Origin of the sequence: Levilactobacillus zymae DSM 19395 (genome assembly GCF_001434115.1) — a bacterium.
Taxonomy (GTDB): Bacteria; Bacillota; Bacilli; order Lactobacillales; family Lactobacillaceae; genus Levilactobacillus; species Levilactobacillus zymae.
In genome coordinates this window covers 1-57671 of record NZ_AZDW01000033.1, presented here as the reverse complement: position 1 = coordinate 57671, position 57671 = coordinate 1, and the positions used below count along the sequence as shown (strand labels likewise).

49 protein-coding genes and 2 tRNA genes (1 of these 51 running past the window's edge) are annotated in these 57671 nt (G+C 52.9%); 32 read left to right on the top strand and 19 right to left on the bottom strand.

Translation table 11 applies throughout. From position 1 onward, the window contains the following. From FD38_RS07800 to FD38_RS07790, 3 genes are all read right to left on the bottom strand, one after another. Positions 1-434: the 5' portion of a restriction endonuclease subunit S domain-containing protein gene (locus FD38_RS07800; RefSeq protein WP_057732990.1), read on the bottom strand. It extends 115 nt beyond the left edge of the window; 434 of the gene's 549 nt are visible here — the first part of the coding sequence; it begins with the start codon at positions 432-434; its stop codon lies off the left edge, out of view. Positions 435-566: 132 nt separating this feature from the next. Next, positions 567-833, bottom strand: a complete 267-nt coding sequence (locus FD38_RS07795) for a hypothetical protein (protein WP_057732988.1) — start codon at positions 831-833, stop codon at positions 567-569. A 239-nt stretch (positions 834-1072) separates the two neighbouring features. Further along, on the bottom strand, positions 1073-2290 hold the full coding sequence (locus FD38_RS07790) for a condensation domain-containing protein (RefSeq protein ID WP_225430794.1): 1218 nt from the start codon (positions 2288-2290) through the stop codon (positions 1073-1075). Positions 2291-2496: 206 nt separating this feature from the next. On the opposite strand from FD38_RS07790, the gene FD38_RS07785 reads away from it, so the two are divergent. The 3 genes from FD38_RS07785 to brnQ all read left to right on the top strand — a co-directional run bounded on the left by FD38_RS07785 (position 2497) and on the right by brnQ (position 5174). After that, positions 2497-2979, top strand: coding sequence for an acyl-CoA thioesterase (locus FD38_RS07785; protein ID WP_225430795.1), 483 nt, complete (start codon positions 2497-2499; stop codon positions 2977-2979). A gap of 107 nt (positions 2980-3086) precedes the next feature. Continuing rightward, positions 3087-3734: an NAD(P)-dependent oxidoreductase gene (locus FD38_RS07780; protein WP_057732982.1), complete on the top strand. Its 648-nt coding sequence runs from the start codon at positions 3087-3089 to the stop codon at positions 3732-3734. A gap of 99 nt (positions 3735-3833) precedes the next feature. Then, entirely contained in the window at positions 3834-5174 is a 1341-nt protein-coding gene (gene brnQ, locus FD38_RS07775; protein WP_057732980.1) for a branched-chain amino acid transport system II carrier protein, read from the top strand. A gap of 672 nt (positions 5175-5846) precedes the next feature. Here brnQ and mnmG read toward each other — a convergent pair. The 6 genes from mnmG to rpmH form a co-directional block, all read right to left on the bottom strand. Further along, a complete protein-coding gene (mnmG, locus tag FD38_RS07770) occupies positions 5847-7757 on the bottom strand; it encodes a tRNA uridine-5-carboxymethylaminomethyl(34) synthesis enzyme MnmG (RefSeq protein WP_057732978.1) in 1911 nt (636 codons plus the stop codon). 153 nt (positions 7758-7910) lie between these two features. After that, the gene (gene mnmE, locus FD38_RS07765; RefSeq protein WP_057732976.1) at positions 7911-9302 is read right to left on the bottom strand and encodes a tRNA uridine-5-carboxymethylaminomethyl(34) synthesis GTPase MnmE; all 1392 of its coding nucleotides are present in this window, start codon (positions 9300-9302) and stop codon (positions 7911-7913) included. Positions 9303-9486: 184 nt separating this feature from the next. Next, entirely contained in the window at positions 9487-10269 is a 783-nt protein-coding gene (gene jag, locus FD38_RS07760) for an RNA-binding cell elongation regulator Jag/EloR (RefSeq protein ID WP_057732974.1), read from the bottom strand. 219 nt (positions 10270-10488) lie between these two features. Next, positions 10489-11322 (bottom strand): YidC/Oxa1 family membrane protein insertase, encoded by an 834-nt coding sequence (locus FD38_RS07755; RefSeq protein ID WP_186811335.1) that lies wholly within the window; start codon positions 11320-11322, stop codon positions 10489-10491. 2 nt (positions 11323-11324) lie between these two features. After that, the gene (gene rnpA, locus FD38_RS07750; protein WP_057732970.1) at positions 11325-11681 is read right to left on the bottom strand and encodes a ribonuclease P protein component; all 357 of its coding nucleotides are present in this window, start codon (positions 11679-11681) and stop codon (positions 11325-11327) included. A gap of 138 nt (positions 11682-11819) precedes the next feature. Beyond that, the gene (gene rpmH / locus FD38_RS12605) at positions 11820-11954 is read right to left on the bottom strand and encodes a 50S ribosomal protein L34 (RefSeq protein WP_083484058.1); all 135 of its coding nucleotides are present in this window, start codon (positions 11952-11954) and stop codon (positions 11820-11822) included. A gap of 540 nt (positions 11955-12494) precedes the next feature. On the opposite strand from rpmH, the gene dnaA reads away from it, so the two are divergent. From dnaA to FD38_RS07690, 12 genes are all read left to right on the top strand, one after another. Beyond that, positions 12495-13853, top strand: a complete 1359-nt coding sequence (gene dnaA / locus FD38_RS07745) for a chromosomal replication initiator protein DnaA (RefSeq protein ID WP_057732968.1) — start codon at positions 12495-12497, stop codon at positions 13851-13853. A 287-nt stretch (positions 13854-14140) separates the two neighbouring features. Beyond that, positions 14141-15280 (top strand): DNA polymerase III subunit beta, encoded by a 1140-nt coding sequence (dnaN, locus tag FD38_RS07740; protein WP_057732966.1) that lies wholly within the window; start codon positions 14141-14143, stop codon positions 15278-15280. Positions 15281-16083: 803 nt separating this feature from the next. Continuing rightward, a complete protein-coding gene (yaaA, locus tag FD38_RS07735; protein WP_057732964.1) occupies positions 16084-16311 on the top strand; it encodes a S4 domain-containing protein YaaA in 228 nt (75 codons plus the stop codon). Then, complete coding sequence (recF, locus tag FD38_RS07730) at positions 16311-17453, top strand: DNA replication/repair protein RecF (protein ID WP_057732963.1); 1143 nt, start codon at positions 16311-16313, stop codon at positions 17451-17453. Before yaaA ends, recF begins: the two co-directional genes overlap by 1 nt. Before the next feature lie 20 nt (positions 17454-17473). Continuing rightward, positions 17474-19420: a DNA topoisomerase (ATP-hydrolyzing) subunit B gene (gene gyrB, locus FD38_RS07725; RefSeq protein WP_057732961.1), complete on the top strand. Its 1947-nt coding sequence runs from the start codon at positions 17474-17476 to the stop codon at positions 19418-19420. A gap of 70 nt (positions 19421-19490) precedes the next feature. Next, the gene (gene gyrA / locus FD38_RS07720; protein WP_057732959.1) at positions 19491-22031 is read left to right on the top strand and encodes a DNA gyrase subunit A; all 2541 of its coding nucleotides are present in this window, start codon (positions 19491-19493) and stop codon (positions 22029-22031) included. A 186-nt stretch (positions 22032-22217) separates the two neighbouring features. Continuing rightward, a complete protein-coding gene (locus FD38_RS07715) occupies positions 22218-22406 on the top strand; it encodes a hypothetical protein (RefSeq protein ID WP_057732957.1) in 189 nt (62 codons plus the stop codon). Positions 22407-22499: 93 nt separating this feature from the next. Further along, positions 22500-22985 (top strand): hypothetical protein, encoded by a 486-nt coding sequence (locus tag FD38_RS07710; protein WP_057732955.1) that lies wholly within the window; start codon positions 22500-22502, stop codon positions 22983-22985. 202 nt (positions 22986-23187) lie between these two features. Then, positions 23188-23484: a 30S ribosomal protein S6 gene (gene rpsF, locus FD38_RS07705; protein WP_057732953.1), complete on the top strand. Its 297-nt coding sequence runs from the start codon at positions 23188-23190 to the stop codon at positions 23482-23484. A gap of 40 nt (positions 23485-23524) precedes the next feature. Then, a complete protein-coding gene (ssb, locus tag FD38_RS07700) occupies positions 23525-24112 on the top strand; it encodes a single-stranded DNA-binding protein (RefSeq protein WP_057732951.1) in 588 nt (195 codons plus the stop codon). A 29-nt stretch (positions 24113-24141) separates the two neighbouring features. Next, on the top strand, positions 24142-24378 hold the full coding sequence (gene rpsR / locus FD38_RS07695; RefSeq protein WP_045807732.1) for a 30S ribosomal protein S18: 237 nt from the start codon (positions 24142-24144) through the stop codon (positions 24376-24378). Between the two features lie 438 nt (positions 24379-24816). Next, positions 24817-25506: a YoaK family protein gene (locus tag FD38_RS07690; protein WP_057732949.1), complete on the top strand. Its 690-nt coding sequence runs from the start codon at positions 24817-24819 to the stop codon at positions 25504-25506. Between the two features lie 64 nt (positions 25507-25570). On the opposite strand, the gene FD38_RS07685 is transcribed toward FD38_RS07690, so the two are convergent. The 6 genes from FD38_RS07685 to FD38_RS07660 form a co-directional block, all read right to left on the bottom strand. Further along, complete coding sequence (locus FD38_RS07685; protein ID WP_057732947.1) at positions 25571-26755, bottom strand: metal-dependent hydrolase family protein; 1185 nt, start codon at positions 26753-26755, stop codon at positions 25571-25573. A 95-nt stretch (positions 26756-26850) separates the two neighbouring features. Continuing rightward, a complete protein-coding gene (locus tag FD38_RS07680; RefSeq protein ID WP_057732945.1) occupies positions 26851-28455 on the bottom strand; it encodes a peptide ABC transporter substrate-binding protein in 1605 nt (534 codons plus the stop codon). A gap of 539 nt (positions 28456-28994) precedes the next feature. Continuing rightward, positions 28995-30176 (bottom strand): metal-dependent hydrolase family protein, encoded by a 1182-nt coding sequence (locus FD38_RS07675; RefSeq protein WP_057732943.1) that lies wholly within the window; start codon positions 30174-30176, stop codon positions 28995-28997. Between the two features lie 80 nt (positions 30177-30256). After that, the gene (locus FD38_RS07670) at positions 30257-31858 is read right to left on the bottom strand and encodes a peptide ABC transporter substrate-binding protein (RefSeq protein WP_057732941.1); all 1602 of its coding nucleotides are present in this window, start codon (positions 31856-31858) and stop codon (positions 30257-30259) included. A gap of 513 nt (positions 31859-32371) precedes the next feature. Continuing rightward, positions 32372-33016, bottom strand: a complete 645-nt coding sequence (locus FD38_RS07665; protein WP_057732939.1) for a nitroreductase — start codon at positions 33014-33016, stop codon at positions 32372-32374. 85 nt (positions 33017-33101) lie between these two features. Then, positions 33102-33863: a MerR family transcriptional regulator gene (locus FD38_RS07660; RefSeq protein WP_057732937.1), complete on the bottom strand. Its 762-nt coding sequence runs from the start codon at positions 33861-33863 to the stop codon at positions 33102-33104. Between the two features lie 253 nt (positions 33864-34116). Here FD38_RS07660 and FD38_RS07655 point away from each other — a divergent pair, with 253 nt between their 5' ends. The 5 genes from FD38_RS07655 (at position 34117) to FD38_RS07635 (ending at position 41623) form a co-directional block, all read left to right on the top strand. After that, positions 34117-36132, top strand: a complete 2016-nt coding sequence (locus FD38_RS07655; RefSeq protein ID WP_083485312.1) for a DHH family phosphoesterase — start codon at positions 34117-34119, stop codon at positions 36130-36132. 63 nt (positions 36133-36195) lie between these two features. Further along, complete coding sequence (rplI, locus tag FD38_RS07650; RefSeq protein WP_057732935.1) at positions 36196-36654, top strand: 50S ribosomal protein L9; 459 nt, start codon at positions 36196-36198, stop codon at positions 36652-36654. 382 nt (positions 36655-37036) lie between these two features. Next, entirely contained in the window at positions 37037-38431 is a 1395-nt protein-coding gene (gene dnaB / locus FD38_RS07645) for a replicative DNA helicase (protein ID WP_057732933.1), read from the top strand. A gap of 767 nt (positions 38432-39198) precedes the next feature. Further along, positions 39199-39642 carry a hypothetical protein gene (locus FD38_RS07640; RefSeq protein WP_057732931.1) on the top strand — a complete coding sequence of 148 codons (444 nt, stop codon included), beginning with the start codon at positions 39199-39201 and terminating at the stop codon, positions 39640-39642. 211 nt (positions 39643-39853) lie between these two features. Continuing rightward, positions 39854-41623 (top strand): ABC transporter ATP-binding protein, encoded by a 1770-nt coding sequence (locus tag FD38_RS07635; RefSeq protein ID WP_057732929.1) that lies wholly within the window; start codon positions 39854-39856, stop codon positions 41621-41623. A gap of 49 nt (positions 41624-41672) precedes the next feature. Here FD38_RS07635 and FD38_RS07630 read toward each other — a convergent pair whose 3' ends face one another. Together FD38_RS07630 and FD38_RS07625 are read right to left on the bottom strand one after the other, a co-directional pair. Next, the gene (locus tag FD38_RS07630; RefSeq protein ID WP_057732927.1) at positions 41673-42176 is read right to left on the bottom strand and encodes a methylated-DNA--[protein]-cysteine S-methyltransferase; all 504 of its coding nucleotides are present in this window, start codon (positions 42174-42176) and stop codon (positions 41673-41675) included. Between the two features lie 14 nt (positions 42177-42190). Then, positions 42191-42727, bottom strand: coding sequence for a flavodoxin family protein (locus FD38_RS07625; RefSeq protein WP_057732925.1), 537 nt, complete (start codon positions 42725-42727; stop codon positions 42191-42193). 215 nt (positions 42728-42942) lie between these two features. Here FD38_RS07625 and FD38_RS07620 point away from each other — a divergent pair, with 215 nt between their 5' ends. The 3 genes from FD38_RS07620 to FD38_RS07610 all read left to right on the top strand — a co-directional run bounded on the left by FD38_RS07620 (position 42943) and on the right by FD38_RS07610 (position 46540). Next, positions 42943-44118 (top strand): MDR family MFS transporter, encoded by a 1176-nt coding sequence (locus FD38_RS07620; RefSeq protein WP_057732923.1) that lies wholly within the window; start codon positions 42943-42945, stop codon positions 44116-44118. 64 nt (positions 44119-44182) lie between these two features. Next, positions 44183-44458: a hypothetical protein gene (locus FD38_RS07615; protein WP_057732921.1), complete on the top strand. Its 276-nt coding sequence runs from the start codon at positions 44183-44185 to the stop codon at positions 44456-44458. A gap of 459 nt (positions 44459-44917) precedes the next feature. After that, entirely contained in the window at positions 44918-46540 is a 1623-nt protein-coding gene (locus tag FD38_RS07610) for a peptide ABC transporter substrate-binding protein (protein WP_057732919.1), read from the top strand. 188 nt (positions 46541-46728) lie between these two features. On the opposite strand, the gene FD38_RS07605 is transcribed toward FD38_RS07610, so the two are convergent. Together FD38_RS07605 and FD38_RS07600 are read right to left on the bottom strand one after the other, a co-directional pair. After that, positions 46729-46801, bottom strand: a tRNA-Lys gene (locus tag FD38_RS07605). A gap of 163 nt (positions 46802-46964) precedes the next feature. Further along, positions 46965-47037 (bottom strand) — tRNA-Lys (locus FD38_RS07600). 579 nt (positions 47038-47616) lie between these two features. Between FD38_RS07600 and yycF the strand changes: the two genes are divergently transcribed. From yycF to FD38_RS07560, 9 genes are all read left to right on the top strand, one after another. Next, entirely contained in the window at positions 47617-48333 is a 717-nt protein-coding gene (gene yycF / locus FD38_RS07595) for a response regulator YycF (RefSeq protein WP_057732917.1), read from the top strand. Positions 48334-48377: 44 nt separating this feature from the next. Continuing rightward, entirely contained in the window at positions 48378-50234 is a 1857-nt protein-coding gene (gene walK, locus FD38_RS07590; RefSeq protein WP_057732915.1) for a cell wall metabolism sensor histidine kinase WalK, read from the top strand. After that, the gene (locus FD38_RS07585; RefSeq protein WP_057732913.1) at positions 50221-51513 is read left to right on the top strand and encodes a YycH family regulatory protein; all 1293 of its coding nucleotides are present in this window, start codon (positions 50221-50223) and stop codon (positions 51511-51513) included. The genes walK and FD38_RS07585 overlap by 14 nt, the downstream gene beginning before the upstream one ends. Positions 51514-51537: 24 nt before the next feature. Further along, on the top strand, positions 51538-52392 hold the full coding sequence (locus FD38_RS07580; protein ID WP_057732910.1) for a two-component system regulatory protein YycI: 855 nt from the start codon (positions 51538-51540) through the stop codon (positions 52390-52392). A gap of 400 nt (positions 52393-52792) precedes the next feature. Further along, on the top strand, positions 52793-53608 hold the full coding sequence (locus tag FD38_RS07575; RefSeq protein ID WP_057732908.1) for an MBL fold metallo-hydrolase: 816 nt from the start codon (positions 52793-52795) through the stop codon (positions 53606-53608). Between the two features lie 233 nt (positions 53609-53841). After that, positions 53842-55185 carry a S1C family serine protease gene (locus FD38_RS07570; RefSeq protein WP_083485311.1) on the top strand — a complete coding sequence of 448 codons (1344 nt, stop codon included), beginning with the start codon at positions 53842-53844 and terminating at the stop codon, positions 55183-55185. A gap of 666 nt (positions 55186-55851) precedes the next feature. Then, positions 55852-55980 (top strand): hypothetical protein, encoded by a 129-nt coding sequence (locus tag FD38_RS13090; protein ID WP_263862345.1) that lies wholly within the window; start codon positions 55852-55854, stop codon positions 55978-55980. Positions 55981-56213: 233 nt separating this feature from the next. Then, on the top strand, positions 56214-56693 hold the full coding sequence (gene rlmH / locus FD38_RS07565; RefSeq protein WP_045807714.1) for a 23S rRNA (pseudouridine(1915)-N(3))-methyltransferase RlmH: 480 nt from the start codon (positions 56214-56216) through the stop codon (positions 56691-56693). 44 nt (positions 56694-56737) lie between these two features. After that, complete coding sequence (locus FD38_RS07560) at positions 56738-57625, top strand: hypothetical protein (RefSeq protein ID WP_057732905.1); 888 nt, start codon at positions 56738-56740, stop codon at positions 57623-57625. Positions 57626-57671 lie beyond the last annotated feature (46 nt).

The following is a 57671-nucleotide window of genomic DNA, read 5'->3' as shown; positions in this document are numbered from 1 at the left end:
CGTTGTTCGGTGAGGGGCAAGATGGGAATATCGAGGTGTTGTAGCCGACTCAAAGATAACTTGGCGGTGGGATCGCCGCCCTGCAGGCGTTCCAACTGCTGCCGAACGACCGTGGCCTGGTTCAAGCAGTAGCACAGGTACTGCGGCGTGACCTGGGTCGTCGTCAGGTGCCATCCCACGAAGTTCTGGGTCAACACCTTCCCCACCGTGCGGGGACTCACCGGCGCGAGTCGATTGCGCATCAAGCTAAACACCAAGTCATCCGATTGCACCGCGTGACAGGTGCCCGGTTGGTCGGCAGTCGGCCACACCGCGGTGGGCGCCGCCAGGTCGGCTAACAGGTCCTGATAGGTATACCGTTGCGCCGCGGCCCCGTTCGATAGCCGCCGTTGATTCGCGCCCATCCGCATGGTGACCAATTGTCCTAGCTGCATCTTAAAGCGTCTCCTCTCTAAATCACCCACAATGTAGCATGGCGCCATTTCTCTTGTCAAACCACGCCAAAAACCGAGCGGCCGCATCTCAGGCCCGCCCGGTTTGGTGACTTACGATCATTGATTTTTGACTTATACTTCAGGTTGATCCGGACCGGACTTCCGCCACGTCCGAATCGTCCGGACATTGTAGCCTAGCAAACTCGCGAGGTTCTTAGCATCCTGTTGGGGATGGGTCTGCACGTACAGCTTCGCCTGCGTCTTATCATTCATGTGCAGTGGGAAATTAACGGTGCTGCCGCGAAAAATTTGGAAAAGATCTTCCAGCACTTTGGGCCCTTCCGCCCGATAAATTTCACGATACACCCCACTTAATAACTTTTCATCTATCTCCATCATTCATTGGGCCTCCTCGACTATGGCTTAATTTAATTCACCCCTTCATCATAAGGAATCTCCACGGTAAGTTTAAGGGGCATTTTCGGGTCAGTATTCGTGGAGAAACGACTTTTTCGCCGTAATTCCTTGATATTACTAAATTAATATCAAGAGTTAAACTAGGTCCCCCTGATTATTTAATTGACGTAATTTTTTAATATGACAGAAAAAAGCGACCCGTCACCGGATCGCTTGGTCAGCTAATGGACCCACTGGGTTAACTGGGTCGCCACGTTTTTTAAGATTTTAATCCCTAATTGGTAGTCCGGTTCCGAACCCAACATCCGAAAAGCCAGGGTCCAGGCATCGCGGTACCCGCTGGCCGTGAGTTGGAAATAGGGCATGGTCTGATAGGCGCCGGCAAAGTAGACCTGCGAGACCCGACTCCCGGCAAACTGTAACCGGGCTTGATCGATGCGCCCGAAATTCGCAAACGAAATCGCCGCCGTGGGCCGATACTTACCGGCTAACCGCCGCACAATCTGCGGGGGCAGCGCCCGACTCATCCGGTTGATTTCGACCAACGGCGTGAGGTAGGCCAGGCGCTCGTGTAAGTCGGAGAGCGTTGCTTGCACCTGCTGGACCACATCTTCGAGGGTCGCCAAGTCGTTGACCGTAATGGGAATGGGCATCTCGCTGGTCAGGTTGGCGACCTGGACCACGTTAGTCGCCGCCACGGGACCGTGAAGGCGTAAGTCGACCTGGGCGGGAATGACCAAGTGCCGATCGCCGGTCAACGTGGCCAATGCTAACGCGTAAGCCGCCAGGAGGACCGCATTGAGGGTCACCCCACTTTGGCGGGCCTTTTGCTGGAGCCGGCGAGTCTCTAACCGCGAGATCACGGTCTCCCCGTGGTGGTGATGCACGTCCCCGCTCAACGTCGGAAAGGGTTCGCCCGATTGCATCAAGTCGTTTAACGTGGGTAACGGCCGGTGGGGATGGCGCAGATAGCTCACGATGCGCCGCCCGCTACGTTCGTTCACGAAACGCGTCAGGTCATCCCCCGCGTAAGCCGCCGACAATAAGTAGAGATAGTGTTTGAATCCTTCACCATCGGTCAACAGGCGGCTCATGGCCAACCGGACCCGGTCGTACCCGGCATGGTGAATAACCTGAACCTTGAGTTGGGGGCCCGCCAAAACGTCGAGCCGAACCCGTTCCGGATCGTGGCTGGCCGGGTATTCTTCGATCACGGGTTGCTGTTCAAGGGCTTCGTCCACTTCAAAACGGTTCCAGGTCACATTGTAGCGCCCCTGAATCTGAGGGACAACGGCTTGGGTCGCCCGCACGGCAGCTTGTAGCCGGTCAACGTCAATCGGTCGCGTCAAACTCAGCGTGCATTCCAGCAACGGCCGAATTTGGGTCAAATTTAACGTTGGCATCAAGTCCAACGGTTCACCATGATAATTCACCCTCATCACCCCTTCAGTTCTAATTGCCCCCAGTATAGCAAAGCCACCGGCAAAGCTCCCCCTAAACACTTGAGTTATTGTGAAAAATTAATAATCCTGTAACTTATCGGTATTCATCGGGCCGCTCTGGTAGAATGGAGATAGCGATTTCACAAACTTATGAGGTGATTATTTTGTCAACGTCTCAACCAATAACCTGCAACCAAACCCTAATGGTCACAACTCACCGGGTCTTCGAACCCGACTTAAACGAACATCAAACCGTCTTCGGCGGGAAGATCCTGTCGTTAGTCGACGACAGTGCCTCGGTCGCCGCCGTGCGGCTGACCCACGCGACCGTGGTCACGGCCGCCTTCGACCACGTCAACTTTTTAGCGCCCTTCCGCCTCGACGATTCCCTGTGTCTCGAAGCCTACGTGACCGGGACCGGTAAACGCTCCTTAGAGGTCTTCGTCAAGGTGATTGGGGAAAACCTGACTACCGGTAAACGTTTCTTAGGGTTTACCTGCTTCATCACCTACGTCCTGGATAACCCGGACGCCCCGGCATTACCTAGCATCCAACCGGAGACCGACGAACAATGCTACCTGTGTGCCGGTTACCAGCAACGCTATCAGGAACGTCGCACTCACCGGGACGCCGAGAGAGAATTGACGCAACACCTGACGTTGACCGCGCCCTGGTTGACGGACTAACGATGTTTCACATGAAACATTCGGGGCGACTCCCCGCCTAAATTCTTGGTTTTCGTTGGGAAAGTCATTATACTAATCCCATCGTTAATTTAAGGAGGAATTCGTTCATGAAGATTCTAATTATCGGCGCGACGGGAATGGCCGGTTCCGCCCTGGTCACCGAGGCCTTAGACCGCGGCCACCAGGTCACCGCTTTAGCCCGGTCGACCGAAAAGTTGGCCCAATTGCCGGCTAACGACCTGCTGACCACCCAGGTGCAAGACGCCTTTGCCCTGACGACGGCCGACCTCACCGCCTACGATGCAGTGATCGATGCCTTTGCCACGGCCCCGGCGCAGGCCTACCGCCACGTCGACCTGGCCACGCACCTGGTGGCCCAGTTACGCGCGACCACCCAGCCACGTCTCGCCTTCATCCTGGGCGCCGGCAGTCTGACGACCGGTGCGGACCAGCACCTGTTCGTCCGTGATATCGAACAAGATCCGCAAGCAGCCGCCTTCGTGAGCGTACCGCAGAATCAATTGACCGAACTGACCTTCTTACGGACCGTGACCAACGTCAACTGGGTCGGCGTCTCGCCGGCCGCGAACTTCCATCCCGGTCCCGCCGTCCCCGCCATTCAGGGTACCGACGAGCTGCTGACCAACGCTCAAGGCGAATCGGGCACCTCTGCGGGTACCATGGCCGTCGCCATTCTCGACGAACTGACCACCCCGCAACACCACCAGACCCGGTTCACCGTGGCCGACCGTTAAACTGAAACTTCACGCTAGTCCGTTTTGGGACTAGCGTTTTTCTTTCAGTTTGCTAAGATAGTAGGGGTTTTACACTTTAAATAGAAAGTTGCGATTATCTTGAAAACTCGTCTTACCTGGCGGGAAACCGGGTTTATCGGCACCATGCTCTTCGGATTGTTCTTCGGTGCCGGCAACCTGATCTTCCCCATTTATCTGGGGCAACAAGCCGGTAGCCACGTTTGGGCAGCCATCTTGGGTCTTTTACTGACCGGGATTGGGTTGCCCTTACTGGGCGTCACCGGAATGGGGTTAACCCGTAGTGCCGGGGTCTTTGACCTGGCCAGTAAGGTCAACCGGCCGTTCGCTTACGCCTTTACCATCCTGCTGTACTTGACCCTGGGGCCCTTCTTCGCCGTCCCACGGCTGGCCACCACGTCCTTTCAAATCGGCATCGTCCCGTTCGTTTCTTCGGGCGCGCAAACGCTGACGTTAGCCGTCTTCTCGGTGGTCTTCTTCTTCGTGGCCTGGTTACTCGCCCGGCACCCCGGGAAACTCATGACCTATATCGGTAAGTGGTTGACCCCCCTATTTCTGGGACTGCTCGCCATCATCATGGGCGCCGCGTTGCTTCATCCCCTGGGGCCCATCAGTGGCGCGGGCCACGGCGCCTACGCCACTAGCCCCGTTTTGAGCGGGTTTACCGAGGGGTATAACACCATGGATGCGTTGGCCGCACTGGCCTTCGGCATCGTGGTCATCGACAGCATTCGCGCCCTCGGAGTGACGGACCCCCGGCAGATTGCCCAAGACACCATCAAGGCCGGCACCATCAGTATGGTCCTGATGGGCGTCATCTACACCCTGCTGGCACTGATTGGGACCATGAGTCTGGGGCATTTCGCTCCGGCCGCTAACGGCGGGGTCACGTTGGCCCAAATCGCCCACTACTACTTCGGGACCTGGGGTAACGGTCTGCTCGCCCTACTGGTGATCATCGCCTGTCTCAAAACGGCGATCGGCCTGATTTCGGCGTTCGGCGACACCATGCACGACCTGTTTCCCCGGATTCCCTACAACGTTTTGACCGGCTTCGCGGCTCTCTTGCCCTGCCTTTTCGCTAACGTGGGGTTGACCCGCTTGATTGCCTACTCGACACCGGTCCTGATGTTCCTTTACCCGTTAGCGATCGCGTTGATCGTCCTGGCGGTCCTGTCCCCCCTGTTGGGAACGTCCCGCTGGCTCTTCGGGTTCACGATTCTGTTCACCCTGTTGCCAGCCATCGGGTCCGCGGCGGGGGCCCTCCCCGCTAGTTGGCAAGCGACCGGGTGGTGCCAAGCCATTTTAGCGGCCAACGCCCACCTGCCCTTTGCGGCCAACGGCTTTAGCTGGGCCGTGCCCGCCTTGGTGGGCGCTGTCCTGGGTTGGGGCTTAGGCCACCTGCGCGGTAAAACTGCTTAACTAGCCCTCGCAAACTGAACCACAAAAAGCGGCACCCCCTCACCGGGTGCCGCTTTTCTTTTGGGATGAGTGGGTGACCACCACCACTCATGATGGTCACCCGGATGGATGGGAAGCTAACCGTTAGACGGGTTGGACACACACGGTCCACCCCCAGTTAACACAATGGACTGCTACCAATGAGTCGCGGTTCTCTCCCCTCATGCTAGGTGAGAACCGAAATAATCAGGTAATTCTCCTCCTCAGTTCATTTCCCGCAGTGGCATAACTCCAGTGAAGGTCGCCGGAATCTCGTCCGCGCCCCATGGCGGTACACGATCACAAAAACGAATGGCCATCAACTGCCATGCCAAACCAATCGTGATTATCCCCGTCAATCACAATGCTCAGCGCTGTCCCGTCATCGTGGAGCTTCGGCAGCGACCTTCGCCGTTACTGAATCATTCACTGTGGTTATTAGCATATCAACGCTGTGTTTCGTTTTTGCAAAGACCTTGTAAATTTTTTGTATATTTCAACTCTGTGCCGGGTTAGCTGGTGGTGGCAACCCGACTTTTATTATTAATAACTGATTATTAATAATAAAAAGAGCAGCTATTCCATTTTGGGATAACTGCTCTTTTTTAAAAGTTTAGTTGTAGGGAACCGTACTAGTTCACAGTCCCCACTTACTTACTTGGTTTTCGCGATTTTTCCCTGTTCGATATAGACACTCAGGATGGCGATATCGGCGGGGTTGACCCCACTGATCCGGCTGGCCTGGGCCAACGTCTCGGGTTGAATCTTCTTCAACTTCTGGTGAGCTTCCGTGGCTAAGCCGTCGATGGCATCGTAATCGATGTTGGCCGGAATGGCCTTGGCTTCCATCCGCTTCAACTTGACCACGTTTTCCTCGGCCTTCTTGATGTAACCGGCGTACTTCAGGGAAATCTCGATTTCCTCAATGATGTGCCGGTCTAATGGCTGTTCCGGTGCCGGGATGAAGTCCAATAACGTCTGGTAGTCCACGTACGGCCGGCGTAAGAAGACGGCGGCCGTGACCCCGTCTTGTAACGGCTTGTCGCCGTGGCTGGCGATAAAAGCGTTCACGGCGTCGTTAGGCTTGATGCGAATCGTGTTCAAGCGGTCGATTTCGGCCTGAATAGCGGCCTTCTTGTCCAGAAAGGCTTGGTAGCGGTCGTCACTGATCAACCCTAGTTCGTGCCCCTTGGCGGTCAACCGCAGATCGGCGTTATCGTGCCGTAAGATCAACCGGTATTCGGCCCGGCTGGTCAACAGGCGATACGGCTCCTTGGTACCCTTGGTAACCAAGTCGTCGACCATGACCCCAATGTAGGCATCCGAACGCTTCAACGTGAAGCCTGGCTTGCCTAAGGCCCGTAACCCGGCGTTGATGCCGGCTAACAGCCCCTGACCAGCCGCTTCTTCGTACCCGGAGGTCCCGTTGGTCTGACCGGCCGTGAACAGGTTCTTTAAGATTTTGGTTTCCAAGGTTGGCCGTAATTGGTACGGTGCCACGACGTCGTATTCGATGGCGTAGCCCGGACGCATCATTTGGGCGTCCTCGAGGCCTTGGATGGAGTGCAGAATCTTCTGTTGGACTTCTTCGGGCATCGAGGTCGACAGCCCCTGAACGTACCATTCGTCGGTGTTGCGGCCTTCTGGCTCCAAGAAGAGTTGGTGCCGCGGCTTGTCGGCGAACCGAACGATCTTATCTTCGATGGACGGGCAGTACCGCGGCCCGACCCCTTCGATCACCCCGGTAAACATCGGCGCGCGGTCGAGGTTGGCCTTGATGATCTCGTGGGTCTTGGTGTTGGTGTAGGTCAACCAGCAGGACAGTTGGTTCTTCAGGTCTAAGTAGGCGCTGTCCGGCGTGGTGAAACTGAAGTGGTTGGGCTTTTCGTCTCCCGGTTGTTCCTCGGTCTCGTCGTAATGGATAGTGTTACCGTCCACCCGTGGCGGCGTCCCGGTCTTGAACCGTTCCAGCTCGAAACCGTACTTGGGCAGGTTGGCCGTCAGCTTGTTGGCGGGTTGGGAATTGTTCGGACCGGACGAATACATCAGTTCCCCGATGATGATCTTCCCGCGAGCGGCGGTCCCGGCGGCAATCACCACGGCCTTGGCCCGGTAACGCGCCCCGGTGTTGGTGATGACCCCTTTACATTCGCCGTCTTCAACGATCAAATCGTCAACGATTCCCTGGCGTAGCGTCAGGTTGGGTTCCTTTTCGATGGTGTGCTTCATTTCGGCGTGGTAGGCGTGCTTATCGGCTTGCGCCCGTAAGGCCCGCACCGCCGGCCCCTTCCCGGTGTTGAGCATCCGCATCTGGACGTAGGTCTTATCGATGTTTTTACCCATTTCACCGCCCAGTGCGTCGATTTCGCGGACCACGATGCCCTTGGCTGGCCCCCCAACCGACGGGTTACATGGCATAAACGACACCATATCGAGGTTGATCGTCATTAACAAGGTCTGGTTGCCCATTCGCGCAGCGGCTAACGCGGCTTCGCTACCGGCGTGCCCGGCCCCTACGACGATGACGTCATAGTCGTCGCCGGGATATTGCTTTACTTCCGTCATGGTAATTGTTTCCCTCCATGCTTGAGCCGGCGGTTGCCGGACTCAGGCGCCTTTTTTATCGTTTTTAAAATGCATTCAATTCAAGCTATCCACAAGGGGATAATTGCGCCAATCTAGCTGGCACTAGTCAAAAGTTGTCCACAGGTGGATAACCTATTTGCCCAAACAGAACTGACTGAACAGTTGATCGAGCAGCTCGTCTTGGTAACTGTCCCCGGTGATTTCACCCAGGAGGTCCCACGCGCGCGTCATGTCGATCTGCACCAGGTCCACCGGCATCCCCACGGCGATCCCGTGCTTGACGTCGTCTAACGCCGCGCTGGCCTGATGCAACAAGCCGATGTGGCGGGCGTTCGTGACCATCACGGTGTTTTGGCTGGACTCGATGCCCTCGTCGAAGAACAGGTGGGCGATGGTGCTTTCCAGCTGGTCCATCCCCGTACGTTTCAAAATCGAGGTTTCGATCAACGGGCTGTCCCCCGCCGCGGCCTTGACCGCTGCTAAGTCGAGCTTCTGCGGCAGGTCGGTCTTGTTCAAAATCAAAATGCGCTGCGTGTCCGCCGTAGCGGTCAATAGCTCGCGGTCTTCGGCGGTCAACGGTTCACTAGCGTTTAAGACCAACATCACCAAATCGGCGGTGTTGATGGCCTTACGCGACCGTTCGACTCCGATTTTTTCAACCTTATCGTCGGTCTTGCGAATCCCGGCGGTGTCGATCAATTTCAACGGCACACCCTTGACGTTCACGTATTCTTCGATCACGTCTCTGGTGGTCCCGGCCACGTCGGTCACGATGGCCTTGTCTTCGTGCAAGAGGTGGTTGAGCAGACTGCTCTTCCCCACGTTGGGCCGCCCCACGATGGCGGTCGCCAACCCGTCGCGCAGGACCTTGCCCTGTTTGGCCGTGGCCAACAGGGTCTTGATCTGGGCCTGCACTTCGGTGGCCTTTTCCAACAACATCTTAGTGGTCATGGTCTCAACGTCGTCGTATTCAGGGTAGTCGATGTTGACCTCGACCTGGGCCAATGCATCCAAGATGTCTTGGCGCAGGTGTCGAATCAGGTGCGACAGATCGCCGTCCAGCTGGTCTAAAGCGACCTTCATGGACTTGTCGGTCTTGGCCCGAATCAGGTCCATCACGGCTTCGGCTTGCGATAAATCAATCCGGCCGTTCAGAAAGGCGCGCTTGGTGTATTCACCGGGTTCGGCCAACCGGGCACCGTAACTGAGGCACAACTGTAAGATCCGGTTGGTGGCGACGATGCCCCCGTGACAATTGATTTCAATAATATCTTCTTTGGTATAGGTCTTGGGTGCCCGCATTACCGACACCATGACTTCGTCGACTTCCTCACCGGTTTCCGGGTCGTAGATGTGCCCGTAGTTAATGGTGTGACTGGCGACTTGGCGCAAGTCCTTACCCTTAAACAACTTCTCGATCACCTCAAAAACGGCTTCACCGCTTAACCGGATGATCGCGATCCCGCCCTCACCAGGTGGGGTCGAAATCGCGGCGATCGTATCAAATTCCGTGGTCGTTGCCATGCTGATCCTCCCTTTACTTGTTCAAGTTACGACCCTGGCGTGTCATTTAACGCCATAAAAAAAAGCACCCACTCCACGCCACCTAACAGACGTGGATAAAGTACTTTCACTACTTTATCGTAAACTTGATAAGAATGATTGTCTTCACTATAAGGTGCTTTACGCGATTTGTCAATCCCGACGCCTAAGCCGGTTCAATTACCACGGCTCTGTGCGGTTCCTTCCCCGCCGAATACGTGGTCACGTGGCGGTTCTTCGCCAGGGCCGCGTGAATCTGCTTACGTTCAAACGACGGCATCGGGTCTAGATAGATCGGCTTGCCGGACGCCACGACCTCGCGCGCCGTGTTTTCGGCCAACCGAGCCAGCGTCGTGCGGCGCCGTTCGCGATAGTCGGCCACGTCGAGTTCGACGATGACGTGCGCCGCGCCGTGATGGTTCAAGAAGAGTTGCGCCAAACTCTGTAGGGCGTTGATGGTCCGCCCGTGCTTTCCGATCAGCAAGCCTTCCTTGTCGGTGGCGAGTTCCAAACGGACCTGCCGGCGAGCCGGTTGTTGGACGTCCACGGTGGCCTGGATGCCGAGTTGCGCGACAATGGTGCTGACGTAATCGGCCACCGCGGTAATGGCGGCCTGCCGTTGCGCACTGTTTTGCGCGGACTGAGCCGGTTGGGCTGAGTGCGCCGCTGGCGTGGCGGTCGCCGTCTCCCGTGGTGCAGCACTAGCGGTACTCGTGACCGCCGCTGCCGCACTGGTTGGGGGCTGAGGGGCGGCGCTAGTCGGTTGGGCGTCCGCCGCAGCCGGGGCCTTAAGTTGGACGTCGACCTGGGCGTCACGCCGGCCGATTCCCAGCCACCCCTTCCGTGCGGCGGCCACGACCTGGACCGTCACCTGTTCGCGCGTGGCGTTGAGCGCGTTCAATCCCGCCGTGATGGCGGCTGCTTCCGTTTTCCCCGTAAAGATCGTCATGGTGTTTCCTCCGTTCTACGTTTCAGTCATTTGTTAGTATACCATTCTCCCCCAATAACGGCAGATAAAAACGGCACCCCAACGCAAACTGCGTTATCCCCCGGTGGATAACTTTTGAGAAAAATCGGGTGGCGAGTTATCCCCAACCCCTCCTTAAGCCTAAAAAAACCGCTCAAGCTTTAACAGCCCAGCGGTTTAAAATGCATTTAATGTTGTGTCTTATTTACGACGACTTTGCTTAGCCTTACGAATGGCGCGGCGAACGGCCCGTTCGTGGTCGGCTTCGGCTTTTTCTTTTTTGTCACGTTCGGCTTGGATCTTCCACGGGTTTTGAATCAAGAGGGTTTGCCCCACTTGGAACACGTAGGAAATCGTCCAGTACAGTGACAGGGACGACGGCACGTTTAAGGCGGTGAAGAAGACCACCACCGGCATCCCGAAGACCATCATGGTGTTCATCGAGCTGGTTTCTGGCGCCGACTTAGTCGTTAACCAGGAACTGGCCATCGTGGCTAATGCCGCGAGGACTGGCAGGATGAAGTACGGGTCCTTGTGGCCCAATTGTAACCACAAGAAGCTCCCCGACCGCAGAATCGCGGTCCGCCAGATGGCTTGGTACAGCGCCCAGATAATGGGCAATTGAACCAGGGCTGGTAAGCACCCCATCAACGGGTTAATTCCCGCTTCGGAGTACAGCTTTTGCTGTTCAGCTTGTAATTTTTGGACCGTTTCCCGGTCCTTAGATGAATATTTCTTTTGTAAGGCCTTGACCTTGGGTTGAATCTCCTGGGTCTTCCGCATGCTGCGCGTTTGGAAGATCATTAACGGCAAAAGGATAATCCGGATGATAATGGTAAAGAGGATAATCCCCATCCCGTAACTGTTGCCGAAGAAATGCGCCAACCAGATAATCGCCCGCGAGAAGTTTAAGACGATCAGGCCGTCCCAAATCCCCGTGCTTTGATTGGTGATTGGTTTATTACTACAAGCGGAGAGAATGAACACCAGGCTCACGATACCTAACATCAGTAGGGTACGTCTGTACTTTTTCACAGTTATTCCTCGCTATAGTTGGAATCTAGCAGTTGCGCCAACTTGAGTACGTGAATCATACTCTGCTTGGCATCCGCCATGGAAATCCCGTCTGCTCTAGGCCGGGCGATCACGAGAAAATCCACGTCTTGTTTCAAGAAGGGTTTTAACTCGAGAAGGCTCTGGCGAATTCGCCGTTTGACCCAGTTGCGGTGCACGGCATTCCCAATCTTCTTGCCGACGGACACGCCGACCCGAAAATGCTTTTGCCCTGGCTTGGCCATTGAATACACCACAAACTGCCGATTAGCGACCGAATTTCTGGTTTCAAAGACCTGCTGAAATTCCGCTTCTTTCTTAATGCGGTAAGATTTTCGCATGGAGCATCTCCAAAATTTTCACGATCTTAATGATCAGAATTGACGACCAGTCGGCTGACTGGCACAAACAGTCCGAGGGGCATTGGGGTCCCAGTACCGACTCAGATAAAATAAAAAGACCACTGAACCCTCAGCGGCCTATGCAGACAATACTTTACGTCCCTTTTGACGGCGACGTGCTAAGACGTGACGGCCGTTACTAGTACTCATCCGTTTGCGGAAACCGTGTACACGTGAACGGTGACGCTTCTTTGGTTGGTAAGTGCGCTTCATCGTGACACCTCCTTTATATCAAGTTTTTGATTGGTTGCCCGACACAAGGTCGAACAGACTAAATGCATTTCTTGACCATATTAGCATAAAACGACCAGAATGAAAACCAGAAGTTACGATTTCCAGCAAAAAGTTCTCCCCCGATTAAAGTTGTTTCATACACATTTACTGTGGATAACCCGGGGAGGCTCAAAAAGTTATCCCGGACTTGCTCACCGGTTTATCCCCAGTTTCACAGCGTGTGAATTTCGCAATTTTTCAGTTTGTCGAAAATGTGGATAACTTGTGAAACACGCAGTAGAATAATGTTTCCCAGCTTTTTAGTGTTGTGGATAACTGGGAATAACTTTCTAAATCCACAGAAATCAGCATCCTGTGGATAACTGTTATGAACTTGGTGTGAAACAATTAGTCACAGGGTCCATTTACCTGTGGAAAACTTTTTTTCTTCATGCTACACTGAATATACGTTTTCCACCGGTCCCGTTTAGCGGATCGCTGGGACCGTCATCAAATTTGTATTTTAGGGGGATCCCATTAGTGCCAGATATGTCAACTTTATGGACTGATATCCAAGAGTCGTTCAAACAGAGCTACTCCAAGACGTCCTATGCGACTTGGATCGCGTCTGCCAAGCCGATTTCCCTGGTGGGGAATAAATTGACGTTGGAACTCCCGTCACCGCTGCACCGCGACTACTGGACCAATCAACACCTGGACCAGCAACTGGTCGAATACGCTTATCAAGCCACCCATGAAGACGTTCAACCCGTGTTAATCCTGGAAGGGGAACGGCAACAGCAGGCCACCTTAAAGGCCCACGCCGCCGACGCCCCCGCTGAAGCGACGCGTGAACCCACGCCCACTTTTATGAAGGAAACGACCTTGAACCCCCGCTACACGTTCGATACTTTCGTCATCGGCAAGGGCAACCAAATGGCCCACGCCGCCGCTTTGGTGGTCTCCGAAGAACCCGGTGTGATGTACAATCCACTGTTCTTCTACGGGGGCGTCGGGTTGGGCAAGACCCACTTGATGCACGCCATTGGCAACAAAATGCTGGAGGACCATCCCGCAACGAAAGTGAAGTACGTGACCAGCGAGGCCTTCACGAACGACTTTATTAACGCGATTCAGACCCGGACGCAGGAAAAGTTTCGACAGGAGTACCGTAACGTCGACCTACTACTCGTCGATGATATTCAGTTCTTCGCTAATAAGGAAGGAACGCAAGAAGAATTCTTCCATACATTTAACGCCTTATATGATGAAGGCAAACAGATCGTTTTGACCTCCGACCGCTTACCCAACGAGATTCCCAAGCTGCAGGACCGCTTAGTGTCCCGGTTCGCTTGGGGCCTCTCCGTGGATATCACCCCGCCGGACCTCGAAACGCGGATCGCCATCCTGCGCAACAAAGCGGATGCCGACCAGGTCGATATTCCCGACGACACGCTGAGTTACATTGCCGGGCAAATCGACTCCAACGTGCGCGAACTCGAGGGTGCCCTGGCCCGCGTGCAAGCCTATCACCGCTTGATGCGCCGGCCGATCACCACCGATTTGGCCGCCGAAGCGCTCAAGGGCTTGAACCTCGCACATAACGAGGCCACCCTGACGATTCCGACCATTCAGGACTGCGTGGCCCGCTACTTTGACGTGTCGCTCAAGGACCTGAAGGGGAAGAAACGCAAGAAGGCCATCGTGATTCCACGCCAGATTGCCATGTACTTATCCCGGGAACTGACCGACTCATCCTTGCCACGCATCGGGAACGAATTTGGCGGTAAGGACCACACCACCGTGATCCACGCCTACGATAAAATCGCGGCGTCGCTCAAAGATGATTCCGAGCTGCAAAAAGATATCGCCGATCTCAAGGAAGAATTACGCCACTAAGACCGTTCCGGCGTCGCCAGTTAGCTGGCGTTGCACAGACGTCCCCACGGTCTTTTTGGTTGCCGTTAGTGTATGATAGACTTATCCCCGGAAAGGGGTGTGTGGATAACCACCACAAAAGTCCACTGGTTATCCACAAGTTTTCCACAGGTGGATAAGCTTACGGGCTCTATGTTCCGCACGATTATCCACATTATCCACCGGTCTACTACGACTACTGTTTTTTCTTTTAATTAAGTTAAACCCTGGTCTCCAAGGAGACTATCAAAAAAGGAGTGTCATTCCGTATGCAATTTACGATTAACCGGGCAGCTTTCGTGAAGGAACTCAATAACGTGTCCCGGGCCATTTCATCTAAAACCACGATTCCCATTTTGACAGGCCTGAAGATCGTGGCCAGTGACGCCGGTTTACTACTGACCGGGTCCAACGCCGATATTTCGATTGAAACCTTGATTCGGGCCGATGATCCCGATAACGGGTTGACCATTGAGGACAACGGGGCCATCGTTTTGACCGCGCACTTCTTCAGTGAAATCGTGAAGCGGTTGCCCGAAAAGACCATGACGGTCACGGTCAAGGACGGGTTCCAGACCGAAATCACGTCCGGGTCCGCCGCCTTTAACATCAACGGCCAAGACGCCAACAACTATCCACACTTACCAGAAGTCGACGCGGAGGATTCCGTGGTCCTTTCGGGGGCCGTGTTCAAGGAATTGATCAGCCAAACCGTCATTGCGGTGTCGACCCAAGAAAGTCGCCCAATCTTGACCGGGGTTCATTTCGTCTTAAACGACAATCAATTCCTGGCAGTCGCGACCGATAGTCACCGGTTAAGCCAACGGCAGATCGAGTTGCCGACGCCAACGAACGCCAACTTCGACGTCATCATTCCCGGGAAGAGTTTGACCGAACTTTCCCGGATGATCGGTGACGAAGACGATGACGTGAAGATGCAGTTCTCCGAAAACCAAGTTCTGTTTTTGCTGGGGGACACCTCGTTTTACTCCCGGTTGCTGGAAGGCAACTACCCCGATACCTCGCGGTTGATTCCTAAGACGGCGTCGACCACGGTGGAAATCGAAGCACCCGAATTGTTGGCGGCCGTGGAACGGGCTTCACTGCTATCCCACGAATCGCGGAACAACGTGGTGAAGTTGACCTTAAAGCCGGACACCAAGGCGGTCACAATCTTCAGTAATTCCCCGGATGTCGGGAACGTTGAAGAAGAATTGACCCCTAAGGATATGGACGGGGCCGACCTGGAAATTTCCTTCAACCCAGATTACATGAAGGACGCCTTACGCTCCTTCGGGCAAACCGCGATTCGCGTGGCGTTCACGTCACCGTTGCGGCCGTTCACCTTAGTCCCAACCGAAGATACCAGCAATTTTATCCAGCTGATCACGCCAGTGCGGACGTTCTAAAGTTATCCACCATAAATGGGGATAACCGCGGTCTGGCGGGGATAAGTCCCGCCCCAATCCCCGGTCAGTTCTCGGAATTGGGGATAACCGCAACTGAAATTAAATCAAGTGAGTCACCCAGCGTGGTGGCTCACTTTTTTTGCCTTTAGGCCGTTAAATTTGGGCGTAAATGGGGGATAACTGGGGAAAATTAACGCCAAAAAACGAACACCACGGAGCGTTGCCTAATTTTTAGGCCACCTGACCGGAATTGGCGTTACCCCTTGGGCCACTTGGGCTGAGACGCCAAAGTTATCCCCGGAGTTACGCACAATTTGGGGATAAGTCCCGGTCAACTGGGGAAAGCTGGGGACCATTAAGGTGCAGTCTTGTGCCTAGCCCCAAGTTATCCACCTTTGGCGGGGATAACTCGGTCTTTCTGGGGAAATCCGCCCCGGTGCTTCGAGCCGATGATGGCGTGACTACTGACCAGTGGTTTCAGAAGCTTTCAATCGCTGATTCGGTTTTCAAATCAATTTTCATTTTGACCGGTGGCCGCTCAAAGTTTAACGATTTACATCGTGAAAAATCCCCAAATTGCGGGCGCAACTTTTTCACAAACGGTTTCACGCTGAAAATCGCCTAAAAATCGGCTTATTTTGGTCATATGGCGCTGTTTCGGTTTCTGAGCAGATTTACCCGCTTTTTGGCAAAAATATCAAAAATGCTAATAGCGGGCTTAAAACGCCGAAATCAGGCGGTGAATCTGTACTTTTTGCCCAAAAGCGGTATAATATAAGTAAAGAAAATGAAGGGGTGAAGTTGTGAAAAAAGCAATTTTCATTGAGACGCCCTACATCACACTAGGTCAGATGCTCAAGGAAGAATCCATTATCAGTACGGGTGGTCAAGCCAAGTGGTACTTGCGGGAAAACACCGTGATGGTGAACGACGAGCCGGATAACCGGCGCGGCCGGAAGCTGTACCCGGGCGATAGCATTGCCGTACCTGATGCCGGATTATTTTTTATACGCTCAAAGCAGGGTGAATAATGTATTTGCAAGAGTTGCAGCTCCAAAATTTTCGGAATTACGCGTCGGCGGATTTACAGCTGGGTCAGGGCATCAACGTCCTACTGGGGGAAAACGCCCAGGGCAAGACCAACCTCTTAGAGGCCATCTACGCCTTGGCCCTGACGCGCAGCCACCGCACGGCTAACGATCATGATCTGATTAACTGGCAGGCCAAGACGGCCCGGGTCAGTGGTCGGGTGGTCAAGGCTAGCGGCACGACGCCTTTGGAGCTGACTTTTTCGCGTCAAGGCAAACGCGCTAAAATCAATCACTTAGAACAGGCCCGCCTCTCCCAGTATGTGGGTCAGCTCAACGTGATTTTATTTGCGCCGGAAGACTTGGCGATCGTCAAGGGCGCCCCGACCGTGCGCCGGCGGTTCATGGACATGGAATTTGGCCAGATGAACCCGCGGTACCTGTACAACCTGAGTCAGTACCGGACGTTGCTCAAGCAACGCAACCAGTACCTAAAGGATTTACAGCACCACCGCCAACACGACCTGCTCCTGCTCGACGTGTTGACCGACCAACTCGCGGCGTACGGCGCCGACATTATTCATCAACGACTGGTCCTCTTGCACCGTTTGGAGCAGTGGGCCCAGTCGATTCACGCTGAGATCTCCCAGCACCGAGAAACCCTAACCTTTCACTACGCGACGCAGGTGGCCGAGTCAGCGTTAGGCGATCCCAAGACCATCTGTGATGCGCTAACGGCGCTCTATCAGAAGCAACGTGACAAGGAACTCTATCAAGGCACCACGCTGATTGGGCCGCACCGCGATGATTTGCGGTTTCAAGTCAACGACAAGAACGTGCAGACGTTCGGGTCGCAGGGCCAGCAACGGACCACGGCGTTGAGTGTCAAATTGGCAGAAATTGAGTTAATGAAGGCTGAGACCGGGGAATACCCGGTCCTATTACTGGATGACGTCCTGTCCGAACTGGACGATGCGCGGCAAACTCACCTGTTGACCGCCATTCAGGACAAAGTCCAAACGTTTATAACCACCACCAGCTTGAGCGGGATCACCCGTCAGTTGATCAAGGACCCGACGATTTTTCACGTCAGTGCCGGGTCCGTGGTGGCCGATGAGTCGAGCGGTTCAACGCCGGCTGAGTAGTCTGTAAGGAGGATTAGACTGTGGCTGAAAACGAAAATGAAACCAAGGAAGAACGTGCCCGTGAATATGATGCCAGCCAAATCCAGGTCCTAGAGGGTCTGGAAGCGGTCCGCAAGCGTCCCGGGATGTACATCGGGACCACGAGTTCCCAAGGACTTCACCATTTGGTCTGGGAAATTGTGGATAACGGGATCGATGAAGCCTTGGCGGGCTTTGCCGACGCCATTCACGTGACGGTCGAAAAAGACAACAGCATCACCGTGACCGATAACGGCCGGGGAATTCCGGTAGACATCCAGAAGAAGACGGGCAAACCCGCGCTGGAAACGGTCTTCACCATCCTGCACGCCGGCGGTAAGTTCGGCGGTGGCGGGTACAAGGTCTCCGGTGGACTGCACGGGGTCGGGGCTTCCGTCGTGAACGCCTTATCCACCGAATTAGACGTGCAAGTCATTCGGGGCGGTAAGCGGTACGCGATGGACTTTACTCGCGGCCACGTCAAAACGCCGATGCACATCACGGAAACCGGCTTACCGGAGGAAAAGCACGGCACCATCGTGCACTTCCTGCCGGATCCCGATATTTTCCGGGAAACCACGACCTACGACATTAAAACGCTGACCACGCGGATCCGCGAACTAGCCTTCTTAAACAAGGGCCTGCGCATCACGATCCGTGACGAACGGCCAGAAACACCGACGGAAGAAGATTTCCACTATGAAGGTGGGATTCGCCACTACGTCGACTATCTCAACGAAAATAAGACCACGTTATTTGAACCCCCAATTTACGTGGAAGGTCAGGAAAACGGCATCACCGTGGAAGTTGCCCTGCAATACACCGACGACTACCACAACAACCTCCTGACGTTTACCAACAACATTCACACCTACGAAGGGGGGACCCACGAGGAAGGCTTCAAGCGCGCTTTGACGCGGGTGGTGAACGATTACGCCCGGCAAAACAAGCTGATGAAGGATAACGAAGCCAACCTGACCGGGGATGACGTCCGTGAAGGCCTCACCGCCGTGGTCTCGGTCAAGCACCCGAACCCGCAGTTCGAAGGCCAGACCAAGACCAAGTTGGGGAACTCCGACGCCCGGACGGCCGTGGACCACACCTTTGCCGACCACTTCATGCGTTTTCTGATGGAACACCCCGACGTGGCCCGCAAAATTGTGGATAAAGGGACCTTAGCCTCCAAGGCCCGGGTCGCCGCTAAACGTGCCCGGGAAGTGACCCGGAAGAAGAGTGGGCTGGAAATCAGTAACCTGCCCGGAAAATTGGCGGACAACACCTCCAAGGACCCGGAAATTTCGGAACTCTTCATCGTCGAAGGGGACTCCGCCGGTGGGTCGGCCAAGCAAGGTCGCTCCCGGTTGACGCAAGCTATTCTCCCAATTCGGGGGAAGATTTTGAACGTGGAAAAGGCCTCGATGGACCGGATCCTCGCCAACGAAGAAATTCGCTCGCTGTTCACGGCCATGGGGACCGGCTTCGGGGACGACTTTGACGTCGCCAAGGCCAACTACCACAAGTTAATCATCATGACCGATGCCGATGTCGACGGTGCCCACATTCGGACCCTGTTGTTAACGTTGATCTACCGTTACATGCGGCCGTTACTGGACGCGGGCTTCGTCTACATTGCCCAGCCGCCCCTGTACCGGATTCGGCAAGGGAAGTACCAACGCTACATTGATTCCGAAGAGGAACTCAAGGAAGTCTTGGGACAACTTTCCCCATCACCGAAGCCGCAGATTCAACGGTACAAAGGGTTAGGTGAAATGGACGCGGAACAATTGTGGGAAACCACGATGAATCCGGACAACCGGCGACTCTTACGGGTGGACGCTAACGACGCCATCAACGCCGATCAAGTCTTCAGCATGCTGATGGGGGACAAAGTTGCGCCCCGGCGTGAATTTATTGAAGACAACGCCACCTTCGCCGACCTGGACGTTTAACCGGCACACGAAGGACCGTCGAGCTTAGTTCGGCGGTTGGCACACGGAAGTAGGAACGGAGGATAAAAATTTGGCTGATCAAGATTTGACCCATACGCGAATTACCGACGTGGACCTGTCGCAAACCATGCGCAGTTCCTTCTTGGATTACGCGATGAGTGTCATTGTGGCCCGGGCCCTTCCCGACGTTCGGGACGGACTCAAGCCGGTGCACCGGCGGATCCTGTACGATATGCACGAACTGGGGATTACGCCCGACAAACCCTTCCGGAAATCGGCCCGGGTGGTCGGTGACGTTTTAGGGAAGTATCACCCCCACGGGGATACCGCGGTTTACGAATCCATGGTGCGGATGGCCCAAGATTTCTCGTACCGCTACATGTTAGTGGACGGTCACGGGAACTTCGGCTCCGTCGATGGGGACGGGGCCGCCGCCATGCGGTATACCGAAGCGCGGTTGAGTAAAATCGCGCTGGAAATGCTGCGCGACATCAACAAAGATACGATCGATTATCAAGATAACTACGATGGCAGTGAACGCGAACCGGTGGTCTTACCGTCCCGGTTCCCGAACCTCTTAGTCAACGGGGCGTCCGGGATCGCCGTGGGGATGGCCACCAACATTCCGCCGCACAACTTGACGGAAGTAATCAGTGCGCTGCACATCCTGATGAAGAACCCCGATGCCACGCTGGCCGACTTAATGGAAGCCTTACCGGGTCCTGATTTCCCAACCGGGGGAATCGTGATGGGCAAGGCCGCTATTCGCCGGGCTTACGAGACCGGGAAGGGCACCATTACCTTACGGGCTAAGGTCGACATCGAAGAAGAAAAGAACGGTAAGCAACGCATCGTGGCGACCGAAATTCCGTACATGGTCAACAAGGCCAAGTTGATCGAACGGATCGCCGAACTGGCCCGTGATAAGCGGATCGAAGGCATCACCGATGTCAACGATGAATCCGACCGGACCGGGATGCGCATCGTGGTCGACGTCCGCCGGGATGCCAGCGCCGAAGTTATTTTGAACAACCTGTACAAGATGACCCTGATGCAGACGTCCTTTGGGATCAACATGCTGGCCATCGTGGATGGCGCGCCGAAGGTCTTGGGCCTGAAGTCCATCCTGCAACACTACCTGGACTTCCAGCTGCAAGTCATCCAACGGCGGACGGCCTTTGACCTGAAGAAGGCCGAAGCCCGCGCCCACATCCTGGAAGGGTTGCGGATCGCGCTGGACCACATCGACGAGATCATTACGATCATTCGTCAATCCCAGACGGCCGAACTCGCCAAGAACGAATTGATTACCCGCTTCAGCCTGTCCGACAAACAATCGCAAGCCATTTTGGACATGCGGTTGGTGCGTCTGACCGGTTTGGAACGCGAAAAGGTCGAAAAGGAATACAAGGACTTACAAGCGGCCATTACCGATTACAAGGCCATCTTGGCGTCGCGTGAACGGCAACAGGAGATCATCTACCAAGAACTGCTGGACATCCAAAACAAGTTTGGCGACAAGCGTCGGACCGAATTGATGGTCGGCGAAGTCTTGAGCTTGGAAGACGAAGACCTGATCGCCGAAGAAGACGTCGTGGTGTCTTTGACCCACAACGGCTACATCAAGCGGTTGCCTACGACCGAATTTAAGGCCCAAAACCGGGGCGGCAAAGGGGTTCAAGGCATGGGTGTGCACGAAGACGACTTTATCGAACACTTAGTCGCCACATCGACGCACGACATGCTCCTGTTCTTCACCAACACCGGGAAGGTCTACCGGATGAAGGGGTACGAAATCCCTGAATACGGGCGTTCGGCCAAGGGAATTCCGGTCATCAACCTGTTGGGCATCAACACCGATGAGCACGTTCAAGCGGTCATCAACGTGGCCAATCCGGGCCAAAACGCCGATAGTGATCTGTTCTTCACTACGGTGCACGGGACGGTCAAGCGTACGCCGGTGGACGAATTCGCCAACATCCGAAGTAACGGCCTGAAGGCGTTAAACCTCAAGGACGGCGACGAACTCATGAACGTGGCCATCATCAAGGATGACGCCAACATGATCATCGGGACGCACCTGGGTTACGCGGTTAGTTTCGCGGCGGCCGACGTGCGGTCGATGGGCCGTTCGGCAACCGGGGTTCGCGGGATTCGTCTGCGCGACCACGATTACGTGATTGGCGCCAGTGTCCTGAAACCCACGGATCACGTCTTTGTGATTTCCGAAAAGGGTTACGGGAAGCAGACTGCCGCCACCGAATACCCCATCAAGGGTCGGGGCGGTAAAGGAATCAAGACGGTGAACGTTAGTGCCAAGAACGGCCCGTTAGCCGGACTAACCACGGTTGCTGGTGACGAAGACATCATGTTGATCACCAACAAAGGGGTCATGATTCGCTTTAGCGTTGCCGACGTTTCCGAAACGGGTCGGGCGACCTTAGGGGTCCACCTGATTCGCTTGAACGATGACGCGAAGGTCGCCACCATGGCCAAGGTCGCTAAGGAAGACCAAGACCAAGATGCTCCGGCCGAGGCTGAGTCAGCGGCACCCGCCACTGATGCCACCGCAACGCCAGCGCCAAGCGACGATTCTACGACTGAAAATTAAAGTTAATTGGTTACAATGAGCGTTGCCCCGCGGGGGGTGACGCTTTTTTGATGGTCGCGGGTTAAAATTGGAAGCCGAGCCGTCCAAAATTGCGTGGCCCGACCGGTGAGGGTGGCCTTTTTCCGGTCGGGTCAGTAGACTACGGGCAACGAGTGAAAAATACGGCAGTCATCAGGAAAGTGAGCGATGAAATTGACGAATTTAACGTTGACCACCAAGCGGCGATTAGTCGTGCTGATTGTGACCAGCGCCTTGGTGGGGTTGGGTCACGTGGTGGCCGTTCCCGCCGCCGTGAGCGGCGTTCCTTCGGCCGGGACCGTAACGCGTCTGGCAGTTCAAGAAGGGCTTCCGGCACAATCTTTTGCGTTGTTATAACCAATTAAATATTTATCTGATTATGTAAAGGCTTTCCCCGCTTGCACTGCCGGTAGTCGCTGGCTACACTGAGGCCATTAGGAGGCGAGGCGTATGACGCCGGCAGAGATTCAACGGTGGGCGGTGGCCGCGTTAGGTAGTGCGGCCGTCTTGGATGCCCAGACCCGGGGCGCAGAAATCGATTTAGCCTTACACATTACCCGGGTGGCCCAATTTTGCGTGTTCTTCGATCAATTAGGACGGTGGCAGCAACGATTTACCACCAATGATTTGGTAAACGAGCAGGGGGAGATCTTATCCTTTCAGGTCCACGTGGATTGTCGGCCCTTGCCACCAGTGATCCCCAATCTGCGGGTCACGGAGATCAAGACGGCCCTGCAGTTTTTACTGGGGAGTCACGCCCAGATGGATATCTCGTGGCGGACCTTCGAGGGCGTGGTGACCTGGACGCCGCAACACCTGCAAGATTTGAGTGCGTTGGTCAATTTCTTGGGCAGCGTCCAGGTGGCCTACCAGTTGGTTGCCACGGCGAGTCAACGGGTCCAACTCCGCCTCGATTTGAACGATTTTCAACGTTAATTTCTGGTTGGCCAAAAAATCCGGCTAAGCGTGCGGAGTTAACGGTGTATCGTCAGTCACGCCCAGTCGGTCGGCCCCGATTTGCGTTGCAATTATTTTTATGCTATACTACTAGCTTGTGAGTATCTGGCTTACGCTAGTGACTCTCCTTGCTTCCGCACAAGAGGCGGGGGCCTGAAGTCCATAAGGAGGTGTACGATTCATGGAAACTACGAAATACGAAATTACCTACATCATTCGTCCAGATCTTGACGACGCTGCTAAGACTGCTTTGGTAGAACGTTTTGACAAGATCGTTACGGATAACGGTGCAGAAATCATCAGTTCGAAAGACTGGTCAAAGCGTCGTTTTGCTTACGAAATCGGTGGTTACAACGAAGGTATCTACCACGTTATCACGTTGAACGCTAACGATGACGAAGCTTTGAACGAATTCGACCGTTTATCCAAGATCAATGGCGATATCTTACGTCATATGATCGTTAAGCGCGAAGACTAATTCTAACTTTAACTTTTAATTTGAGAGGAGTTATTCAGCAATGATCAACCGAGTAGTACTTACTGGCCGACTGACACGGGACGTTGACTTACGATACACCCAAGGCGGTGCTGCTGTTGCCACTTTTACGTTGGCCGTTGATCGGCGGTTCACCAACCAGCAAGGTGAGCGGGAAGCTGATTTCGTTAGTTGTGTGATTTGGCGCAAGTCCGCGGAGAATTTTGCCCAATACATGCATAAAGGGTCCTTGGTCGGCATCGAAGGCCGTATCCAAACCCGGAACTACGAAAACCAGCAGGGCCAACGGGTCTACGTGACCGAAGTGGTCGTCGAAAACTTTTCCTTCTTGGAACCTCGTTCGAGCAATCGTAACGCGGCGCCTCAAGGTGGGAACAATTACGGCGCTCCTGTGAATAACGCACCTCAGAATAATCAGACTCAGAATAACAATCCGTTTACCAGCGGCGCCAACAATGGCCCGCAGGCGAACAACCACTCGAACCCCGCCTCAAGTGCGCCGGCCGGGAACAACCAGAACACTAACGGCAACAATGGTAGCAATGCCAACGATCCGTTTGCGAATACTGGGGACTCGATTGATATTTCCGACGATGATTTACCGTTCTAAAAACTCACTAAACGAGGAGGGAATTATCCATGGCAGGACAACGTCGTGGCGGCCGTCGCCGTCGTAAGGTTGACTTCATCGCAGCCAACCACATCGAATACATTGATTACAAAGACACTGACTTATTACGTCGATTCATTTCCGAACGGGGCAAGATTTTACCTCGCCGGGTTACTGGTACGAGTGCCAAGAACCAACGTAAGTTAACTATTGCTATCAAGCGTTCACGGATCATGGGCTTAATGCCATTCGTCAGCGAAGACTAGTAATACCAAACGACGCCTTTTATCGGGCGTCGTTTTTTTATCCCCAAAATTCACGAGTTATGCACAGAAAACGGTGGATAACTACCAGATTTAGGGGATAACTCGGGTAAAACTACCAAATCTAGTGGCGATGAGTTTAAATATGCAGACTAATGTGGGGCAGTCTAAGCTGCTAATCGTTTGTCTGATAAATGGTACATTTTAAAGTTAGTTTAGTGAAATAACTGCATGCAATCATACAATCCTGACTTTCCACTATATTCCGCGAATTATCCACATTTGTGGACAATTCTGTGCATAACTTTGAGGCGGTAATTCGCGCGTTAACAAGTCATTAAAACCGCTATTGAAGAGATAGTTCGGGGGCCAGCGCGGGACCTTGCGTTTGGCCGCCAAGTTTCCTATGCTGGAGATATCAGACAACTGGGAGGCTTCGCCGTGGAACGGTATCAGAACGCACAACTTTTTCAGCTTCGCGAGATTGGCTTGGGTCTGACCTTTATTGGCGGTTTCATCGACGCTTACACCTTCGTGCAACGTGGTGGGGTGTTGGCCGCGGGGCAGACCGGGAACCTGATCTTTCTGAGCGTCGACGTGGCCCAGCGAAATTTACCGGGAGTGTTGACCAAGCTGGCCACCGTCTTGGCCTTTATGCTGGGGGTGATGGCGGTCCGCGTCTGGGAATACCATATCCGCCCCCGGTCCCACTACTGGCGCTTGTTGAGCCTGGCGGCGGAACTGGTCGTGTGTGGCGTCGTGGGGGCCTTACCGGCTAGTGTGCCCAATTATATGGTGACGCCCCCGTTGGCGCTGGTGATGGCCATGCAGACCACGGCCTTTGGCAGCATCGCCGGTCACGGGTATAATAACGTGTTTTCGACCGGCAACCTCAAGAAGGCGACCAGTGCGCTCGCCGCGTATAGCATGAGTAGTGACCCGACTCAACTGGTGACCAGCAAGGTCTATTTCGAATTGGTGGCGGCCTTTACGGGTGGTGCCATTGTGTCGGCGCTCCTGCAGACGCTGTGGGGCCCGCGGACGATTTGGGGCGCGGTCGGCGTGATTGGCCTGGTCGGTGGGTACTACGGGTGGTTATTGTTCCGTCGTGCCCGTGCCGCGCAAAAATAGTTGAATTAAGCCAAAAAAGCCCGACCAGTTACCGGAGTTTCCAGTAGCTGGTCGGGTTTAGTGGTTAGAATTCGCGGTGGCCGCCGAGGTAGACTTGTTTATCGGCCTGGACCACGTTAGCGGTATCGGCTAAGGGGTCGTTTTTTAAGACCTGGAAATCGGCAAACTTGCCGACCTCTAGGGTGCCGTAGTCGTCCGCCACCCCTAGCAGTTGGGCGGAATTGAGGCTGGAGCATTGGTAGGCTTGGGCGGGAGTCATGCCTAACTTGGTGAGGAGACCAAATTCTTCGGGCGTTTTATCGAACCCGTTATAAGGTGTTCCGGCGTCAGTGCCGCAGGTGAATTTAACGCCTAACTTAAAGGCACGACGCATATTGACGTAGGTGTCATCTAACGCGTCAGCAGCCTTCTTAACTTCCCAGTCAGGTAATTCACCCTTACCAAATTCAGGGATCACCCATTCAGCGATTAACGTAGGGGTGAGGTAGGTTCCTTGTTGAACCATTTGATGGGCTTCTTGTTCGTTAACGTAGAAGCCGTGTTCGATGGAGTCCACACCGGCATCTAAGGCATTTTGGATACCAGGATTTCCTTCGGCGTGGGCGGCCACGACCCGGCGCTTATGGTGGGCTTCTTCAACGGCGACATGCATTTCAGCGACTGAAAGTTGAGCATCCTCCATGAAATCGTTAGGCGTCATCACGCCCCCCGTTGCCATAACCTTGATACTTTCAGCGCCGTTCTTAAAGGCGGTTCGTACTGCCTTCCGCATCTCGTCAGGCGAATCAACAGCGTGACCGCCGTGAGGGGAATCACCGTGGCCCCCAGTCATTGAAAAGGCCTTGCCAGAAGTTAACATGTGGGGCGTATGGGGCAGTTGGCCGGATTTTTGTAACTTTTTCAGTTTAACATCGACATCGTAATCGTTACCACATCCCCGAACGTAGGTGACCCCTGACTTGAGTAAAGATTGAAGGTTGGTCCACGCAAAGACAGCTGTTTCGGATTCGGAATCGTCGCTACCATTTAAAGCTAATGGGTTAGCAGAAACGTGCGTATGAACGTTAAAGAATCCCGGCATCACGTATTGGCCGTTTAAGTCGACTTGTTCATCAGTGGCTTCGGGAGTACCGTGGCCACGGTTAACTAAGCGACCAGTTTCGGTATCAACAGTGAACCAAGCGTCAGCGTCGTTTTGATCATTAGTACCATCGAATAAGGTAAAGTTAAAGAAAGTTTTTTTAGTCATTAAAGGTTCCTCCTAAATAATAAAGCGAATTAAGTGATCAATTTATAGGAAAGATTGGGGACGAAGATTCACCTCGATGTCCCCGGAAACTATGCTTATTTCCAGTAAGCGTATTTATACTGAGCTTCATGCAATAGGGAGTAGGATAGACCGCCAACGTCCTTAGAGACTAATTTTGCTTCGGATGGTTGGTAAACGGGAATATAGCCCTTAACGGCCATTAAGCGTTGGTCGGCAGCCATTAATCCGTTGTAGCGCGCTAGGCCACTCTTTTGATTGGCTGAGTCTAGGAGTTGGTTGAACTGTTCGTCGTCCCAACCAGTGAAGTTTACGGTGTTGGTTTTAGCGGCGAGGCTTAAGAAGTCAGAAGCGTCTAACCAACTGGTGGACCAACCGGTAAGGTTTAATTCAAAGGTTCCCGCGAAGTCCCGTGCGACGTGTTGCGCATGGGGGATAGACGTGATGTTGACGGTCAGACCCTTAAAGTTTTTCTGCATGACGGATTGTAGATAGGTGCCCACGTGCTTATCGTCGTCAGTATCATCGGTTAATAGATTCAAAGTGACCTTACTTTTGCCGGTTTCCTTAAGATATTTCTGCCAATAAGCTTTCGCCTTAGTGACGTCAGTTGGGAGTAAGTTGCCGACTTGAGCGGCCATATCCTGCCCAGTTTTAGGATTCGCTTGGTCCCCCCGAGGAACGGCGCTTAAGGCGGGTTTAGAGCCGTCTTGAAGTACCTTGGTCGTTAATGTGGAACGATTCATGACGTAGGAAATGGCTTGGCGTAAGTTTTCGGAACTGGTTTTGGTTTTTTTGCTATTCACGTATAAGTACTGGAGTCGTCCTAATAAATGGGTGTGTAGCTGTGAATCGTTAGCGTTGGCTCGGACGTATTCGCCACTGACGGTGGTCTCTTGAATCTTGCCACTCTTGAAGAGATTAGCGGCTGTTGTTTCGTCTTTGGTGACGCTGACCTTGACGTGTTTGATTTTAACGTTGTCAGCATTCCAGTAATGTGGGTTCTTGACGTAAGTCCAAGAAGAATTGCTACCAGTCCAACCGACTAACTTATAGGCGCCGTTGCTGACGGTTTTGGCAGCGCTGGTGCCATATTTTTGTCCGTATTTCTTGACGGCAGCAGTGTTGAGAGGATAGTAGCCAGCAACTAAATCGTCAAAATAGGGAACTGCTTTGGAAAGCTGAAATTGTAATTTAGTCTTGCTTAATGCTTTAACGCCTAATTTACTGGCAGGAAGTTTTCCCTTTTGAATAGCATCATAATTCTGAAAGGCGCTTAAGAGACTGGCATATTGGGCTTTAGTTTTTGGGTCCACCCAACGGCGAAGAGAGGTGACAAAATCCTGAGCCGTGACGGCTTGCCCATTGGCCCACTTAGCATTTTTCTTCAGGGTAAAAGTGTACGTTTTTCCCTGATTAGTAGGTTTGACCATTTTAGTGGCAACGCCTGCGACGACCTTGCCTTGCTTATTGTAGGTGTAGAGGCCTTCCATCGTTTGTGAAATGACGCTCCCGCTATTGGTGTCAGTAGATTTGTTGGGATCGGCCGTGGCCGGTTCGCTTGCCAGCGTCACGCTCAAAGTTTTATCTTGTGATTTAGTTTGGCCGGATGCCTGGCCGCAGCCGCTTAACGCGACCAGGGCCAGTAAAGCGGCGGTGGTTAACCAAGTTTTATGAGTCATTGAAAAGCCTCCTAGCACAATTGATCTAAGGTTTGAGAACAAAAAAAGCACCCTCATGGAAAAAAACATCTTCCATAAGGGTGCAGTTCGCACGGTACCACCTTAATTTTCGCGACAAAAATGTCGCCTTTAGCATGAACGGCAAGGGGCCTAGACGCCGACGCTAAACTAGGCTTTTAGCGCTAGCGACCCTCGCGATTCACTGCACGGATAACGGGATGCTTCCCGGTTGAACACTTACTTGAATTCGGTGGACGGCTCCGAAGGGATGTTCATGTTGGGGTGGCTGACCCGCTTGCACTAGACCGGGTTCGCTAACAGTCGTGACCAACACTACTGAACTTCATCATCACTTTTTAATGTTCTAATCAATTGTTAATAATTGCTAGTTTAGCACCGATTTTTGGATTGTCAACGCGAAATTGAAAACTATTGTCGGTATTTTGGGCGATAAAATCAAGAAGTGGTTCGACCAAAAAGCGCGCCAGCGACCGTTTTTCGAGGGGAAGGAGGTCGCTGACGCGTAGGAGAAAATTTAGTTAAAATTCACGGTGGCCGCCAACGTAGACTTGCTTGTCAGCTTGAACGACGGCGTGGACGTCGGCGACGGGATCGGCTTTTAGGACCTGGAAGTCGGCGAACTTCCCCACTTCAAGGGTACCGTAGTCGTCAGCAACGCCTAAGAGTTTGGCGGAGTTGATGCTCGAACACTGGTAGGCCTGAGCGGGCGTCATCCCAATTTTGGTCAGCATTTCGAATTCCTCTGGTGTTTTATCGAATCCGTTAAAGGGCGTCCCGGCATCGGTGCCACAAGTAAATTTAACGCCAATCTGGAAGGCACGGGAAAGGTTGACATAAGTATCGTCAAGGGCGTCTTCAGCCTTTTTGATTTCCCAAGCAGGGAGCACCCCGATGCCATCCTTAGCGGCCGCCCATTCAGCGATTAACGTTGGCGTGAGGTAAGTTCCCTGGGCCACCATTTGATGGGCTTCTTGTTCGTTGACGTAAAAACCGTGTTCGATGGAGTCAACACCGGCGTCGATGGCGTTTTGAATGCCGGGATTGCCTTCGGCGTGGGCCGCAACGATGCGCCGCTTGTGGTGGGCTTCCTCCACGGCCACGTGCATTTCAGCCACGGAAAGCTGCGGGTCCTCCATGAAGTCGTTGGGGGTCATCACGCCCCCGGTCGCCATGACCTTGATGCTTTCGGCGCCGTTCTTAAATGCCGTCCGAACGGCTTTACGCATCTCATCTGGGGAATCGACAGCGTGACCACCATGAGGTGAATCGCCGTGACCGCCCGTCATAGAGAAGGCTTTTCCGGAAGTCATCATGTGTGGGGTGTGTGGCAACTTACCGTCTTGTTGCATTCGTTTGAGGGCGATATCCACGTCATATTCGGTACCGCATTGACGAATGTAGGTAACGCCGGATTGGAGTAATTGATGCAGGTTTTGTGTAGCGAAGACCGCTGATTCGGCTTCGGTGTGACCGTACGAGCCATCGGGAGTGTCGGGGCCCGCAGTGATGTGGGTATGGACGTTGAAGAAACCGGGCATCACGTATTGTCCGTGAAAGTCGACTTGTTGGTCAGCACTGGTGGGAGTTCCAGTCCCCCGAGCAGTGATGCGACCAGTGTGGTCGTCAACCGTGAACCAAGCATTTTCCGTATTGTGATCGGTGGTGCCATCAAAGAAATTGCAGTTGTAAAAAGTCGTCATAAGACATTCCTCCAGTTTTTAAGTTAAGGGGTGGGGTGCGTGGAACGGATTGGTCACTTCCTCAAATGGGGTTAGACGCATTATTTCCAATAGGCGTATTGATAGTGTGCTTCGTTCAACAATGAGTAAGTCAAACCGCCAACCTTGTCACTGACCAGTTTGGCTTCAGACGGTTGATAGACGGGAACGTAGCCCTTTACACTCATCAGGTACTTATCAGCAGCAATTAAGCCGTTGTAGCGTGCGATACCAGTTTGCGCGTTGGCACTTTGCAGAAGCTGGTTGTACTGGGTATCGTTCCAATTAGTGAAGTTCACGGAGTTGCCTTTGGCGGCCAGTTCCAGATAATCGTCGGCATCCAGCCAGCTGGTAGACCAACCAATCAAGTTAATATCGAACTTCTCGGCGAAGTCGCGGGCCACGTGTTGAGCGTGTGGCAGAGCGGTGATATTAACGGTCAACCCTTTGAAATTCTTTTCCATCACGGATTGGATGTAGGTCCCCACGTGTTTATCGTCGTCGCTGTCGTCGGTCAGGATGTTCAAAGTGACTTTGGACTTACCGGTTTCCTTCAAATATTTTTGCCAGTAAGCCTTAGCTTTGGTTACGTCGTGAGGTAACAGGTTTCCCACTTCTTTAGTCATATCTTCGCCGGTCTGCGGGTTCTTCTGGTCACCGTAAGGAATAGCACTGGTGGCCGCCTTTGATCCGTCGCCCAAAACATGGTTGACCAACTGGTTGCGGTCGATCACGTAAGAAACGGCTTGACGCAGATTTTCGGAGCTTGTCTTTGCTTGTTTACTGTTGAAGACCAAGAGACTCATACGTCCCAGCAAGTGAGTCTTCAATTGCTTTTCGTTGCCATTAGACCGGACGTATTGGCCACTAACGGTCGTTTCTTGAATTTTACCGGATTTAAACAAGTTGGCCGCTGTCGTCTCATCTTTGGTGACGGAGACTTTTACGTTATTGATTTTGACGTTTTGGGCGTTCCAGTAATGGGTATTTTTAACGTAGTGCCAGCTGGAGTTACTGCCGGTCCAACCAACCAGTTTATATGGCCCGTCACTCATGGTCTTAGCGGCGCTGGTCCCGTATTGGGCACCGTACTTCTTTACTGTCGCGGTATTCAGCGGGTAATAGTCACTGGCCACCAAACTATTGAAGTACGGGACAGCCTTGGTCAGTTGAATCTGGAGTTTAGTCTTACTCAGGGCTTTGATGCCTAATTTTGAAGGGGCCATCTTGCCGTGCTGAACGGCATCGTAGTTTTTGAAGGCCGATAGAAGACTGGCATATTGGGCCTTAGTTTTAGGATTAGCCATTCGTTGGAGGGAAGTGACGAAATCTTGTGCCGTGACCTGTTGGCCATTAGCCCATTTGGCGTTTTTCTTAAGCGTAAACGTGTAAGTCTTTCCGTGATTAGTCGGTTTAACGATTTTAGTCGCGACACCGGGAATAATCTTGTTGGATTTGCTATAGGTGTAGAGACCTTCCATCGTCTGAGAAATGACGCTACCACTATTGGTATCAGTAGATTTATTCGGATCAGCCGTCGCCGGTTCATCGGCTAAGGTGACGTTCAGCGTCTTGTTTTGGGTCTGGCCGTTGGCTTGGCCGCAGGCGCTTAAGGTGACCGCCATCAGAATGGCGGCGGGAATCATAAATAGTGAACGATGCATGGGCAAGGACCTCCTAGGTGTATGGCAATCGATGCGGTGGCAAACGACAAAAAGCGCCCTTACGGAAAATGTTTCTCCGTAAGGGCGCAAGTTTTTGCACGGTACCACCTTAGTTGGTTCTCAACATGAACGGCGGCTCCTAGAGGCAATTTCTCACAGGCTAGGTCCTGTGGGGGCCACACCGCGATTCAAGTGCAGGGATAACGGCTGCGGCCGGTCGGGCTTACTAGAATTCAGCTGACAGTTCGGAAGGGAGTTCACGTGATGTTGGGGTTCCCGCTCACACTAAACCGGGATCGCTTAACGCCCAAGGCCACGTTACTAGTCTTCTTCATAACTTTTTAATTTTCTCATCGATTGTTAATGATTGCTAGTTTAGCGAGGCGACTGAAAAATGTCAACCGTTTTTTGGAAAACTAATTTCCGACTGAACGGGTAATCCCGGCTGGCCGTAAGTCAAACGAGTTTAAAAAATTCCGCAACAATCAGCAGATCGTTGCGGAAAAATTGCGTTTATTGACGGACTTGTAAGACGTTGTCGAGTGGAGCCCGTTTAGGTCGTAATTGGTTCAGCCGGTTGTCCTGAGGATACCCCAGTGCGATGCCCATGAAGAGGGCTTCGTCGGTGGGGATGTCGAATTCTTGGCGAATTTCGGCGGGGTACCGGACCAGTTCGTAGGCCGGCACGCCACTGACCCCGTGGGCTTCGGCGGCCAGTAAGATGCCGTAACCGAAGGCCCCAACGTCGTAAGCCGAATAGGCCGAAGCATCTCGCGGCAGGGTCAAATACACGATAGCCGGCGCATTGAAGAGGTGCTTTTGGCCGCTAACGAAGCGGGTCTGGTCTTCATCAGAAAAGAACGCCAACATGTTGGCCCGCCAAGCATCCAGATTGGCTTGCGGGGTGGCCGCCCAGGTCTTGGGGGGCACGACCTCGGTCCAACTCTTGGTACCCTGACTGGCCAATTCGAAATGGTGCTGGCGAATCCGCTGCACCACGTCACCCAAAGCCAGGTAAGCCTTCCAGGGTTGGGTATTCTCCCACGACGGCGCGGCTTGGGCGGTGTAGAGGATGGCTTTTAACGTCTCCAAGTCCACGGGGCGGTCGCTAAAGTCCCGGGCGGAATGCCGGTTGGTCAAAAGATTTTGGTCACTCATCAGCTAACTTCCTTTCAGCAGGTCATAGTCGTTGTATTCCCATTCTATCGTGCTGAACGCAGAAAACAAGCCGGGCGCTTCCGTGCTAGGCGGTGAAGTGCTCGATGATGGCGGCCAAAGTCACGCCGGCGTTGGGCTGGCCGGTCTTGCGGGCGTAGTAGGCCTGGAAACGCGGATCGGCGCGGTAGAGTTGGGCCAAGCCCCGGTGCTGCGCGGCCGTGTAATTGTTCCACGTGAAACATAGCCAGTCTTTGTGCGCCGTAAAAATCCGTTGGGCGGTCGGCCCGGTGGTGTCCTGGGTCTGGGCCACCTGGGTTAAATCGGTGAGCAAGTGCTGTTCAATCGCCTGCATGGCCTGGTAATCGGCGGCACTCAGGTGGGCGAACTTTTGCTGACTGGCGGTGACGGCGGCCTGGCCGTAACGTTGCCGGGCTTCGGCACCGTATTGCTGGTCGTTAGTGGTGAGGGCTTGCTGCTTAAACGCGGCAAATTTTTCTGAATCGGTCATTTGGGGACCTCCTTGATGGGCCGCTAACGTGCGGTCCAGTTGTTGGAGCAACTTAGTCAGGCGCGTCTGTTCGGTTCGCAAAGCCTCCCGCTGACGCCGCAACGCCGCGTCTTGGTCCGCTAAGGGCTGGGTCAATAGTTCCTGGATTTCGGCTAGGGTAAAGCCAAAGGTCTGCCAGTACCGGATGCGTTGGAGTTGATCGACCTGCGCCGCGGAGTACTCGCGGTAACCGTTTTGGGGATTACGCTGCGCCGGTAACAGGCCAATCTGGTCGTAATACCGCAGGGTTCGTGGGCTGAGTCCCGCCAGCTTGGCGAGGGCTTGAATCGAATAGGACATTGAAATCACCTTCCTGAGTGGCTTAAGTTCTAGTCTAAGGGTTGCCGTGACGTCAAGGTCAAGGCGGAAGACGGCTAAATTTAAAGTTCAGCGCAACCGCGTCAGACCGGGATTTGAGCGAGAATCAAATTTTGTGAACGGCGGGGGTTGTGATAAAATGAAAGTATTCTTTAGTGCGGTCAGGCTCACCACTTTTTGACCGGGTGATACCGCCGCGGATAGACTTTTTGTACGAATCAGATGAGGAGTAAGTATGCACAAACTATTTTCGCGAGCTAACGTCCCCGAGTTCTTACAGAACCGGCGGCTCCGGGGGATCGCAAGCATGACGGCTGGTCTGGCCATTCTTGGGATAGTCCTGTCGTTCCTACTTAATTGGATCTTCGGTATCGTTATTTTAGTCTTAGTCGGCATTGGAATGCTTATCGTCTTCAGCACCATGGCGGAAATCGGTGCCGACACCGCTCAGTACATCTCTGACCTCTCCTACCGGATTCAGCAGGGGGAGCAGGAGTCGTTGATTCGCATGCCGCCGGGTGTCATGATCCTGGGAACCAGCAACCAAGTCGAATGGCTCAACCCCTACCTACAACGGTACTTTGACGACCAAAACGTGTTAGGCCGGTCGTTGAATACGGTGGATGCTGAGCTAGCCAAATTGGTGGCGACCACCAAACCGGAAACGTTGACCACGGTCAAGTGGCGCGACTACCGGTTTTCGATGTACGTTCAACCCGATTTTCACGCCGTGTACCTCTACGACATCACGCACTACCAGCTGATTCAGGAGCAGTACGACGACGAGAAAATCGCCATTGGCCAGATCTTCTTGGATAACTATGATGAAATTACCCAATCAATGACCGACCAAGACATTTCGAACCTCCGTAATTATGTGACCAACGAATTATCATCGTGGGTTCAACAGTTCGATATGTATTTGAAGCAACTCGACGACGACCACTACTTCATTTTAGCCTATGCCAAGTCGCTAGCGGCGATTGAAGCCGATAAGTTCAAGATTTTGGACACCATTCGGGAGAGTACGTCGAAGCAAAACTTCCCCTTAACGTTAAGTATCGGGATTGCCTACGGGGACCCGAACCTAAACAAGCTAGCCGACCAAGCCCAGAGCAATCTGGACCTGGCGCTGGGCCGGGGCGGGGACCAGGTCGTGGTCAAGGCCGCCGACCAGGAAGCCCGCTACTATGGTGGGAAGACCAACCCGATGGAGAAGCGGACGCGGGTCAGAGCCCGGATGATTTCGCAAGCCCTACAAGAGCTGATGAACGAGTCCGACCAGATTTTCGTCCAGGGACACACCCAACCGGATATGGATTCGCTGGGGGCCTGCCTGGGGATTCGCCGGATCGCCAAGATGAACAACAAGACCTGTTGGATTGTCCTGGACCAGGAAATGGTCCACTCCGACGTTCAACGGTTATTGGATGACTTGAAGGGTTACCCCGACATCGCGGCGGCCATCATTTCGCCGGAAAAGGCGCTGGAAAAGGCCACCGACCAAAGCATGTTGATCATGGTCGACCACTCCAAGCCGTCGATTACGATTGCCCCGGACCTGTATCACCGGATGGAAAACCGCGTGATGATCCTCGACCATCACCGGCGGGGCGAAGAATTCCCCGAAAATCCGTTACTGGTCTACATCGAGCCGTATGCTAGTTCGACCTGTGAACTGATCACCGAAATGTTCGAATATCAGTCTCAAGAAGGCGAACCCATCAACAAGGTGGAAGCTACGGCGATGCTCACTGGGATCTTCGTCGATACCAAGCACTTCTCGTTACGGACCGGGACGCGAACCTTCGATGCCGCCAGTTACCTGCGTTCTGCGGGGGCCGACGCCATTGAGATGCAGCAATATATGAAGGAAAACGTCGACAGTTACCTCCAACGCAACCACCTGATTGAGTTGGTCGAGTTCGTCAACGAAGACATGGCCCTAGTGGCCGGCGAAGAGGATCAGACCTACGATCCGGTCACCGCCGCGCAGGCCGCCGACGACCTGTTGAACATGTCGGGCGTCGACGCGTCGTTTGTGATGACCCGTAGAGACGACGGCCGGGTCGGCATTTCCGCCCGGTCGCTAGGCCGAATCAACGTGCAACTGACCATGGAAGCCATGGGCGGCGGGGGACACCTGTCCAACGCGGCGACCCAGATTGCCGACAAGTCCGTGGCCGAGGTCAAACAACAATTACTAGATATTCTGAACCATGCCGATGAACCGGAAACCGCTGATAAGTAGTTAATTGCGTTAACCGGGGATTCGGCGTAGGATAAAATTATGAACTATTGAGGAGTGACCGACGTGAAAGTGATTTTTACCAAGGACGTCCGCGGAAAAGGTAAACGCGGTGAAATTAAGAACGTGCCTGACGGGTACGCGCAAAACTTTTTGATCAAGCGGGGCCTTGCTAAGGAAGCCAACCAATCCGCGATGAGTCAACTCAGCGCCGAACGGAAGGCCGAAGAACGGCGCGAAGCCGAAGCCTTAGCCGAAGCCAACAAGCTGAAGACCCACTTGGAAGATGACAAGACGGTGGTCGAAATCCTCGCCAAGGCCGGCGATGACGGTCGGTTGTTCGGGTCCATCCCCAGCAAGCAAATCGTCCAAGCCCTAGACAAGCAATTCAACCTGAAGCTGGACAAGCACAAGGTGGAGTTGCCGGAACCAATCCGCTCGTTAGGTTACACCAACGTGCCGGTTAAATTACACGCCGACGTGACCGCCAAGATTCGGGTTCACGTGGCTCAAAAGCAAAAATAAGTTAAACGGGCGGTTTCATTAAGCCCTTGATATAAAACCGGTCCCCCAAGATCTTTGGATTTTGGGGGACCGGTTTTTGCCCCCATGACTCGGTGTAATTCTAACCAAAGTTCCCACTTGGCACGGATCTTGAGTGGGGCGTTTCATGGTGGGCAGGTCATCGGTCTTTTCGTGCTCCCACGCATGTGTTAAGATTGATTTCTGATAGACAACAGCAGTTGTAAAAAATATCAAAGTTAAGTTGAAAAAATTCGAGACAAAGGATTTTAATTAACCTGGATGGGCTAGTTTATTCGACGAGTGGTTAAAGCTCGTTGAATTGTAGCGGGGGTTAAGAGAGGTATTCGCCAAGTTTTAGTTAAGGAGTTAGTGAGGATTAAGAATGGACAATAGTGCACTAACAGACCACACACCACCACAGAACCTCGAAGCCGAAAAGGCCGTCTTAGGGGCGATCTTTTTGAGTACCGACGCGTTGGTGGATGCGTTGGAATACCTAAGCCCGGAGGATTTTTATCGCCGGGAACATCAAATTATTTTTCAAGCCATGATGGACTTAAACGACCGCGATGAAGCCATCGACGTCGTGACCATCACGGATTTATTGACCGCCAAGAACCAATTAGATGACGTGGGCGGCGTGACCTACATTGCCGAACTGGCCGGTTCCGTGCCGACCGCGGCCAACGCCACCTACTACGCTAAAATCGTGCAAAATAAGGCGGTCTTACGGCGGTTGATCCAGACCGCGACCAACATCGTCACCCAGGGGTATCAACAAGACGGCGACGTGACCGAGATTTTGGACAACGCTGAAAAAGACATCATGAACGTCGCCGAGATGCGGAGCCAATCCGGCTTTAAGCAGATTCGCGAAGTCCTGAGTCAGACCTTCGAGGACATCAACGAATTGGCCGAAAAGGGAGACGCGATTACCGGGCTTTCCACCGGGTACGCCGAACTGGATAAGATGACCACCGGGCTACACGACGATGAGTTGATGATCCTCGCCGCACGGCCGGCCGTCGGAAAGACCGCCTTTGCGCTGAACATCGCGCAAAACGTGGGGACCCGGACCGATAAGACCGTCGCTATTTTTAGTCTGGAAATGAGTGCCGAATCGTTGGTCAACCGGATGTTGTGTGCGGAAGGCTCCATCGACGCCAACCATTTGCGGACCGGGCAATTGACCGAAGACGAGTGGAACAACCTGGTGATGGCCATGGGTAGTCTGTCCAAGGCCAGCATCTACATCGATGACACGGCCGGGAACAAGATTACCGAAATTCGGGCTAAGTGTCGGCGGTTAGCCAAGGAAAAGCAAAACCTAGGCTTGATTGTGATTGATTACCTGCAACTGATTGAAGGAACCAATCACGAAAGTCGGCAACAAGAAGTGTCCGATATTTCACGGCAACTCAAGAAGTTAGCCAAAGAATTGCACGTGCCCGTCATCGCGCTTTCGCAGTTGTCACGGGGCGTGGAACAGCGGCAAGATAAGCGACCGGTGTTGTCCGATATTCGGGAATCCGGGTCGATCGAACAAGATGCCGACATCGTGTCGTTCCTGTACCGGGACGATTATTACGAACGTGAAGGCGGCGATGAGGACAATAACGACAGCGATCCCCGCGAAGAGGGTAACGAAGACGTGGGGGAAGTCGAAGTCATTATCGAAAAGAACCGGTCGGGTCCGCGGGGCACGGTCAAATTGCTTTTCGTCAAGTCCTTCAATAAATTCTCATCCGTGGCCTACGTGCCAGACGGACAGGGATAAGCTCAAGCAGGTGAGTCGGCGTCAAGCCGGGGCTCACCTGCTTTTATTTAGCGGAATAATTCATCCGGATAAGTGTAAACTGACCCAAAATCTGAGATTTTATCAGCAAATTTGCTAAAATTCATACGGATGTGCTAGAAAGTTCACACTTTCGTCATATTTACCAGCTAATATATACAACATAGAAGTTAACCAATCGGTTGCTTCTACCAAAGATTAACAATCTTTTTTCATGTACTCCTCCTCCCCTGGAATAATGAAAAAATAGTTAACGTCATTTTAATGACGTTACCCCTACTCCGATGACCATCGCTTTCCCCGAGCGATGGTTTTTCTTTGGCCAAAAATTAGAAGTTGTAGTAGACGAACCGTAGTGCTAATGGGGATAAAACTGGTCGCCCTCCGGCGCTCGGGGGCTGGAACGCTTGCGGGCACAACTTCAAGCCTCGTAAAAATCACGAGTCTTGAAGATTGGCCTTATTCTAGGTCGGGAAAATAACCCGACCTAGAATAATTTCGCTGGCTGAGCCCCTGATCGCCTCCAGGCTGTGCATAGACTAATCGAAATTACGATTATTTTAGTGGCAACGTAGCATGGTCTTCAATTTTTCACTAGATAAAATTCATAAAAATTTTTGGATGTTCATGGATTGAATAGATTATAGATAACTTTTGAGTAATACTATCCTAACGGTACTGGAGTACTGTAAACTTAGGGATAACGACTTAAAGTTGTTCTTTAAGCATATCGGGGGAGTGAGTTAGTTGTGAACATAGAAGAATATCGGCAAACTATTACACCGCTTAATAAGGAAATTAATTATCAGACATCTCAAATGGCTAATCAGGTATACAAATTAGCCAAGGAAAATAATGACGATTTAAAGCAATTAATCGTCGACCCAGATTTTAATTTCTATAATATAAATGGAAAGTTCCTATCTACTGAGACGATGTCTGTAGAACTTTTTTCATATGGAAATGAGAAAATCTATTTTGATACGTCTAGGGAGAAAATCGTCTATTATCAGTACGATTCTTCTATTCAAATGAAGTTACCACAACCAGTTTCTAAAGAACTTTTGTGTAGCATGTTTGAGGATATAGATTGCTATAAGAATGCTGTTCACGTCTTAGGTTTATCCGGTGTGTTAGAGTTAAGCGTCAAAGAACGATCTGATATATTGAAGTCCATTACAAGCGAAGATTAATTTATCCCACGCGGTAACCCCAGCACCACCCGGGTTGCCGCGTATTTTTCGTAAATTAGTTAGAAAAATAGTTAGTTTTAGTTGTATTTATCTAACTAAAGGGTTAAGATAATGGCCATGCAGTTGAAGTTAAGCAGCCGGTCAGCGACTCGCTCGCGCCGACCACGCCGCCATCAACCATTAAACTTAACCAAGTTAGAGGGGATTTAACATGGAACGTCGCGTCACCGCGCCGCGCACGGCGCCAACCCGGTCCGCCGGGAAATTTAACCTGAAAGCATTTTTACACCTGATTCGACAAACGCAACCGAAATATTGGCAACTCTGGGTGGGCTTGGCCCTAGGCCTGGTTGCCACCGGCGCACAACTGGCCGCCCCGAAGTTTGCCCAAACTTTGATCAACGGCTTCAGTCACGGCATCAATCAAGGTCTACTGGGCCTGATCATCGGCCTGTTCGTTCTGAGCGCCCTGATCAGCGCTCTTTCCGGGGCCTTGCTGGGGATCTTTGGCGAAAACGTGGTCGCTAACCTGCGGAAGACCTTGTGGCAAAAGCTGGTTCGGCTGCGGGTCAGCTACTTCGACAGCGTCAAGACCGGGGAGATGACCTCCCGGCTAGTCAACGATTCGACGCAGATCAAGAATCTACTGGCCAATTCGTTTCCCCAGATGGTCACGTCGCTACTCCAGTTGTTAGGCGCCTTGGTCATCATGGCGTTGATGGACTGGAAGATGACGGCCATCATGTTTATCGCCTTACCGTTACTGATGGCCATCATGTTACCGGTGATGCGGCTGAGTAGTAAGGTCGGCCGCCAGCGTCAAGACGCGCTGGCCACCTTTAGCGGGAGCACCAACGATACGTTGAGTGAGATTCGCCTGGTCAAGTCGTCCAATGCCGAAGCCTACGAAACCCAAACCGGTTTTGCTCAAATCAAGCAGCTCTACCGTATCGGCCTCAAGGAAGCCGTGTACGATTCCATCGCGAGCCCAATCATGACGGCCGGCATGTTGGCGTTGTTTGTCGGCGTGCTGGTCTACGCCGCGGCTCGGGTGGCCGACGGGTCGATGAGCATGGGGACGTTGGTGTCGTTTCTGATGTACCTGTTCCAAATCGTGGGTCCCGCCGGCATGCTGGCGCGGTTCTTCACCGACTTGTCCAAGGCTAACGGCTCGACTGAACGGGTCCGCGACCTACTGAACGAACCCGAGGAAGCCTTGACGGTCGGGACGACCCAACCCGTTACCGACCACACGTTACGCTTGCAACACGTGGACTTCGCCTACGAAGACAACGGCCAACCCGTGCTACACGACATCGACATCGAAGCCAAGCCCAACACGGTGGTGGCCTTTGCCGGACCTTCCGGTGGGGGAAAATCGACCATCTTTGGTCTGTTAGAACGCTACTACCAACCGACCGCCGGGAAGGTCTTGCTGGACGACCAGGACGTCAACGACCTGAGTCTCACGGATTGGCGTTCCCAAATCGGGTACGTCAGCCAGGACTCCGCCATCATGGCCGGCACGATTCGCCACAATCTGACCTACGGCTTGGCCCAGGACTTTACCGACGAGCAACTCTGGCACGTCTTGCACCTGGCCTATGCCGACCAATTCGTTCACGACATGCCAGCGGGCCTGGATACTCAGGTGGGCGAACGGGGCGTCAAGGTCAGTGGCGGACAACGTCAACGTTTGGCGATTGCGCGGGCGTTTCTGCGTGACCCTAAGATCTTGATGCTCGACGAGGCCACGGCTAGTCTGGATTCCGAATCCGAGGCCATGGTACAAAAGGCGCTGGGCCAACTGATGCGGGTCCGGACCACGCTGATTATCGCCCACCGGCTGAGCACCATCGTGGATGCCGATAACATCTACTTCATCGACCACGGGCAGGTCAGCGGCCACGGGACCCACCAGGAACTGATGGACCGGTTACCGCTGTACCGCGATTACGTCAAAATTCAATTTAAGGACTAAAATTAAAGCGCCGCGAAGACCCGTGAGTCTCCGTGGCGCTTTTTGCAAATTAACGAGTTAACGTCGCCGCGTCGTGACCTTCCAGGGTCAATAGCGCGATCTTGCGGTCGAGGCCGCCGGCGTAACCGGTCAGTTCTCCGTGACGACCGAGCACGCGGTGACAAGGGATGACGATGGACAACGGGTTGTGGCCCACGGCGCCGCCGACCGCGCGGACCGCGGTGGGCTGGCCCAATTGGTCGGCAAGCTGTTGGTAGGTCACCGTTTGGCCGTAGGGAATCTGGGTCAAGCCCTGTAAGACCCGAGCCCGAAAGTCGGTGACTTCCGGTTGGAGCGGCAGGTCGAACGGCGAGGGTGCCTGGCCGTCGAAGTAGGCACGCAACCAGTCTAACGCCAGGGTGAGCGGCGCGGTACTGCCGGTGGGAATGGCGGTTAGGTCGTAGTCGGCGCCAAAGTGTTGCTGGTCGGCAAACCAGAGACCGTAGAGGGCTTGGTCGTCGCCTAACAGGGTCAGAGGTCCTAACGGTGACGGGGTGGTGAGTTGATAACGCATGGCGGTTTCTCCTTTTAATTGGTAGTAAGGGTTAAAATCTGGCGGAGTTTCTGGGCGTCGGCTGGTAAGACCGGAAGCTTGGCAACGTCGCCGGGAAGGTCCGCAACGGCCGTGGCGGTGCCCATGAAGGTCATTTTGAGCCAGTCACAGGACAACTTGACCGACTGTTCGATGATTGGTTGGGCCTTATGTACCGGATCGTCGGCGCCCACAATCAAGAGACAGAGGCGTTTACCGGCAAACGATACGCCGTGACTGAAGCTGTCGAACCAGCGGTCAATGAAGACCTTTAGCTGCCCGCTCATGTTGTACCAGTAGACCGGTGTGCTCAACACGATGGTGTCAGCGGCCTGAAATTGCGCAAAGAGTTGGGCGTAGTCGTCGCTGGCATCGCCCTGGGGCTGGTCGGTCTCGCGGGTATCGCGTTCAAAGTTGAGGTGCGCGTCCGCGAGGTGCAGGGTTTGGTGGGGAATCCCCACCAGCAGGCGTTCGCCAAATGCGGCGGAATTACTGTGGGGTCGCGAAGACCCGTCAATCAAAAGTGTCGTCATGGGTCACTTACCTCCTTTATAACTCCTAGTGTAGGGAAGCGTCATGTGAAAATCAATCCTGAGGGTGACTGGTCGGGAGGTGGGCTCCCGTGATAGAATGGGTCTTAATCTGAATCTCATTTAAATTTAATTTGAACGCGGGACCGGAAGTGGTCTCCGGCCGCTAGCGGGGTTAAATTTGAATCACTATTACTATCCGAAGGGGAGGCTATCAGATGCGAGAAATTCGGCTGCGCTGGCTACTGCTGGGGGAACTCTTCAGTAGTGTCGGCATGAGTTTTATCTGGCCACTCACGACCATCTACCTACATAACCATCTGGGCATTTCCTTGACCCAGGTCGGCGTGATCTTACTATTTTATTCCTTAGCCAACGTGATTGGCAGCGTCATCGGGGGCCGCATGTTCGACCGCCTGAATCCTTTTTACCTGACCATCGGTGGGGTCGGCGTGTCGTTAGCGACCATGCTGGTGCTGGTCTTCAGCCACGGTTGGCCGGCCTTTCCGATTGCGTTACTCTTCTTAGGGTTTTCCTCGGGTTGGACGCTGACCATGGTCAACTCGCTGGGGACCACGATCCACAGTCGCGACGGGCGCTACATTTTTAATATGTTGTATTTCGCCCAAAACTTCGGGATTGTCATCGGGACCGCGATGGTCGGGTTCGTCTACAGCATCAGTATCACCTTGCTGTTCAGCATTGCGGCCAGCCTGTTCGTGGCCTTCATGGTGGTGGTCCTCAGTACCTACCACGTGCCGGCCGTGATGCACCGGCAGGTCCGCGAAAAGGAGACCCAAACGGTGACCTTACCCAAGGCCAACCGCTACATCATGGGGACCTTCTTCATTTCGCTGGTCATCATCTGGATCATGTACGAACAATGGAACTCCAACCTGTCCGTCTACATGACCGGAATGGGCATCCTGATGCGCGACTACAGTCTGTTATGGACCATCAACGCCACGCTGATTGTGGTGTTCCAGGCATTGTTAAATTGGTTGTCTAACTTCTTCACCAACCTGTATCTGCAGGTGTACGCCGGCATCGTTTTCGTGGCGTTGTCGTTTGTCACCCTGATTTTTGCCAAGGACTACCTGCACTTCGTAATTGCCATGGTGATCTTGACCATGGGTGAGGCCACGGCCTTTCCCGCCATCCCGGCGATTGTCAACAGTCTGACGCCGACCGTGGTCAAGGGCAAGTATCAGGGGATGGCCAACGCCTGGGCTTCAATGGGCCGGGCACTAGGACCGCTGTTTGGGGGCCTGGTCATCGACTACGTGTCCTATACGGCACTGTTCATCGTGGCGGCGGTGGCTAACCTGATTGTCCTGGGGGTCAACGTCTTAGTGATTACGGGTAATCAGCACCGCGTCGAACTTTATAAATAAAATAGTATTGATTGGGTGTATAATATCCTTAGAGCATCGGAATATTGTTATTAGGGGAATGAACATGAAAAAAATTATCCGGGGAATGAGCGGACTGTTACTGGGTCTGGTCGCGGGGTTTTTCCTGTGGGGAACCCATACCGCGCAGAACCAGTCGACCGTGACGGACTCGGTAGTCCAGCCGACGTCGGGCCAAACGGCGGTCCAGTTGACCGATTCAAGTGGGCATCACGGTCACGTGGAGATGAAGACGCAGACGACTACTAGTCAAGCGGGGAAGACGGTCAGTCGCGAAACCACTACCATGACGTATCAGCACCAGCATCCGTATCATCACTAATGAATATGATGGAAAATAAGTCGATTAATTTGCCATAAAATAGCTTTTATACAAAACGGCGACCCTACGCGAATAAGGGGTCGTCGTTTTTTTACGCGAATATTCAGAATTTATGCACTAAAATGAATGTTTATAAAATACTTGACGCTTAAAATGAATGGTGATACTTTATATATAAATAAAAAGCAAAGAGCAAGTCGAGAAGAGTAACGGGGCGGAGCCGCCCAGCAAGTTCGGAGAGCTGACAGCCGAACCCGCGAACCCCCGTGAAGCGCATCTGGACATCGTCACGGTGAATTCCTAGTAGCCGTGACCGAACCGTGGTCGTTACCCCACGCGCACTTTTGAGGAGTGCATTGAGTGAAAAAACAAGGTGGTACCGCGACGCATTCGCCCTTGTTGACCGGAACGGGTCAACGAGGACGGGTGCGTTTTTTTGGCGATTAAGGAGCGATGACGATGAACAAACAAATGATGGGATTAGGATTAAGTTTAGGGTTACTGGCCATTGTGGGCCTGGCCGGTTGTGGGACCACGCAGGCGCAGAGCAAGAGTAAGGATGCCACGTTGGGCGTCACGTTGGTGGGTAATCCCGCCACGGCGGACCCGGCCATTTCCGGGGACGTCAACAGTTCCAGTATGATTGCGCAGACCGAAGAGGGCCTGTACACCCTGGATAAGAACGGTAAGGTCGTGGCCGGGGTCGCCGAAAAGGTGGTCAAGCCCACGCAAAACGGCACCGTTTATACCTTTAAGATCAAAAAGAACGCCAAGTGGCAAAACGGTGACCCCGTGACCGCCCAGGACTTCGTGACCTCGTTTGATTGGCAGGTCAATCCTAAGTCTAAGTCCCAAGTCGCCAACAAGCTGAAGTATTTGAAGAACTACGCCGCCGTCCAGAGTGGCAAGTTAGATCCCAGCAAGTTAGGCGTCAAGGCGCTCAACGCCAACACGTTGCAGTTGACCCTGTCCAAGCCGCAACCCTGGTTGCCCGATATTCTGGCCACGGCTGAATACCCGATGAAGACGGACCTTTTCAAGAAGTATGGCAGTCACTACGGCACCTCGGCCGCGAAGACCATGTCCGAAGGGGCCTACAAGTTGGTCGGTTGGAGCGGAAACAGTGACAGTTGGACCTACGTGAAGAACGACCATTACTGGAACGCTAAGAACGTCCAGATCCCGAAGGTCAGCGTGCAGGTCGTCAAGGATGCCGGCACGGCGGTCAACCTGTTCAAGTCGGGCAAGGTTCAAGAAACTTACCTGACCGGCCAATACATCAAGCAAAACGCCAAGAACCCGGAAATGACCACCACGTTGAACAGTTCGATGCGGTTCCTCGAATTTAACGACAAGCGGACCGTGACGCATAACACCAAGGTACGGCAGGCCTTCTCGTACATCGTGAACCGGAACCAGGTCACCAATAACGTGTTGCAGGACGGGTCGCAGGCCGCCAAGAGTCTGATTCCGACCGGCGACGGGAACGACCCGCAGACCGGCGAGGACTTCGCCAAGGAAGTCGGCAACTTGGTCAGTTACAATCCTAAGAAGGCCACGGCCCTGTGGACCCAAGCCAAAAAGGAATTGGGGATTAAGAAGGCAAACCTGGAACTTCTGACGGCCGACACGGACGAACAACAACACGTGGCCCAATACCTGCAACAACAGGCGCAAAAGTACATGCCGGGCCTGACCATTTCCATCAAGGCTTTGCCACTGGCCCAACAGATCAACAAGGGTTCGCAAGGTAATTACGATATCGACTTGGACGGCTGGACCACCGACTGGCGGGATCCCGCAGACTTCTTACAAATGGCTGACGGGACCAGTTCCGTCAACTTCACCAAGTGGGACAACGCCCATTTCACCAATTTAATGAGTGAAATCGACAATACGGCCAAATACACCACGCAACAACGGTGGAATTTAATGAAGGAAGCCGATACCTACGTGACCCAGCAGGCCGGCTTGGTGCCGCTGTATCAACAGGCGAAGGCGCACCTGGTCTCCAAGCAGGTCGGTGGATTGAAGTACACCATGATGAGCGACGCGCAATACAAGTACGCTTATTGGAAGTAAACTTTTAAATCAAGTGTGTGGGCAAGGCGGTGACGACCAGTGAGTCGGCGCCGCCTTTTTATGCAGTTAGTCAAAAAGCACCAGTCGGCGAGGACCGGTGCGGCGAGTGAATAAGCATTCTTAAAATGGATAAATACTCGGGACACAAAAAAAACCGCCATCATCGTTGATAGCGGTTTTCGATATGATGGGCAGTCAGGGGATCGAACCCTGGACCCACGGATTAAGAGTCCGTTGCTCTGCCAGCTGAGCTAACTGCCCATATCTTTTCAACGAAAATAATCATATCATGTTTGCCGGGGGTGATGCAAGCTTTTTTTGAAAAAAGTTGATTTTTATACAATCGGGCCTAACGACGGCCATAAAAAAATCAGCAGGCACGAAGTCAATTCTTCGTACGAGCTGATTAATGGTAAAGATATGATGGGCAGTCAGGGGATCGAACCCTGGACCCACGGATTAAGAGTCCGTTGCTCTGCCAGCTGAGCTAACTGCCCATATCTTTTCGACGAGAACTATCATAGCATGTCAGCTAAGGGGACGCAATCCTTTTTGTCAAAAAATTTGGCCTAAATTTGGATTTTTTTAAATTATAGGGTGATGGAGTAGATTAAATCCTGAATTTAACGGTTTGATCTCGTGTCACCAGCCCGCAGATTCGATAAAAGATTAATTAATTGCCTATAAAATAGTTTATTTCGAGTGTCAATAACAGCAACAATCATCTTCTGGATTAGGGTGATCGGAGTATTTCCTGGGAAATTTTAAATTAAGGGCAGCTTAAAGCCGTGATGGAGCAGCCCTGAAACCAGCTGCCGGATGTGTTATAATTCAAGTAGCGCCCGAATGAATTCGTTACCCGGAAGTTTATCGGGACGAACGGCGCTCTTGAGATTCACGCGGGTCATCCTGGTGGTGGCCCCATATTCCTTGACTTTAAACGAGAGTAACTTGCAACAACTTAATGGAGTGGTCCCACTGACGATGGTTTTGTGACATCCAGTGGTTGACCTGCCGATAATCCTGCAATTATCGGATTGATCTGTCTTTTTTCCTTAAGGAGGAAATTTTTAATTATGGCCAAAAAAATTCTAGTAGTCGACGACGAGAAGCCCATTTCAGATATCATGAAGTTTAGCCTAGAAAAGGAAGGCTACGAAGTCGATGTCGCTTACGACGGCGAAGCGGCCCTGCAACACGTTGAAGAAAACACCCCGGATCTGGTGATCTTGGACCTGATGCTGCCAAAGGTGGACGGCCTGGAAGTCGCCCGGGAAATCCGGAAGAAGCACGACATGCCCATCATCATGGTCACGGCCAAGGACTCCGAATTAGATAAGGTTCTAGGCCTGGAATTAGGGGCCGACGACTACGTTACCAAGCCGTTCTCTAACCGGGAATTAGTTGCCCGGGTCAAGGCGAACTTGCGGCGACAAAACACCGCGGCGCACGCCCAACCCGAAGAACCCGAAAACCAAGACATCGAAATCGGGGATTTGACGATTCACCCCGAGGCTTACTCCGTGTCTAAGCGTGGCGCCAACATTGAATTGACCCACCGGGAGTTCGAACTCTTGCACTACCTGGCCCAACACATCGGCCAAGTCATGACCCGTGAACACCTGCTCCAGACGGTTTGGGGCTACGATTACTTCGGTGACGTGCGGACCGTCGACGTGACGGTGCGGCGACTACGAGAAAAAATTGAGGACAGTCCTTCGCATCCCACTTGGTTGGTCACGCGCCGTGGCGTGGGGTACTATCTGCGCAACCCTGATTCCGATCAGGCTTAAGCTGGCGGTAACGCTAAATCTTTGGCGGAGGAGCATGTAACTTCGTGAATAGCAAAATTAGATTCTTTCAATCGATTCATTTTAAAATCGCGTTGGTCTTTGCGTTACTGCTGCTACTGACGTTGGAAATCGTCGGGGCCGTCTTCGTGCGGCAACTGGAACACCAAAACCTGAACACGTTCAAGGCACAACAGGTGGTCCAGACCTACATCGTGAACCGCTTATCTGATGAATTGGCGGGCACCAATACCACCAAGTCAGACAAGCAGATCAAGTCGACGCTGTCCGAAATCACTAACACCAACAACGCCCAGATTCGGGTGATCGACAACAAGGGGACCATCCGGGGCACTAACGAGGTGGATAACCAGGGGATTGTCGGGCAGAAGACCACCGATAGTGATATTAAAAATTCGATTTACAACAACCGCGACGTGGTCCGGACGACCTATAACTCGCAGAATAATAGCCGCTACTACACCACGATTACCCGGATCATTCGGACCCAGGGCAACAACAGTGATTTAGTCGGGGTCATTTATATGCGGGCGAGTCTGGACTCCGTCTACCAAAACATTAACCAGATTACGCTGATTTACGTGTCGGCGACGTTCGTGGCCATCATTTTAGGACTGGTCATGGCGATTATTATTTCCCGGGCAATTACCCGGCCCATCGATGAAATGAAGAAGCAGACGTTGCGTATCGCCCGGGGGGACTACTCCGGCCACGTGCACGTCTACGGTAACGATGAGCTGGGTCAATTGGCCAGTGCCGTCAATAACCTGTCCGTGCGGGTCGAAGAGGCTCAAGAATCCACGGAATCGGAACGGCGGCGGTTGGACTCCGTGATGGCTCACATGACGGATGGGGTCATTGCCACAGACCGACGCGGGAACGTCACGATCATCAACGAAACGGCCAGCAGCTTCTTGGACACCGACAGCGACGATGCGGTTGGCAAGTCCATCTTGGATCTTTTGGCGATTCGGCAAGACTACACCTTGCGCGAACTACTCGAAGATCCCGATGACCTCGTGCTGGACTTTTCGACCAAGGGACACGACCTGATTTTACAGGCCTACTTCTCCTTGATTCAGCGCGAATCCGGTTTTATTTCCGGAATCGTGTGCGTCCTCCATGATGTCACCGAACAACAAAAAATCGACCAAGACCGTAAGCAATTCGTGTCCAACGTGTCTCACGAGCTGCGGACGCCGCTGACCAGTGTGCGTTCGTACATCGAAGCGTTGTCCGAAGGGGCCTGGAAGGATCCCAAGGTGGCTCCTGATTTCTTGAAGGTCACCCAGGAAGAAACCGACCGGATGATCCGGATGATCAACGACCTGCTGACGCTGTCGCGGATGGACTCCGGGACGCAGAAGCTGGATCTGGAAATGGTCAATTTAAACGAGCTCTATAACTACGTCCTGGACCGGTTCGATATGATGATCAAGCAAGACGATCATCCGGAGAAGACCTACACCATCAAACGCGAGTTTACCAAGCGCGACTTGTGGGTCGAAATCGATACCGACCGGTTCACGCAGGTGCTGGATAACTTGATGAACAACGCCATCAAGTATTCCCCGGACGGTGGGGTGATTACCTGCCGGCTCCTGGAGACGCATAACAACGTGATTTTAAGCGTGTCTGACCAAGGCCTGGGGATTCCGCGGGCCGATATTCCACGGATCTTCGACCGGTTCTACCGGGTCGATAAAGCCCGTTCACGGGCCCAAGGTGGAACGGGGTTAGGGTTAGCTATTTCCCGGGAAGTTGTCCAAATGTTAGGCGGCCGGATTTGGGTCGATAGTCGCGAAGGTCGCGGCTCGACGTTCTACATTTCCTTACCTTACAAGCCGTACGAAGAGGAGGATCTCTGGGATGAAGATAACTAAAATCCTGTTACCGCTGGGATTAACCGTGGCGGTCGCGGTCAGTATTACCTTTTCGGCGTTGATTTGGACCAATCCGGCCCAGTACGAGCATAACCGGCAACGCAGTTCCAACGCGCAGACTACCGAGATTAACGCCCGGCCACAACGCGACGTGTTTTTACCCACGCAGGTGGTGTCGACCGACGCGAACGGCAATCAAGAACTCTTGAATAACCGGAAGATCAACCTGACTACCGAGTTACGCGAGGCCCTCTCCAAGTGGAAACTGGGCCGGCTCACACGGGTCAGCGGGGTGACGCACGCCAAATATATGGGTTACCTGCAACAAAAGGATAGCCTGTTACTGTCGTACGCCAGTCCCGTCGACGTCAAAACCTTCAACACGGTGTTTGGCAGTAAGTTGAGTCGTACCTCGACCCAGTTCTCCCGCATCATGGTGTCACTGGGCGACCAGCCGGCCCTGTACCTGCTGGATGACCGCAAACAGACCGTTTATAAGGTCCGGGTGCGGCAACCCGATGTGTCTGCTCTACGGAAGATCTTGAAGGAAAATCTCTTTCGGATCAACGTGAAGATGCAGTGGCTCAACGATACGGCGATGGCTTACGTCACCAGTCGGGTCACGGTGCCGTCATACAGTTACCTGGTGAACCAGCAGTCATCGGACTACTTCACCACGCGGCTGTTAAACAACGGGGAATCGACCAACGTGACGGCCAAGAAGAACAAGGATAATACCATCTATAGCGATGGCACGTCGCGGCAGCTGACCATCTACAACAAGCTGGGCATGGCCCTGTTTGAAGATTACAGCGCTCTGCAGACGTCGCTGAGCTTCGGCCAACAGTTGACTACCAGCTACAAGGCCGTCAAATCGGTGGGGATTCCCATGGAAAACCTGCGTTACTACGGGTACAGTCCGTCCAAACGGACCATGATCTACCGCAGTTTCGTTGAAGGGTTCCCGATTTTTAACCAGAGTAACTACGGCGCGGCACGGATTCAGCTGCTTTCACAGGGTGTGCGGCGGTACAATTTTTCGCTGTACAGTCTGCAGGTCCCAGTCCCGAACGACAAACGGTCGGTGACGTTACCGGGCACCCAAGCCGTGATTGACCAGCTGAGTTCGGCCGGGTATAGTAAGAAAAAGATTAGCAGTATTCAGCTGGGCTACCAGTGGGCCACCTCGTCGGCTTCCGACAAAGTGGTCGACCTGACGCCGACCTGGTACGTATACTACAACGGCAGCTGGAAGAACTATACCCAGCTACTAAAATAGGCAGGCAAGGAGGGACGGTCCGGCATGGATTTTCGGCGCATTGAGTGGTTGTTTTTAGTCGCCTTTATCGCCATCGATATTTTCCTGTTTGCGGCCTTTCAACGCGATACCACTAGCCAGTCGGATGCGGCCTCGAGCCGCTCGGCCGACAGTGATACCACGATTGTGAAGGAGATGCGGGCAGACAACATTACGTTTAAAACGCCCTCCAAGCAAAGTAGCGAGGGGTACTACATCTCCACGACCAACAGTGCCACGCGGCTCAAGGCCAGCCTGACCAGTCTGACGGACCAGACCGTGCGCTACGACGAGGGGCTGATCACCGCGACATTCAAGACGCCCATCACCAACGTGGATACCCAGCACCCGAACAAGGTCATGGATACCGTGGTCAGTAACAGTGCCCTGATTTTAAACGGGGCCAGCTACCAGTACAACGCGCAATTGTCGAGCCGCAATACGGTGGTCTACACGCAGCGGGTGGCCGACGGGCAGATCTATTCACGGTACGGGCAGTTGCGGTTCAGCCTGACTAACGACGGGACCGTGACCGGCTACACGCAGGGGTATCTGACCGACGTGAAGACGTTGCGGGAAAAGACCGAGACGATTTCGGAACGCAAGGCGTTGATTGGGCTCTATCAATATAACCAGATTCAAAACAACACCAAGGTCGTGTGGACCAAGTTGGCGTACACGCGGTACTTTACCTTGAAGAACAGTAGCGTGTACATCCCGACCTGGGTCATCGCGGTCAAGGCCACCAGCGGAAACAACGCGGGGGTCTTACAGCTCAAACGCGTGAACGCCTTTACGGGAACCATCCTGACTTCGGATAGCAACGTCAAGACGGTCAGCGGGAGCACGACCAGTAGTTAAGTTAGTGAGACAAAGGCGGCCAGTGATGGTCGCCTTTTTTATTAGAGTGGAAACTGGCAGCTTCCGGCCCATTTTGACCCTCCAGCTCACGGAGCATGTTAAGGCAGCCATCGGTTGAGTTGCTCACGGGTAAGTCGGTGGACTAACGGCTGGCTGGATTTTATGGCGTGGCCGCCGGTTAAGGTGACGGTCAGTTAACCATGATTCCCGCTTGTCACCGTGAAAAAAATTCGGTAAAATTTGAAGGAATTATTTTGCGAGTCACCGGTTAATTGGCGTAAGGGGGCCGCTGGGATGGTGGTTGGCAGCGTGGTGGTCGGTCACGGTCACGTAAAACGCGTTACAAGCGTCCCGGAATGCGGTATTATAGCGGTATTAGGTCAAGAGAGGGTTAGATAAAGTGAGTACGCAACAAGTAGACGACTTACGCATCAGCATTTTGTCCAGTGGCAGCACGGGCAACGTTTGTTATGTGGAAAGTCCCAACGAACGCCTGCTGATTGATGCAGGCTTAAGTGGTAAGAAAATTGAAAAACTGATGGGCGATATCGACCGGAGCCTGACCGACGTCAACGCGTTATTGGTGACCCACGAACACACGGATCACCGCAAGGCCGTGGGGATTCTGGCCCGCCGCTACGAACAACTAAACGTCTACGCCAACCAGGGCACCTGGGACGCGATGGCGCCACGCATCGGTAAGGTCGATTTAGCGCAAAAGCATTTGTTTGCGCCGGACACGGTCCAAACCTTTGGCGACATCGACGTGGAGAGTTTCTCGGTCTCCCATGACGCCGCCGAACCCCAGTTTTACGCGTTGCACTACCACGGCAAGACCTTCGTGATCTTGACGGATACCGGCTACGTGTCCGAACACGTGGAGGGCGTCATCAAGGACGCCGACGCCTATCTGCTGGAATGCAACCACGACGTCGAGATGCTGCGGATGGGTGACTATTCGTGGCCGTTGAAGCAACGGATTTTAGGCGACAAGGGGCACCTGTCCAATGAGGAAGGCGCCGATGTGTTGATGGATGTGCTGGGTAACCGCACCAAGAAGATCTACCTGGGGCACCGCAGCCTGCACAACAATATGAAGTCGCTGTGTCATTTGACCGTGGCTTCGATGATGGAAAACAAGGACTTCGGGGTGGGCGACGACTTCAAGCTGATCGATACCAATCCCGAAGAGGCCACCCCGCTGGAAGCCATCTAAAACTTTAAGGACTTCCACGAACTTTCATCGCAAAAAATTCACACTCGCCCGCTAAAATAGGGGGTATAAAATTTTAGATGACCAGCAAGGAGACCGGCGTTTCGCCGATGAATCCGGGCAAGTAACACAGCGTTGCCGGGACGGCCAGTGAGCCAATCATCACGTAAAACGACCAGGGCCCACGGCTGGTGTGATCAGAATATGAGGAGGGTTAGCGCAGACGCGCAAAGACGATGGCTGATAATAACAATAACAACACGCAAAACCAATTTAACGATCAATCACAACCGACGCCGGAGCCAACGCCGCAACCCCGGAAGCGTGGTCAAGTGACCATGACCAAGGTGGCCGTGACGGCGGCAATTGCCGGACTGTTAGGTGGGGGCGTCGCTTACGGGGGCATGAATTACCTCAATAATAGCGGCGTCACCTCGACGGCGGTGCCCGCGGGCTCCAACAAGACGGGTAACACCAAGACGTCGAACGTGACGGTCAACGTGAACACCCAAGCCACCAAGGCCTTTAACCAGGTCAAGGGTGCCATGGTGTCCGTGATTAATTTACAAAAACAAAGCAGTAGTAGTGGCACGTTAGGGGAACTCTTCGGGCAGAGTTCGTCGTCGGGATCGACGTCGAAGTCCGCTTTGGAAGAGGCCTCCGAAGGGTCCGGGGTGGTCTACAAGAAGAGCGGCAACACCGCTTACATCGTGACTAACAACCACGTGGTGTCGGGGTCTTCGGCGCTGCGGGTGGTCACCAGTAGTGGCCAACAACTCCAGGCGAAGTTGGTCGGGAAAGATTCCGTGACCGACCTGGCCGTGTTGAAGGTCAACGGGTCGTCGTTAAAGACCATTGCCTCGTTTGGCGACTCGGATAAGATCAAGGTCGGCGAGACCGCCTTGGCCATCGGGTCACCGCTAGGCAGCCAGTACGCGACCTCACTGACGGAAGGAATCGTCTCCGCCAAGAAGCGGACGATTGAGACCACCAATTCGGCCGGCACCCAAACCGGGAACGCCACGGTTATCCAGACCGATGCCGCCATCAACCCCGGGAACTCCGGTGGGGCGCTGATCAACGTCGGTGGCCAGGTCATCGGGATTACGTCCTCGAAGATTGCCAGCGACACTTCGGGAACCAGCGTCGAGGGGATGGGTTTTGCCATTCCGTCGAACGAAGTGGTCAACATCATCAACCAACTGGTCAAGAAGGGCAAAGTGGTGCGGCCGGCGCTGGGGATTACCTACGTCGACTTAGCCAACGTTTCGTCGTCCCAACAGAAATCAATCCTGAAATTGCCGTCTAGTGTCGACGCCGGGGTCGTGGTCATGAGTACCACGTCCGACTCGCCGGCTAAGAAGGCGGGGTTGACTAAGTACGACGTCATCACCGAACTGGGTGGCCACAAGATCAGCGGCCAGTCCACGCTGCGGGACCTGTTGTACAAGTACAAGTTGAACGATTCGGTCTCGATGACTTATTACCACAACGGTAAGAAGAAGACCACGACCGTGAAATTAACAGAAACGTCGTCCCAACTGAAGAGTTCGTCGACCACGGCTAACTCGGAAAGCTAAAACTTAACGTCAATAGAAGCGGACCTCACGCAGAGTGGGGTCCGCTTTTTGCATGGCCGGAAAAGCCGAAAATTTAGAATGGTTGGAAGCGGTGCAAGCCGGATGGGACCGTCGCCACTCCGAACGAAAAAGGGGGATAGATGGGGGTAATTCAGGTCGAAAAAAAGTGGTGGAAATCCTGTGGATAACTTGTGGATAATTCGATTCACAAACTTGGCGGGAAAATTAGAAATAGTGGAAAACTAAGGATGGTAGCGGTTATTAAGTTATCCACAGGCTGACGAAAAGCGTGGGGATAAGTATGACTGATTGTGAACACTGTTGGCCGAAACGTTGATGGGACAGGGGATGCGGATTGTGCGAACAAACATACGTTTCTGTGGATAACTGTGGATAAGTCGAAAAGGATTGACAAATTAAAAAGAAATAGATGTGGGGGTGGGAAAATTTTCGACCCCCTATATCTGGCATTTTGACGATCGAACCTGTGGATAACTTTGTGAATAAGTCGGGCTGGTTGGGAGAGGTGGGCGGTTGAGTGTCGAGGACACGGAAGTGACGGTTTGGTGCTGGCTGATGGGAGCATTGGAGCGTGTCGTGACCGTTGAATTCGGGGGAGTGGGACGAAAGTAGCTGAATTACTGCATATTTTGAGCGGAATTATTGATGGAACATAGAAAAAAACGGGTGACGGACGGTGGGATTGCCGTGAGTCACCCGTTTTTGCAGGGATGGGGGAATAAAGGCGGGTTACGGAACGTGGTACGGGCCGATGACGTGGAGTTGGGTGGCTGAACGGGAATGTTTCATGTGAAACATCGGGGGACGATTGGATTATGGATTCAGGGGAAAGCCCCTGATAATGGTGCTTTCAATCTACCCTGGGGGGTATCTAGAAAACGGCTGGTAACGGCCATGAAGGGGATTTGCCGGGGTGGTGAGATTCGGGGTATAATCAACCGTAAAGTAGTCGGTTCCGGGAGCGTAGAATTTTATGCACCTGTGGATAACTGAAATTGGAGGACGTTATGAACATCAAGTTTGTGGTGGTAGGTAAGTTAAAGGAGAAGTATTTTAAGCAGGGCATCGCGGAGTACGCCAAGCGACTCTCCCGCTTCTGTAAGTTTTCGATTGTGGAGGTCCCGGACGAGAAGGCCCCGGAGAGTCTCTCCCAGGCGCAGATGGACCAGGTCATGCAGGCGGAAGGCGACCGGATCTTGGAGAAGATTAAGGACCGCGAATACGTCTTTGCGTTGGCCATTCTGGGCAAGGAACGCTCCTCGGAGGAGTTTGCCAAAGAAATTAAGGACCTGACCACGTACGGCCACTCGGATTTAACCTTCGTGATTGGTGGCTCGCTGGGGCTGGCGCCGGAAGTCTTGAAGCGTGCAAACACGCAGATTTCCTTTGGCCGGTTCACGTTGCCCCACCAGTTGATGCGGTTGGTGTTGACGGAGCAGGTGTACCGGGCGTTTATGATTAATGAGGGAAGTCCGTATCATAAGTGATGTGGTTATTTAGTCAGGAATTACTGTGAATGGGTGGATGAGCATTGGATAATAAAAGACCTGAGAGATTTAACAATGAGATGTTCGCATTTGAGGGAAGAAGTAGGACGCAGATAATTAAATGTGTTCCTATGAGTATGCAAGAATTTAACGATGCGAAGAAGTTATTTCCTGTAGTAATGCTGATAGACGAATTACGACGATTATACAAATATGTTGTTATTTCACAGCATAAGTATGCGTACTTTATAAAAAAAACGAAACACGATACTAAAAAAATAGATAGCATTGTAATGCAGAAAATGGTTTGGGATTACGAATCAGTGCTAATAGATTACCTTTTAAAGAGTTCAGTATTTATAAATAATGTACGAACCCATAATAAGGGGTTAATTAATGAAAGCTATCAGTTTGAAGAATTTCGATTTGTAATTATATTGCGTAATTTATTGGAACATAATCAGATTCCTTTAAGTAAAGTAACATATAAGCGGTTATATCATCGTTCTTCAAAAAATGGAAAAATGAAAGAAAAAAGAATATTTATTGCATCAGCGAGAAAAGATATTCTAGTAGATTTCATCAAACAAAAGCATCAGAAGAATTATGTTTCTGATAATATAGCAGCGATAGATGCAATGCCTTCTTTAAAGGATGGAAATATTATTATTTCTGAGGCCATTAAAAAGCATCAAAAAATTATTGCTAATATTTTTGAAAGAGAAATTGGCGAATTAGTTTCAGAAATACCCGACGTGGCTATAGAGGTTCTAGATAAATATTACGATAAAGTCAAAGGTAAAAAGTTTAATCTATCTGGAATTTCGCATTTTTATACGGATGATGATGGAAGAATATATTCATTAGACTCAGAATTTTATATTTTAGAAAGAGAGACTGTTGTATTAATTAACAATCCTTCTAAATCCTGAATTATTCATACCTTCCAAAAAAGTCGTCAGTTTTCATGTTTTTCAA

What these genes read in the sequence shown, in the direction of transcription:
- FD38_RS07795 (WP_057732988.1), bottom strand. Translation starts at nt 833, where the DNA reads ATGATGGAGATAGATGAAAAGTTATTAAGTGGGGTGTATCGTGAAATT.
- FD38_RS07790 (WP_225430794.1), bottom strand. Translation starts at nt 2,290, where the DNA reads ATGAGGGTGAATTATCATGGTGAACCGTTGGACTTGATGCCAACGTTA.
- FD38_RS07785 (WP_225430795.1), top strand. Translation starts at nt 2,497, where the DNA reads ATGGTCACAACTCACCGGGTCTTCGAACCCGACTTAAACGAACATCAA.
- FD38_RS07780 (WP_057732982.1), top strand. Translation starts at nt 3,087, where the DNA reads ATGAAGATTCTAATTATCGGCGCGACGGGAATGGCCGGTTCCGCCCTG.
- mnmG (WP_057732978.1), bottom strand. Translation starts at nt 7,757, where the DNA reads ATGACGGAAGTAAAGCAATATCCCGGCGACGACTATGACGTCATCGTC.
- mnmE (WP_057732976.1), bottom strand. Translation starts at nt 9,302, where the DNA reads ATGGCAACGACCACGGAATTTGATACGATCGCCGCGATTTCGACCCCA.
- jag (WP_057732974.1), bottom strand. Translation starts at nt 10,269, where the DNA reads ATGACGATCTTTACGGGGAAAACGGAAGCAGCCGCCATCACGGCGGGA.
- rnpA (WP_057732970.1), bottom strand. Translation starts at nt 11,681, where the DNA reads ATGCGAAAATCTTACCGCATTAAGAAAGAAGCGGAATTTCAGCAGGTC.
- rpmH (WP_083484058.1), bottom strand. Translation starts at nt 11,954, where the DNA reads ATGAAGCGCACTTACCAACCAAAGAAGCGTCACCGTTCACGTGTACAC.
- dnaN (WP_057732966.1), top strand. Translation starts at nt 14,141, where the DNA reads ATGCAATTTACGATTAACCGGGCAGCTTTCGTGAAGGAACTCAATAAC.
- recF (WP_057732963.1), top strand. Translation starts at nt 16,311, where the DNA reads ATGTATTTGCAAGAGTTGCAGCTCCAAAATTTTCGGAATTACGCGTCG.
- FD38_RS07715 (WP_057732957.1), top strand. Translation starts at nt 22,218, where the DNA reads ATGAAATTGACGAATTTAACGTTGACCACCAAGCGGCGATTAGTCGTG.
- FD38_RS07710 (WP_057732955.1), top strand. Translation starts at nt 22,500, where the DNA reads ATGACGCCGGCAGAGATTCAACGGTGGGCGGTGGCCGCGTTAGGTAGT.
- rpsF (WP_057732953.1), top strand. Translation starts at nt 23,188, where the DNA reads ATGGAAACTACGAAATACGAAATTACCTACATCATTCGTCCAGATCTT.
- ssb (WP_057732951.1), top strand. Translation starts at nt 23,525, where the DNA reads ATGATCAACCGAGTAGTACTTACTGGCCGACTGACACGGGACGTTGAC.
- rpsR (WP_045807732.1), top strand. Translation starts at nt 24,142, where the DNA reads ATGGCAGGACAACGTCGTGGCGGCCGTCGCCGTCGTAAGGTTGACTTC.
- FD38_RS07685 (WP_057732947.1), bottom strand. Translation starts at nt 26,755, where the DNA reads ATGACTAAAAAAACTTTCTTTAACTTTACCTTATTCGATGGTACTAAT.
- FD38_RS07680 (WP_057732945.1), bottom strand. Translation starts at nt 28,455, where the DNA reads ATGACTCATAAAACTTGGTTAACCACCGCCGCTTTACTGGCCCTGGTC.
- FD38_RS07675 (WP_057732943.1), bottom strand. Translation starts at nt 30,176, where the DNA reads ATGACGACTTTTTACAACTGCAATTTCTTTGATGGCACCACCGATCAC.
- FD38_RS07670 (WP_057732941.1), bottom strand. Translation starts at nt 31,858, where the DNA reads ATGCATCGTTCACTATTTATGATTCCCGCCGCCATTCTGATGGCGGTC.
- FD38_RS07665 (WP_057732939.1), bottom strand. Translation starts at nt 33,016, where the DNA reads ATGAGTGACCAAAATCTTTTGACCAACCGGCATTCCGCCCGGGACTTT.
- FD38_RS07660 (WP_057732937.1), bottom strand. Translation starts at nt 33,863, where the DNA reads ATGTCCTATTCGATTCAAGCCCTCGCCAAGCTGGCGGGACTCAGCCCA.
- FD38_RS07655 (WP_083485312.1), top strand. Translation starts at nt 34,117, where the DNA reads ATGCACAAACTATTTTCGCGAGCTAACGTCCCCGAGTTCTTACAGAAC.
- dnaB (WP_057732933.1), top strand. Translation starts at nt 37,037, where the DNA reads ATGGACAATAGTGCACTAACAGACCACACACCACCACAGAACCTCGAA.
- FD38_RS07635 (WP_057732929.1), top strand. Translation starts at nt 39,854, where the DNA reads ATGGAACGTCGCGTCACCGCGCCGCGCACGGCGCCAACCCGGTCCGCC.
- FD38_RS07630 (WP_057732927.1), bottom strand. Translation starts at nt 42,176, where the DNA reads ATGCGTTATCAACTCACCACCCCGTCACCGTTAGGACCTCTGACCCTG.
- FD38_RS07625 (WP_057732925.1), bottom strand. Translation starts at nt 42,727, where the DNA reads ATGACGACACTTTTGATTGACGGGTCTTCGCGACCCCACAGTAATTCC.
- FD38_RS07620 (WP_057732923.1), top strand. Translation starts at nt 42,943, where the DNA reads ATGCGAGAAATTCGGCTGCGCTGGCTACTGCTGGGGGAACTCTTCAGT.
- FD38_RS07615 (WP_057732921.1), top strand. Translation starts at nt 44,183, where the DNA reads ATGAAAAAAATTATCCGGGGAATGAGCGGACTGTTACTGGGTCTGGTC.
- FD38_RS07610 (WP_057732919.1), top strand. Translation starts at nt 44,918, where the DNA reads ATGAACAAACAAATGATGGGATTAGGATTAAGTTTAGGGTTACTGGCC.
- yycF (WP_057732917.1), top strand. Translation starts at nt 47,617, where the DNA reads ATGGCCAAAAAAATTCTAGTAGTCGACGACGAGAAGCCCATTTCAGAT.
- FD38_RS07585 (WP_057732913.1), top strand. Translation starts at nt 50,221, where the DNA reads ATGAAGATAACTAAAATCCTGTTACCGCTGGGATTAACCGTGGCGGTC.
- FD38_RS07580 (WP_057732910.1), top strand. Translation starts at nt 51,538, where the DNA reads ATGGATTTTCGGCGCATTGAGTGGTTGTTTTTAGTCGCCTTTATCGCC.
- FD38_RS07570 (WP_083485311.1), top strand. Translation starts at nt 53,842, where the DNA reads ATGGCTGATAATAACAATAACAACACGCAAAACCAATTTAACGATCAA.
- FD38_RS13090 (WP_263862345.1), top strand. Translation starts at nt 55,852, where the DNA reads ATGGAACATAGAAAAAAACGGGTGACGGACGGTGGGATTGCCGTGAGT.
- rlmH (WP_045807714.1), top strand. Translation starts at nt 56,214, where the DNA reads ATGAACATCAAGTTTGTGGTGGTAGGTAAGTTAAAGGAGAAGTATTTT.